Annotated in this window: 47 protein-coding genes, 6 tRNA genes and 3 rRNA genes (2 of these 56 running past the window's edge); 45 read left to right on the top strand and 11 right to left on the bottom strand. The window is 56.7% G+C overall.

Annotation, left to right across the window (positions count from 1 at the left end; all coding sequences use genetic code 11):
* Positions 1–932, bottom strand: partial view of an alpha/beta hydrolase family protein gene (locus AC07ZE_RS27005; protein WP_207267396.1) — the 5' portion only. The gene continues 70 nt to the left of window position 1, outside the view; only the first 932 of its 1,002 coding nucleotides appear in the window; the start codon lies at positions 930–932; its stop codon lies off the left edge, out of view.
* A 73-nt stretch (positions 933–1,005) separates the two neighbouring features.
* Between AC07ZE_RS27005 and AC07ZE_RS27000 the strand changes: the two genes are divergently transcribed.
* The 10 genes from AC07ZE_RS27000 (at position 1,006) to trpE (ending at position 13,349) form a co-directional block, all read left to right on the top strand.
* Positions 1,006–3,402 carry a PAS domain-containing sensor histidine kinase gene (locus AC07ZE_RS27000; protein WP_207267395.1) on the top strand — a complete coding sequence of 799 codons (2,397 nt, stop codon included), beginning with the start codon at positions 1,006–1,008 and terminating at the stop codon, positions 3,400–3,402.
* Between the two features lie 45 nt (positions 3,403–3,447).
* A complete protein-coding gene (locus tag AC07ZE_RS26995; protein WP_170948700.1) occupies positions 3,448–4,101 on the top strand; it encodes a response regulator in 654 nt (217 codons plus the stop codon).
* A 282-nt stretch (positions 4,102–4,383) separates the two neighbouring features.
* Positions 4,384–5,508: an ABC transporter ATP-binding protein gene (locus tag AC07ZE_RS26990; protein WP_095195839.1), complete on the top strand. Its 1,125-nt coding sequence runs from the start codon at positions 4,384–4,386 to the stop codon at positions 5,506–5,508.
* Between the two features lie 49 nt (positions 5,509–5,557).
* A complete protein-coding gene (locus AC07ZE_RS26985; RefSeq protein WP_095195838.1) occupies positions 5,558–6,601 on the top strand; it encodes an ABC transporter substrate-binding protein in 1,044 nt (347 codons plus the stop codon).
* Positions 6,602–6,742: 141 nt separating this feature from the next.
* A complete protein-coding gene (locus AC07ZE_RS26980; protein WP_207267394.1) occupies positions 6,743–7,990 on the top strand; it encodes an ABC transporter permease in 1,248 nt (415 codons plus the stop codon).
* 12 nt (positions 7,991–8,002) lie between these two features.
* The gene (locus AC07ZE_RS26975) at positions 8,003–8,827 is read left to right on the top strand and encodes an ABC transporter permease (RefSeq protein WP_095195836.1); all 825 of its coding nucleotides are present in this window, start codon (positions 8,003–8,005) and stop codon (positions 8,825–8,827) included.
* A 216-nt stretch (positions 8,828–9,043) separates the two neighbouring features.
* Positions 9,044–10,192, top strand: coding sequence for an iron-containing alcohol dehydrogenase (locus AC07ZE_RS26970; RefSeq protein WP_207267393.1), 1,149 nt, complete (start codon positions 9,044–9,046; stop codon positions 10,190–10,192).
* 114 nt (positions 10,193–10,306) lie between these two features.
* Positions 10,307–10,981 carry a ribulose-phosphate 3-epimerase gene (gene rpe / locus AC07ZE_RS26965; protein WP_207267392.1) on the top strand — a complete coding sequence of 225 codons (675 nt, stop codon included), beginning with the start codon at positions 10,307–10,309 and terminating at the stop codon, positions 10,979–10,981.
* On the top strand, positions 10,978–11,796 hold the full coding sequence (locus AC07ZE_RS26960) for a phosphoglycolate phosphatase (protein WP_095195834.1): 819 nt from the start codon (positions 10,978–10,980) through the stop codon (positions 11,794–11,796). The genes rpe and AC07ZE_RS26960 overlap by 4 nt, the downstream gene beginning before the upstream one ends.
* A gap of 71 nt (positions 11,797–11,867) precedes the next feature.
* Entirely contained in the window at positions 11,868–13,349 is a 1,482-nt protein-coding gene (trpE, locus tag AC07ZE_RS26955; RefSeq protein WP_207267391.1) for an anthranilate synthase component I, read from the top strand.
* 178 nt (positions 13,350–13,527) lie between these two features.
* On the opposite strand, the gene estP is transcribed toward trpE, so the two are convergent.
* Positions 13,528–15,435 (bottom strand): esterase EstP, encoded by a 1,908-nt coding sequence (estP, locus tag AC07ZE_RS26950; protein ID WP_207267390.1) that lies wholly within the window; start codon positions 15,433–15,435, stop codon positions 13,528–13,530.
* Positions 15,436–15,841: 406 nt separating this feature from the next.
* Between estP and AC07ZE_RS26945 the strand changes: the two genes are divergently transcribed.
* The 4 genes from AC07ZE_RS26945 to AC07ZE_RS26930 all read left to right on the top strand — a co-directional run bounded on the left by AC07ZE_RS26945 (position 15,842) and on the right by AC07ZE_RS26930 (position 19,174).
* Positions 15,842–16,435, top strand: a complete 594-nt coding sequence (locus tag AC07ZE_RS26945; protein ID WP_207267387.1) for an aminodeoxychorismate/anthranilate synthase component II — start codon at positions 15,842–15,844, stop codon at positions 16,433–16,435.
* Positions 16,436–16,444: 9 nt separating this feature from the next.
* Positions 16,445–17,494 (top strand): anthranilate phosphoribosyltransferase, encoded by a 1,050-nt coding sequence (gene trpD / locus AC07ZE_RS26940; protein ID WP_207267386.1) that lies wholly within the window; start codon positions 16,445–16,447, stop codon positions 17,492–17,494.
* Positions 17,491–18,327, top strand: a complete 837-nt coding sequence (trpC, locus tag AC07ZE_RS26935) for an indole-3-glycerol phosphate synthase TrpC (RefSeq protein WP_207267385.1) — start codon at positions 17,491–17,493, stop codon at positions 18,325–18,327. Before trpD ends, trpC begins: the two co-directional genes overlap by 4 nt.
* A gap of 145 nt (positions 18,328–18,472) precedes the next feature.
* A complete protein-coding gene (locus AC07ZE_RS26930) occupies positions 18,473–19,174 on the top strand; it encodes a lipoate--protein ligase family protein (RefSeq protein WP_207267383.1) in 702 nt (233 codons plus the stop codon).
* 10 nt (positions 19,175–19,184) lie between these two features.
* Here the strand turns inward: AC07ZE_RS26930 and crp are convergent, their stop codons facing one another.
* Complete coding sequence (gene crp / locus AC07ZE_RS26925; RefSeq protein ID WP_207267381.1) at positions 19,185–19,829, bottom strand: cAMP-activated global transcriptional regulator CRP; 645 nt, start codon at positions 19,827–19,829, stop codon at positions 19,185–19,187.
* Positions 19,830–20,058: 229 nt separating this feature from the next.
* Between crp and AC07ZE_RS26920 the strand changes: the two genes are divergently transcribed.
* Positions 20,059–20,481, top strand: a complete 423-nt coding sequence (locus tag AC07ZE_RS26920; protein WP_008061600.1) for an OsmC family protein — start codon at positions 20,059–20,061, stop codon at positions 20,479–20,481.
* A gap of 238 nt (positions 20,482–20,719) precedes the next feature.
* Positions 20,720–21,514, top strand: coding sequence for an adenosylmethionine decarboxylase (gene speD / locus AC07ZE_RS26915; RefSeq protein WP_207267379.1), 795 nt, complete (start codon positions 20,720–20,722; stop codon positions 21,512–21,514).
* A 115-nt stretch (positions 21,515–21,629) separates the two neighbouring features.
* Here speD and coq7 read toward each other — a convergent pair whose 3' ends face one another.
* The 6 genes from coq7 to hemJ form a co-directional block, all read right to left on the bottom strand.
* Complete coding sequence (coq7, locus tag AC07ZE_RS26910) at positions 21,630–22,277, bottom strand: 2-polyprenyl-3-methyl-6-methoxy-1,4-benzoquinone monooxygenase (protein WP_207267377.1); 648 nt, start codon at positions 22,275–22,277, stop codon at positions 21,630–21,632.
* 147 nt (positions 22,278–22,424) lie between these two features.
* Positions 22,425–22,763: a histidine triad nucleotide-binding protein gene (locus AC07ZE_RS26905; protein WP_175387604.1), complete on the bottom strand. Its 339-nt coding sequence runs from the start codon at positions 22,761–22,763 to the stop codon at positions 22,425–22,427.
* A gap of 79 nt (positions 22,764–22,842) precedes the next feature.
* Positions 22,843–23,631, bottom strand: a complete 789-nt coding sequence (locus tag AC07ZE_RS26900; protein WP_207267373.1) for an SDR family NAD(P)-dependent oxidoreductase — start codon at positions 23,629–23,631, stop codon at positions 22,843–22,845.
* 61 nt (positions 23,632–23,692) lie between these two features.
* Positions 23,693–24,643 (bottom strand): DUF805 domain-containing protein, encoded by a 951-nt coding sequence (locus tag AC07ZE_RS26895; protein WP_207267372.1) that lies wholly within the window; start codon positions 24,641–24,643, stop codon positions 23,693–23,695.
* Positions 24,644–24,718: 75 nt separating this feature from the next.
* The gene (locus AC07ZE_RS26890) at positions 24,719–25,687 is read right to left on the bottom strand and encodes an NAD(P)H-dependent flavin oxidoreductase (RefSeq protein WP_207267370.1); all 969 of its coding nucleotides are present in this window, start codon (positions 25,685–25,687) and stop codon (positions 24,719–24,721) included.
* Positions 25,688–25,720: 33 nt separating this feature from the next.
* Entirely contained in the window at positions 25,721–26,152 is a 432-nt protein-coding gene (gene hemJ, locus AC07ZE_RS26885; protein WP_207267368.1) for a protoporphyrinogen oxidase HemJ, read from the bottom strand.
* Positions 26,153–26,287: 135 nt separating this feature from the next.
* On the opposite strand from hemJ, the gene argC reads away from it, so the two are divergent.
* Complete coding sequence (gene argC, locus AC07ZE_RS26880; RefSeq protein ID WP_095195821.1) at positions 26,288–27,322, top strand: N-acetyl-gamma-glutamyl-phosphate reductase; 1,035 nt, start codon at positions 26,288–26,290, stop codon at positions 27,320–27,322.
* Between the two features lie 168 nt (positions 27,323–27,490).
* Positions 27,491–27,841, top strand: a complete 351-nt coding sequence (gene erpA / locus AC07ZE_RS26875) for an iron-sulfur cluster insertion protein ErpA (protein WP_007906865.1) — start codon at positions 27,491–27,493, stop codon at positions 27,839–27,841.
* Positions 27,842–27,908: 67 nt separating this feature from the next.
* Here erpA and AC07ZE_RS26870 read toward each other — a convergent pair whose 3' ends face one another.
* Positions 27,909–29,000: an anhydro-N-acetylmuramic acid kinase gene (locus AC07ZE_RS26870; protein WP_207267366.1), complete on the bottom strand. Its 1,092-nt coding sequence runs from the start codon at positions 28,998–29,000 to the stop codon at positions 27,909–27,911.
* Between the two features lie 3 nt (positions 29,001–29,003).
* On the bottom strand, positions 29,004–30,422 hold the full coding sequence (locus AC07ZE_RS26865; RefSeq protein WP_207267364.1) for a peptidoglycan DD-metalloendopeptidase family protein: 1,419 nt from the start codon (positions 30,420–30,422) through the stop codon (positions 29,004–29,006).
* A gap of 211 nt (positions 30,423–30,633) precedes the next feature.
* Between AC07ZE_RS26865 and tyrS the strand changes: the two genes are divergently transcribed.
* The 27 genes from tyrS to rplC all read left to right on the top strand — a co-directional run.
* On the top strand, positions 30,634–31,833 hold the full coding sequence (gene tyrS / locus AC07ZE_RS26860; protein ID WP_095195818.1) for a tyrosine--tRNA ligase: 1,200 nt from the start codon (positions 30,634–30,636) through the stop codon (positions 31,831–31,833).
* Positions 31,834–32,327: 494 nt separating this feature from the next.
* Positions 32,328–33,864 (top strand): 16S ribosomal RNA (locus AC07ZE_RS26855).
* A gap of 121 nt (positions 33,865–33,985) precedes the next feature.
* A tRNA-Ile gene (locus tag AC07ZE_RS26850) sits at positions 33,986–34,062 on the top strand.
* A gap of 9 nt (positions 34,063–34,071) precedes the next feature.
* A tRNA-Ala gene (locus AC07ZE_RS26845) sits at positions 34,072–34,147 on the top strand.
* Between the two features lie 229 nt (positions 34,148–34,376).
* A 23S ribosomal RNA gene (locus tag AC07ZE_RS26840) occupies positions 34,377–37,270 on the top strand.
* A gap of 154 nt (positions 37,271–37,424) precedes the next feature.
* Positions 37,425–37,540 (top strand): 5S ribosomal RNA (gene rrf, locus AC07ZE_RS26835).
* Together the 16S, 23S and 5S rRNA genes with 2 tRNA genes alongside form the textbook arrangement of a ribosomal RNA operon.
* 135 nt (positions 37,541–37,675) lie before the next feature.
* On the top strand, positions 37,676–38,635 hold the full coding sequence (birA, locus tag AC07ZE_RS26830; protein WP_207267362.1) for a bifunctional biotin--[acetyl-CoA-carboxylase] ligase/biotin operon repressor BirA: 960 nt from the start codon (positions 37,676–37,678) through the stop codon (positions 38,633–38,635).
* Entirely contained in the window at positions 38,625–39,374 is a 750-nt protein-coding gene (locus tag AC07ZE_RS26825; RefSeq protein ID WP_207267360.1) for a pantothenate kinase, read from the top strand. The genes birA and AC07ZE_RS26825 overlap by 11 nt, the downstream gene beginning before the upstream one ends.
* 7 nt (positions 39,375–39,381) lie before the next feature.
* On the top strand, positions 39,382–39,822 hold the full coding sequence (locus tag AC07ZE_RS26820; RefSeq protein ID WP_207267358.1) for a hypothetical protein: 441 nt from the start codon (positions 39,382–39,384) through the stop codon (positions 39,820–39,822).
* 142 nt (positions 39,823–39,964) lie between these two features.
* Positions 39,965–40,049: transfer RNA gene (locus AC07ZE_RS26815), tRNA-Tyr, on the top strand.
* Between the two features lie 24 nt (positions 40,050–40,073).
* A tRNA-Gly gene (locus AC07ZE_RS26810) sits at positions 40,074–40,147 on the top strand.
* A gap of 26 nt (positions 40,148–40,173) precedes the next feature.
* Positions 40,174–40,249, top strand: a tRNA-Thr gene (locus tag AC07ZE_RS26805).
* Between the two features lie 172 nt (positions 40,250–40,421).
* Positions 40,422–40,497 (top strand) — tRNA-Trp (locus AC07ZE_RS26800).
* Positions 40,498–40,542: 45 nt separating this feature from the next.
* Entirely contained in the window at positions 40,543–40,911 is a 369-nt protein-coding gene (gene secE / locus AC07ZE_RS26795) for a preprotein translocase subunit SecE (RefSeq protein ID WP_207267356.1), read from the top strand.
* A 9-nt stretch (positions 40,912–40,920) separates the two neighbouring features.
* On the top strand, positions 40,921–41,454 hold the full coding sequence (gene nusG / locus AC07ZE_RS26790) for a transcription termination/antitermination protein NusG (RefSeq protein ID WP_007957598.1): 534 nt from the start codon (positions 40,921–40,923) through the stop codon (positions 41,452–41,454).
* A 117-nt stretch (positions 41,455–41,571) separates the two neighbouring features.
* On the top strand, positions 41,572–42,003 hold the full coding sequence (rplK, locus tag AC07ZE_RS26785; RefSeq protein ID WP_007933726.1) for a 50S ribosomal protein L11: 432 nt from the start codon (positions 41,572–41,574) through the stop codon (positions 42,001–42,003).
* A complete protein-coding gene (rplA, locus tag AC07ZE_RS26780) occupies positions 42,003–42,698 on the top strand; it encodes a 50S ribosomal protein L1 (RefSeq protein WP_207267354.1) in 696 nt (231 codons plus the stop codon). Before rplK ends, rplA begins: the two co-directional genes overlap by 1 nt.
* 199 nt (positions 42,699–42,897) lie before the next feature.
* On the top strand, positions 42,898–43,398 hold the full coding sequence (gene rplJ, locus AC07ZE_RS26775; protein WP_095197167.1) for a 50S ribosomal protein L10: 501 nt from the start codon (positions 42,898–42,900) through the stop codon (positions 43,396–43,398).
* Between the two features lie 75 nt (positions 43,399–43,473).
* The gene (gene rplL, locus AC07ZE_RS26770; RefSeq protein ID WP_007970414.1) at positions 43,474–43,839 is read left to right on the top strand and encodes a 50S ribosomal protein L7/L12; all 366 of its coding nucleotides are present in this window, start codon (positions 43,474–43,476) and stop codon (positions 43,837–43,839) included.
* Between the two features lie 219 nt (positions 43,840–44,058).
* Positions 44,059–48,132, top strand: coding sequence for a DNA-directed RNA polymerase subunit beta (gene rpoB, locus AC07ZE_RS26765; protein ID WP_095197168.1), 4,074 nt, complete (start codon positions 44,059–44,061; stop codon positions 48,130–48,132).
* Positions 48,133–48,196: 64 nt separating this feature from the next.
* Entirely contained in the window at positions 48,197–52,396 is a 4,200-nt protein-coding gene (rpoC, locus tag AC07ZE_RS26760) for a DNA-directed RNA polymerase subunit beta' (protein WP_207267352.1), read from the top strand.
* A gap of 216 nt (positions 52,397–52,612) precedes the next feature.
* The gene (gene rpsL, locus AC07ZE_RS26755; protein ID WP_003186084.1) at positions 52,613–52,984 is read left to right on the top strand and encodes a 30S ribosomal protein S12; all 372 of its coding nucleotides are present in this window, start codon (positions 52,613–52,615) and stop codon (positions 52,982–52,984) included.
* 119 nt (positions 52,985–53,103) lie between these two features.
* Positions 53,104–53,574, top strand: coding sequence for a 30S ribosomal protein S7 (gene rpsG, locus AC07ZE_RS26750; RefSeq protein ID WP_002555493.1), 471 nt, complete (start codon positions 53,104–53,106; stop codon positions 53,572–53,574).
* A gap of 30 nt (positions 53,575–53,604) precedes the next feature.
* Positions 53,605–55,710, top strand: a complete 2,106-nt coding sequence (gene fusA, locus AC07ZE_RS26745) for an elongation factor G (protein WP_207267350.1) — start codon at positions 53,605–53,607, stop codon at positions 55,708–55,710.
* Between the two features lie 30 nt (positions 55,711–55,740).
* Positions 55,741–56,934 (top strand): elongation factor Tu, encoded by a 1,194-nt coding sequence (tuf, locus tag AC07ZE_RS26740; protein ID WP_008065716.1) that lies wholly within the window; start codon positions 55,741–55,743, stop codon positions 56,932–56,934.
* Positions 56,935–57,090: 156 nt separating this feature from the next.
* On the top strand, positions 57,091–57,402 hold the full coding sequence (gene rpsJ / locus AC07ZE_RS26735; protein ID WP_003186070.1) for a 30S ribosomal protein S10: 312 nt from the start codon (positions 57,091–57,093) through the stop codon (positions 57,400–57,402).
* Between the two features lie 80 nt (positions 57,403–57,482).
* Positions 57,483–57,671, top strand: partial view of a 50S ribosomal protein L3 gene (gene rplC, locus AC07ZE_RS26730; protein ID WP_003186059.1) — the 5' end (the start) only. 447 nt of this gene lie beyond the right edge of the window; 189 of the gene's 636 nt are visible here — the first part of the coding sequence; it begins with the start codon at positions 57,483–57,485; its stop codon lies off the right edge, out of view.

Below are 57,671 nucleotides of genomic sequence, written 5' to 3'. Positions count from 1 at the left end.
TCGTCACCCGGCAACGCCTTGAGCGATACCTGGCTGAATGCCGAGGTTTTCAAGCGTTTACTGGCTTGCAAGCGGGCCAGCGCCGCGTTGCGATCCAGCGGTTTGTCCATATAGAAAATGTCTGCGGTTGGCAGCTTGAGGCTTGGCGCGAGTTCGTCCAATTCCGGTTTTGCCTGAGTGGGTGTCTGTGCGGCAACCATGAGGAACCGCTCGACTTGCGGCGGCTGCCTTTCGCTCAGGTAGCGCGCGGCCCAATATGCGCCGGTGCCATGCCCCAGTACGACGATGCTGCGAGCGCTTTGCTGTTCGGCGAACGCGATGGCTGAGTCGAGACGGGCAAAGATCCGCTCAGCGTCTGCTTTCGACTGTTCTTCGCTGGTTTCGGCGACGGGCTTGTCGACCACGTCTGCTTCGCCGCCGGCGGCCTGTTCAATGGGGGCGGCGGTGGTTGAGTCCTTGCTGCCGACATCCGGCGTTTTGGGCACAGGCGGCAATTCGACAACGCGTGGTGCTATGGCATCGCTTTGCAAGTCCGGCAAGGTGATACTCAGGCTGCTCCATTCGGCGTTCGGCAAATTGCGCCGCAACGGACCGATTGCTTGCGGCCAGTCAGCGGTTTCGCCAGCGCCCGGGATGATAATGACCGCGCCTTTGGGCTCGGCGGTGTTGGCCGGCTTCCACAAGGCCAGGAAGCTGTCGCTGCCCGCCTGCAGTTGTTGCTGTTGCTGGGCCGGGATTTTTCGCTCAAGTGCTGCTGCTTCTTCCTGACTACGCTCAGGCAGCGGCTGACGTTCCACCGGTTTTTCTTCGGCGGCCTTTTCTGTGGCTTCAGCCGGGGCAGGTGCCGGGTCGGCAGCCTCAACGGAAAAAGCCCATGGCAGAATCAGCGACAGGCACAATGCTGGCAGTGCCAGGCGGTAGACAGGGGGCATCGGATATTCCAGGCCAGAAGTGATTCCGGCAGCCTAATGGGTTGGTCAGTATTTGTCAGTGTGTGAGAGTTCGATGATGCGTTTTCGCTGCCTGTGGGTTATCGGCTGTTTGTGGTTTCCCTTGATGGGCTGGGCGGCGGCCGCGCCCCCGGCGCATGTTGCCGTCTTGTCGCCCGAACAACAGCAGTGGCTGGCGCAGCAAAGCGAGCTGCGAGTGGGGCTGGTATTGCAAGCGCCCTACGCGCAATACGATCGCCGCCTGCAGCGGTTATCAGGGGCCAACGTCGAGCTGATGAAATGGCTGGCCAGGGCGCTTAAGGTCGAGCTGAGCTGGCGCAACTTTCCCGACGTTGAACAATTGGAAGCGGCGGCGCGCGCAGGTGAAATCGACATCGCGCCCGGGCTGACCCAGACCCCCGGCGGATTGCGTCTGTGGCAGTTCTCCGATCCGTATATGCGGGTGCCGCAACTGGTGGTCAGCGACCAGAAAAGCACCGGGACGGTGGAGTTGGAAAAACTCGACAGCCAGACCCGTGTCGCCGTGCGCATGCCCAGTGTCACCGCCGATTACCTGCGCGGCAACTATCCACACCTGAATCTCCAGGGCGTTCCGATGGAGCGTCAGGCGTTGCAACTCTTGTTGAGTCAGCAAGCCGGTTACGCGGTGGTCGATGAGGCGCAGCTGGGGCGACTCTCTATCGAGCCGGAGTTCGCCGGATTGGTGGTAGTGGGCGACATCGGCTTGCCGCAATTGCTGAGGGTGGCTACCCGGCGCGACAAACCGGAGCTGGCGGGTATCGTCGAAAGCGCGTTGCGAGCTATTCCGGCCAAGGATCTGGAAACCCTTCACAACCAGTGGCTGCAACCCAAGTACCCAAAACTCACTGAATCTCCAGGATTCTGGCAAAACCTCTGCCTGCTGCTGTTGGTACTGGCGCTTTGCAGCATGGCCATCGTGCTCTGGCAGCGCCGCCAACAGCACAGTCTGGAGCAGCGACTGGCGGCGGCGCAGGAAGACATTGCCTTGCGTGCCGCCAGCGAGGAGGCGTTACGACTCACGCAGTTTTCCATCGACCAGAGTACCGTCGGCATCCTTTGGGTCAACTGGGACAGTCACGTGCGCTATGCCAATCGTGCCGCCGAAACCATGCTGGGGTATCCACCGGGCGGGATCATCGACCGGCCTTTGATCGACTTCGAGCCTGGCCTGCACATGGATCGCTGGTTGAACCTGTGGAAACGCGCCCGGGCCAGCGACGAGTCGCCCCAAAGCTTCGAAACCAATTGCTTGCGAGCCGATGGCAGTATCCTGCCGACGGACGTCTCGCTGAGCTTCCTGCGTTTTCGCGATGGCGAGTATCTGGTGGTCTACCTCACCGACGTCACTGAACGCCGTCGCGCCCTGGCCGCTTTGCAGGAAAGCGAGGCTCGGCTGCAAGGAATCGCGGCGAATGTTCCCGGACTGGTCTTTCGCCTGGAGCGGGCGCCGGTGACAGGCCAGATCGACTTTGCCTACATCAGTGAGGGCAGTGAAAGTCTGGTGGGTTATTCGCCGGCCACCTTGGCCCACCGTGACAAAGGCCTGCGCAGCGTGGTGCATCCGGACGACAAGGCCAGTTATCACCAGACTCAGGATCATGCGCTGGACACTGACAGCGACTGGTCGTGGCAAGGGCGAATTCTCACGCGCCAAGGGGAGCAACGCTGGGCGGAAATCAAGGCGATTACCCGGCAGCTTGAGGACGGTGCCTACGTCTGGGACGGAATTGTCTGGGACATCAGCGAAAGCAAACGCATCGAACTGGAATTGGCCAGCTCCCGGGAGCAACTGCGGGAGTTGTCCGCACACCTGGAAAGCGTGCGCGAAGAGGAAAAGGCCCGCATTGCCCGGGAAGTTCACGACGAACTGGGGCAGATGCTGACCGTGCTCAAGCTGGAAACGTCCATGTGCGAACTGGCTTACGCGCAACTCGATCCCGGGTTGCACGAACGCTTGAACAGCATGAAGCGCTTGATCGCCCAGCTGTTCCAGTTGGTGCGTGATGTGGCGACGGCGTTACGTCCGCCGATTCTCGATGCCGGCATTGCATCGGCCATCGAGTGGCAGGCCCGCCGCTTCGAAGCGCGTACGCAGATTCCGTGCCTGGTGCAGGTGCCGGACAATTTGCCGGTACTCAGCGATGCCAAGGCGATTGGCCTGTTTCGAATCCTTCAGGAAGCGCTGACCAATGTCATGCGTCACGCCCAGGCGCATACTGTGGAACTGACGCTGGCCCTTGAAGACGACGAGCTGTGTCTGACGGTTAGCGATGATGGCGTAGGATTTGTCGCAACCGCTGGTAGGCAGACATCCTTCGGGGTCGTCGGCATGCGCGAGCGGGTGTTGATCATGGGCGGTGAGCTGTCACTTGAGAGTGAGCCCGGTGAGGGCACGACACTGATCGTGCGAGTGCCGTTGGATGAGGCCTGAAACAATGTGTTGTCTGGTCTGACGCCTTCGCGAGCCTGCTCGCGAATGATCTTGAATCTGGAGAAGAACGTGATCCGTGTACTGGTAGCCGAAGACCACACCATCGTGCGTGAAGGCATCAAGCAATTGATCGGCCTGGCCAAGGATTTGCTTGTGGTGGGGGAGGCGAGCAATGGTGAGCAGTTGCTTGAGACCTTGCGGCATGTGCCCTGCGAAGTGGTGTTGCTCGATATTTCCATGCCCGGGGTGAACGGCCTGGAGGCAATTCCGCGGATCCGCGCGTTGAACAACCCGCCGGTGATCCTGGTGTTGTCGATGCACGACGAGGCGCAGATGGCGGCCCGGGCCTTGAAGGTCGGCGCTGCCGGCTACGCGACCAAGGACAGCGATCCGGCCCTGCTGTTGACTGCCATCCGCAGAGTTGCGGCGGGCGGGCGTTATATCGACCCGGACCTGGCGGACCGCATGGTTTTCGAAGTCGGCCTGACCGATTCACGGCCATTGCATTCTTTGCTCTCGGAACGTGAGTTTTCCGTGTTTGAACGCCTGGCCCAGGGCGCCAATGTCAACGACATCGCCCAGCAATTGGCCTTGAGCAGCAAGACCATCAGCACCCACAAGGCGCGGTTGATGCAGAAGCTCAACATCACCTCATTGGCTGAACTGGTGAAGTACGCGATGGAGCACAAGCTTCTCTGAAAGATCATCGATCATTGTGGGAGCGAGCAGGGCTCCCCGCATCGTTGGCGATAACAGACTTATCCAATAACGACAGTTCTTTCCGACCGCTTTTGCTCATTCCTGCAGCTTTCGGCTATCCGTTTGCCGCTGCATTTACCAAATCCCGCCATCCTTGTAGGGCAATCCCTACCCCCAACCTTCCATCCGGCTGAGGCGATTCTCTCCTGCGTCCCGATTTGCGCGGTCCCCGGCGTCCACTAGGCTTAGTCCACAGCAGTTATCAACAACAAAGGTGTGGGTATGAGCCAGGTCGATTCAAGCGCAGGGGCCAATGATGTTCTGGTCAGCTTTCGTGGAGTGCAGAAGAGCTACGACGGCGAGAACCTGATCGTCAAAGACCTCAACCTGGACATTCGCAAAGGCGAATTCCTTACCTTGCTCGGGCCGTCCGGCTCCGGCAAGACCACCAGCCTGATGATGCTCGCCGGTTTCGAAACCCCGACTGCGGGCGAAATCCTGCTGGCCGGGCGCTCTATCAACAACGTGCCGCCGCACAAGCGTGACATCGGCATGGTGTTCCAGAACTACGCATTGTTCCCGCACATGACCGTGGCCGAGAACCTGGCGTTCCCGCTGACCGTGCGCGGCTTGAACAAGAGTGACGTCAGCGACAAGGTCAAGCGGGTATTGAGCATGGTGCAGCTTGACGCCTTTGCTCAGCGTTATCCGGCGCAGCTGTCCGGCGGTCAGCAACAGCGTGTCGCCCTGGCTCGCGCATTGGTGTTCGAACCGCAACTGGTGCTGATGGACGAACCCCTCGGCGCACTCGACAAGCAATTGCGTGAACACATGCAGATGGAAATCAAACACCTGCACCAGCGTCTGGGCGTGACCGTGGTCTACGTGACCCACGACCAGGGCGAAGCCCTGACCATGTCCGATCGGGTAGCGGTCTTCCATCAAGGCGAAATTCAGCAAATCGCGCCGCCGCGCACCCTGTATGAAGAGCCGAAAAACACCTTTGTCGCCAACTTCATCGGTGAAAACAACCGTCTCAATGGCCGTCTGCACAGTCAGACCGGCGATCGCTGCGTGGTGGAGCTGGGGCGTGGTGAAAAAGTTGAAGCGCTGGCCGTGAATGTCGGCAAGACCGGTGAACCGGTGACCTTGTCCATTCGCCCGGAGCGCGTGAGCCTCAATGGTTCCAGCGAGTCTTGCATCAACCGCTTCTCGGGACGGGTGGCGGAATTCATCTATCTGGGCGACCACGTCCGGGTTCGCCTGGAAGTCTGTGGCAAGACCGACTTCTTCGTGAAGCAACCGATTGCCGAGCTCGATCCCGGGCTGGCGGTGGGTGATGTGGTACCGCTTGGCTGGCAGGTCGAGCACGTTCGTGCGCTCGACCCACTTCTAGAGGCGCATTGATCGCCCCCTGCTTCAACAACACCAACCCTGCACGTGGAGAGAACAATAAATGTTGAGATCCCTGAAATTCACCGCTCTGGCACTGGGCATGATGGGGGCAGCGAGCGCTATGGCCGCTGGCCCGGACCTGACCGTGGTGTCCTTTGGCGGGGCGAACAAGGCCGCGCAGGTCAAGGCCTTCTATGCACCGTGGGAAGCGGCAGGTAACGGCAAAATCGTGGCAGGCGAGTACAACGGTGAGATGGCCAAGGTCAAAGCCATGGTCGACACCAAGAGCGTGTCCTGGGATCTGGTGGAGGTTGAATCGCCAGAACTGTCCCGCGGTTGCGACGAAGACATGTTCGAGCAACTCGATCCTGCGCTGTTCGGCAAAACCGAAGACTACGTCAAAGGCGCTATTCAGCCATGCGGCGTGGGCTTCTTCGTGTGGTCGACCGTGCTGGCCTACAACGCCGACAAGCTGAAAACCGCACCGACCAGCTGGGCGGATTTCTGGGATACCAAGCAATTCCCGGGTAAGCGCGGCCTGCGTAAAGGCGCCAAGTACACCCTGGAATTCGCACTGATGGCTGACGGCGTTGCGCCTAAAGACGTCTACAAAGTGCTGGCCGGCAAGGACGGTCAGGACCGCGCGTTCAAGAAACTGGATGAACTCAAGCCAAGCATTCAATGGTGGGAAGCCGGCGCACAACCGCCGCAATACCTCGCTTCCGGTGACGTGGTCATGAGTTCGGCCTACAACGGTCGAATCGCTGCCGTACAGAAAGAAAGCAACCTGAAAGTGGTATGGAACGGCGGTATCTACGACTTCGACGCATGGGCCATCCCGAAAGGTCTGGATAAAGCGCGCGCTGAAGCAGCGAAGAAGTTCATCGCGTTCTCGGTGCAGCCTCAGCAGCAGAAGACCTATTCGGAAAACATCGCCTACGGTCCGGCCAACACCCAAGCCGTACCGTTGCTGGCCAAGGATGTCCTCAAAGACATGCCGACCACCCCGGAAAACATCGCCAACCAGGTGCAGATCGACGTCAGCTTCTGGGCTGATAACGGTGAGCAACTGGAACAGCGCTTCAATTCCTGGGCTGCCAAGTAACCAGAGGGCTCGCCCTCCTGTGGGAGCGAGCCAGCTCGCGAAAGCGGTGTATCAGTCAGCATCAATGTTGAATTTGAAGACGCATTCGCGAGCAAGCTCGCTCCCACATTATCGATTGATCAAAGATTTCCGGAGTACGCCATGGCCATCGCCATTCCCGTGAACGCGGGCACTGACCCCACCTTGAAGCAGCGGCTCAAGCACGCCGAGCGGGTCAACCGCTGGAAGGCCCAGGCCTTGATCGCGCCGCTGGTGCTGTTTCTGTTGCTGGTGTTCCTGGTGCCGATCGTGGCGCTGCTCTACAAAAGCGTCGGAAACCCGGAAGTAGTCGGCGGCATGCCACGCACCGTGGCGGCCATCGCCAGCTGGGATGGTCGCGGCCTGCCCGCTGAACCGGTTTACAAGGCTGCCAGCGAAGATTTGGCTGAAGCCCGCAAGAATCAGACCTTGGGCGATTTGTCCAAACGCTTGAACATGGAGTTGGCCGGCTACCGCAGCCTGCTGACCAAAACTGCCCGTGCCTTGCCATTCGCCACCGAACCGACTTCTTATAAAGAAGCGCTGGAAGGTCTCGACGAGCGCTGGGGCGACCCGGCCTACTGGCAAGCGGTGCGCCGTAACACCAGCAGCATCACACCGTATTACCTCCTGGCCGCCGTCGATCACCGCATCGACGACCTCGGCGAGCTCGCGCCGGCCACACCCGACCAGGCGATCTACCTCGACATCTTTGCCCGCACCTTCTGGATGGGCCTGATCATTACCGTGATCTGCCTGGTGCTGGCCTATCCATTGGCTTACCTGCTGGCGAACCTGCCGTCGCGGCAAAGCAACTTGCTGATGATTCTGGTGCTGTTGCCGTTCTGGACGTCGATCCTGGTGCGAGTCGCGGCATGGATCGTTCTGCTGCAATCGGGTGGCTTGATCAACAGCGGCCTGATGGCCCTGGGCATCATCGATAAACCGGTGGAGCTGGTGTTCAACCGCATCGGGGTCTACATCTCCATGGTGCACATCCTGCTGCCGTTCATGATCCTGCCGATCTACAGCGTGATGAAAGGCATCTCGCCGACCTACATGCGTGCAGCGATATCCCTGGGCTGCCACCCATTCGCCAGTTTCTGGCGGGTGTACTTCCCGCAAACCTATGCCGGTGTCGGCGCCGGTTGTCTGTTGGTGTTCATCCTCGCCATCGGCTACTACATCACCCCGGCATTGCTGGGTAGCCCGAACGATCAGATGGTCAGCTATTTCGTCGCCTTCTACACCAACACCAGCATCAACTGGGGCATGGCGACCGCGCTGGGCGGGCTGCTGCTCCTGGCGACCGTGGTGCTTTATCTGATTTACAGCTGGCTGGTGGGCGCGAGCCGCCTGCGCCTGAGCTAAGGGGAGAATGAAATGCTGAGTCCTTATATGTCGCCCATCGAGCGGGTGTGGTTCTACAGCTTGCGGATTCTCTGCGGCCTGATTCTGTTGTTCCTGATCCTGCCGGTACTGGTGATCATTCCGCTGTCGTTCAACTCCGGCAGTTTCCTGGTGTACCCGCTGCAAGGCTTCTCGTTGCAGTGGTACCACGACTTCTTCGCGTCGGCGGAGTGGATGCGGGCACTGAAGAACAGCATCATCGTTGCCCCGGCGGCCACGGTGCTGGCCATGGTGTTTGGAACATTGGCAGCGATTGGCCTGACCCGCGGCGATTTCCCGGGCAAGGCGCTGGTCATGGCGTTGGTGATTTCACCGATGGTGGTGCCGGTGGTGATCATCGGTGTGGCCAGCTATCTGTTCTTTGCCCCCTTGGGCCTGGGCAACAGCTTCTTCTCGCTGATTGTGGTGCATGCGGTGCTGGGTGTGCCGTTCGTGATCATCACGGTGTCGGCGACCTTGCAGGGCTTTAACTACAATCTGGTGCGTGCTGCTGCAAGTCTCGGTGCCTCGCCGCTGACCACATTCCGTCGAGTCACCTTGCCGCTGATTGCTCCCGGTGTGATCTCCGGAGCGTTGTTCGCCTTCGCCACTTCGTTCGATGAGGTGGTGGTGACGCTGTTCCTCGCCGGCCCAGAGCAAGCAACCCTGCCACGGCAGATGTTCAGCGGTATCCGCGAAAACCTCAGCCCAACCATTGCTGCCGCGGCGACGCTTCTGATCGCCTTCTCGGTGATTCTGTTGCTGACGCTGGAATGGCTGCGTGGCCGTAGCGAGAAACTGCGTACCGCGCAGGTCTAACGCTACACACCGATCAACTGTCGGAGCGAGCCTGCTCGATAAAGCGGAGTGTCAGTCGACTCGAATGTCGAATGTTCAACCGTCTTAGCGAACCGGCTCGCTCCCACAGGGGGGGCTCCAGCGGACCTTCAGTTCATTCATGACCTGAATACCGGCGAACCACAAATCCCCAGCTACTATTGTGCCCAGCTCCCCTACCTATAAGAGGCTGCGCACATGAGTCTTTCTTCTTTCAAAATTGCCCACAAACTGATCACCGGCGCAGGGGCTATCGAGCAACTGGCGACGGAGCTGACCCGTCTGGACATCGACAATCCGCTGATCGTCACCGACGCCGCCCTGGTCAAGTCCGGCACGGTCGAGCTGGCACTGGCGCAGCTCGGGGAGCGCAGCTACGAGATCTTTGACCGGGTACTGCCGGATCCGGAAATCGCCATCGTCGAAGATTGCATGCGGGTTTACCGTGAGGGCGGGCACGACGGGTTGATCGGTCTGGGCGGCGGCAGTGCCATCGATATCGCCAAGAGCGTTGCCGCCTATGCCGGATACCACGGGGCGCTGGAGGATTTGTTCGGCATCGACCAGGTTCCGCGCAAGGGCCCGCCGCTGATCGCGATTCCAACCACTGCCGGCACCGGTTCTGAAGTGACCAACGTGGCGATCCTCTCCGACAAGGTCGCGCAGTTGAAGAGGGGGATCGTCAGTGACTACCTGTTACCGGATGTGGCACTGGTCAGCCCGCAAATGACCCTGACCTGCCCGCGCAGTGTCACCGCCGCCAGTGGCGTCGACGCGTTGGTGCATGCCATCGAATCTTACCTGTCGGTCAACGCCTCGCCGATAACCGACGCCCTGGCCATTGGCGCGATCAAGCTGATCGCCAAGGCTTTACCCAAGGCCTACGCCAACCCGTCCAACCTGCAGGCCCGTGAGGACATGGCCACGGCCAGCCTGATGGCCGGCATGGCGTTCGGCAATGCCGGGGTCGGCGCGGTGCATGCGCTGGCATATCCGCTGGGGGGGCGTTTCAACATTTCCCATGGGGTGAGCAACGCTTTATTACTGCCCTATGTCATGACCTGGAACAAGATGGCTTGCATCGAACGCATGCAGGATATTGCCGAAGCCATGGGGGTGAAGACCACTCATCTGAGTGTTAGCGAGGCGGCCGATAAAGCCGTGGAGGCCATGAGCACGTTGTGCGCCGCCGTGGAAATCCCCCCAGGGTTGCGCAGTTTCGGGGTGCCGGAGGACGCCATCCCGGCCATGGCCGTTGAAGCCGCGGGGATCGAGCGTCTGATGCGCAACAATCCGCGCAAACTCAGTGCCGTCGATATCGAGAAGATCTACCGCGCGGCTTATTAGAACCTCTGCCGTTGAGACTGATGGCAAAGCCCAATCATCGCGCTCACGGTGCGCGGGTCAAAGCATGAGGTATACAATGCGCGCCATCGTGATTTAGCTCAGAAAAGGTGCGTCATGCAGCCCTTCGTAATTGCTCCGTCGATTCTCTCCGCCGACTTTGCCCGCCTGGGCGAAGAAGTGGACAACGTCCTGGCCGCCGGCGCCGACTTCGTGCACTTCGATGTCATGGACAACCACTACGTTCCAAACCTGACCATCGGCCCGATGGTGTGTGCGGCGCTGCGCAAGTACGGCGTAACCGCGCCGATCGACGCGCACCTGATGGTCAGCCCGGTGGACCGCATCGTCGGTGATTTCATCGAGGCCGGCGCGACCTACATCACCTTCCACCCGGAAGCCACGCAGCACGTTGACCGTTCCCTGCAACTTATTCGCGAAGGCGGCTGCAAGTCGGGCCTGGTGTTCAACCCGGCAACGCCGCTGGACGTGCTCAAGTACGTGATGGACAAGGTCGACATGATCCTGCTGATGAGCGTCAACCCGGGCTTCGGCGGGCAGAAGTTCATTCCCGGCACGCTCGACAAGCTGCGCGAAGCGCGGGCCTTGATCGATGCGTCCGGTCGCGACATCCGCCTGGAAATCGATGGCGGCGTGAACGTGAACAACATTCGTGAAATCGCTACGGCGGGTGCCGACACCTTTGTCGCCGGCTCGGCGATCTTCAATGCCCCGAACTACCAGGAAGTGATCGAGAAGATGCGCTCCGAACTGGCGCTGGCTCGCCCATGAGTGGTTTCGAGCAGCTGTTCCCGGGAAGTCTGCCAAGGCTGGTGATGTTCGATCTGGATGGCACCTTGATCGACTCGGTCCCGGACCTCGCAGCGGCTGTGGATAACATGCTGCTCAAGCTCGGCCGTGCACCCGCCGGTATCGAATCGGTTCGCGAGTGGGTAGGCAATGGTGCGCCGGTGCTGGTTCGCCGTGCGCTGGCCGGTGGTCTCGACCATTCGGCGGTCGATGACACCGAGGCCGAAAGAGCATTGGAGATTTTCATGCAGGCGTATGGCGAAAGCCATGAGCTGACCGTGGTCTATCCCGGCGTGCGCGACACCCTGAAGTGGCTGCACAAGCAGGGTGTCGAGATGGCGCTGATCACCAACAAGCCCGAGCGCTTCGTCGCACCGCTGCTGGATCAGATGAAGATCGGTCGCTATTTCCGCCTGATCATCGGCGGCGATACCCTGCCACAGAAAAAACCGGACCCGGCCGCGCTGTTTTTCGTGATGAAGATGACCAACATCCCGGCCTCGCAATCCTTGTTCGTCGGCGATTCGCGCAGCGATGTGCTGGCGGCGAAAGCGGCGGGGGTCAAGTGCGTGGCGTTGAGTTACGGCTACAACCATGGGCGGCCGATTGCCGAAGAGTCGCCAACGCTGGTTATCGATGATCTGCGCAAACTAATTCCCGGTTGCCTGGATCCGGCCGCTGAGATAACGTTGCCCGACGCTGTCCAACCCCCTTCTGGAAACGCCATCGTGGTGGTCACTCGCAAACTCTGGATGAAAGTCATCAAGGCCCTGGCCCGCTGGCGTTGGCGCGCCTGACTTGTTCCTGGCCGGTTACCCCGGCGCGTTTGCATACCTGACTGTCAGACCCTCAAGCCACGAGGCACATCATGATCCGCGAAGAATTCCTGCGTTTGGCCGCTGCCGGCTACAACCGCATCCCGCTTGCCTGCGAAACCCTGGCCGATTTCGACACGCCGCTGTCGATCTACCTGAAACTGGCCGACGAGCCCAACTCTTACCTGCTGGAATCGGTACAGGGCGGCGAAAAATGGGGCCGGTACTCGATCATCGGCCTGCCGTGCCGTACTGTGCTGCGGGTTCATGATCATCACGTCAGCGTGACCGTCGACGGCGTCGAAACCGAAAGCCATGACGTCGAAGATCCGCTGGCCTTCGTCGAAGCTTTCAAGGCCCGCTACAACGTGCCGACCATCGCCGGCCTGCCGCGTTTCAACGGTGGCCTGGTGGGTTACTTCGGTTACGACTGCGTGCGCTATGTGGAAAAGCGTCTGGGTAAATGCCCGAATCCGGACCCATTGGGCGTGCCGGACATTCTGCTGATGGTTTCCGACGCGGTGGTGGTGTTCGACAACCTCGCTGGCAAGATGCATGCGATCGTCCTGGCCGACCCGGCGCAGGAAGATGCTTTCGAACAAGGTCGTGCGCGCCTGGAAGAACTGCTGGAAAAACTCCGCCAGCCGATCACCCCGCGCCGTGGCCTGGATTTCAGCAAGCAGCAAGCGGCTGATCCGGTGTTCCGCTCCAGCTTTACCCAGGACGATTACGAAAAAGCCGTCGACACCATCAAGGAATACATCCTGGCCGGTGACTGCATGCAAGTGGTGCCGTCCCAGCGCATGTCGATCGACTTCAAGGCTGCCCCGATCGACCTGTACCGCGCGCTGCGCTGCTTCAACCCGACGCCTTACATGTACTTCTTCAACTTTGGCGACTTCCACGTCGTTGGCAGTTCGCCGGAAGTGCTGGTGCGGGTCGAGGACAACTTGATCACTGTGCGTCCGATTGCCGGCACCCGCCCACGTGGAGCCAACGAAGAGGCTGATCTGGAGCTGGAAAAAGACCTGCTGTCGGACGCCAAGGAAATCGCCGAGCACCTGATGCTGATCGATCTGGGCCGCAACGATACCGGTCGAGTGTCCGAGGTCGGTTCGGTGAAACTCACCGAGAAGATGGTCATCGAGCGCTATTCCAATGTGATGCACATCGTGTCCAACGTCACTGGCCAGTTGAAGGCCGGCCTGACGGCAATGGACGCATTGCGGGCGATTCTGCCGGCGGGTACGTTATCCGGCGCACCGAAAATTCGCGCAATGGAAATCATCGATGAGTTGGAACCGGTCAAACGCGGTGTCTACGGTGGTGCCGTCGGCTACTTCGCCTGGAACGGAAACATGGACACTGCCATTGCGATCCGCACGGCGGTGATCAAGAACGGCGAACTGCATGTGCAGGCCGGTGGTGGCATCGTCGCCGACTCGGTGCCGGCGCTGGAATGGGAAGAAACCCTGAACAAGCGTCGCGCAATGTTCCGTGCGGTTGCCCTGGCTGAACAAACCCCGGCCGCCTGAATTCGCCATTAACCCTGTGGGAGCGAGCCAGCTCCCGAAGGGGCTGGCACAGCCAACATTGATTTAGCCTGATCCACCGCTTTCGCGAGCAGGCTCGCTCCCACAATGGCTTTACCTGCATAAAAAAAACGCGGCGCCCGTAAAGGCGCCGCGTTTTTCATATTTGCTGTTTGCTTGATCAAAAGTCCAGCGCGACTCCAACGGAAATCCCTTGCTGGGTAAAGTCATCATCCTTGCGAAAGGTGTACCCGCCACGTAGCGCAAGATCGGTCGTCAGCTTGTGGCTGACCCCCAGGCTCACGCGATTCAAATGACTCTGTGGGGTATAGCCATCAAGCGTGAAGTCGAGGGACGGCAAACTATTTAGGGCGATGTTCACCTTCTGCACGTCATCTTCATACTCGCGCTCGTAGGCATATTCGCCAAACACTTGGGTCTGCGGGGTGATCTGATACTTACCCTGCAACCCGGCGCCGAGACGTTTCGAATCGCGCTTCTGGTCATCAAAGGTCAATGCCGTGGAGCGGTTGTCATTTTCCGAGTAGCCGTCGACTTCCACTTTTGCGTAATCGGCACTGATGAATGGTGACAGGTGCCACTCACTGCCGGGCTGCGCAATGTCGTAACCAACGCGTGTGCTGAACGCCCAAAGGTAGCCATCGGTGTCGCCTTTTTCCGCTCCCTCGCTCGCACCCAGGTCGAATTTGCGCTTGAGGTTGTCGTAGTCCAGTTTGCCGCCGGTCAATGCGGCATCGGCCCACCACCGGTTTTGCTGGAACTGGGCGAATAGGGTGGCCAGGTAGCTGTTGAGTTTGTAGTCGGAATCGTTACTGCCCGCCTCCAGACTCTGACGATAGAAGCCTGCCGCCACACCTACGCGCCAGGCTTCATTGAGGCGATAGCTGCCGCCAATGTTCAAGCTGTAGCCGTTGCCATCGGCATCGGCACCGCTGCTTTGATGGTCCACATCGAGATGCTGGCCACCCCCGGCCACGATGGCACGCCACTGGCCGACCGCCTGCCAGTTCTCCCAGTCGGATTGCCATTGGCTGCGCAGTTCATCCTGATGCGCGCGTAGCGTGGCGTGGGCCATTTCCGGCAGCAGCGTCAGCTCCCAGGGCGCAGCGAGTAATGAATAGGCGTAATCGGACACCAGCTTTTGCCCGGCTTCGGTCGGATGCACCCCATCGTTATAAATCAACTTGCTCGGATCCGGAGTAGCGCTGTTGATGCCATAAGTAGCGTTTTCGGTGCAACTATCACCACTGAAACAAGTGGCAGTCAGATTCTGGCCGGTAGCAAAACCGAATCGCGCTGGATCGGCGAAGGTTTCCTGCAACAGCAGTGGAATATTCAGCGGGATGATTTCGGCATCGATCCCTGCCAGTCGCGTGACCAATTGCCGGTTGAAGGCTGCGCTCAGCTGTGACGAGGGCGTCTGCAGAGGCGTGCCGTTGATCGCTGGCGTCAAACCCAGGTCAGGCAGCAGCCAGACCATGATGTATCGGGCGCCGGCGGTTTGCAGAACCTGAGCACTGTTTGCCAGTCGGTCCGCGGCGGCGTTTGCCTGAGCGCCACTTTGAACGCGCCCCTGAAGAAAGTCATTACCACCCCCGGAGAGGTAATACAGCGCGTTCGGATCGGCGCGAAAGTTATTGGTCGGCAGATAGCCCGCACGGGTGCGCTCACCGGTGGCGGATGCGGTGGTGATCGAGTCGAGGATCTGGTCGGTGCGATAACCACCAACGGCCCAGTTATTGCCATCAGGCAAGCCCTGGGAAGCACGCGCGGCCGAGGTTGAAGCGGCGGTCTGGTCTGGTGAAAAACCGAGTCGTGCACCCAGCAGTTGGGTGGAGTTTGCGGAGTAAACTTCGCCACTGCCGTCCTGATAAGTCGGTCCGGTACGGTTGGTGAAGCGCAGGGTAGCGCCGGGAGGGCCACCGGCGTCGGTAAACTGCCCTGCATCGTTGAGGCTGTCGCCGAAGACGATAAACTTCGAATAGGGGTTGGGCGCCGCGATTGCTTGAGTGCAGGCCATGGCAAGCAAGCAGCCGGCAAGTGGTGCATACAGCGTCTGTCTGATCATGAGCAAGTCCGTTTGTTTATTGTTTTAATGAGCGAAACGACAGTGGCAAAAACTATAGAACCAGATGCCATTCGGCGCGAACCCGCCGAATGTTACATAAGGTTCGATCGCGCCATATTGCACGCTCCGCCCAGCTAAGTTACTGTGCCAAGACGTATAAATGAGACCTTCCCCGTGTTGATCGTCAGCAAACTACTGGATCAAGTCATCAAGGCACACGCCCGCTGGCGTTGGCGCGCCTGAATCCTTCTGCCGGCCCTGCCGGATCTTTACCGCTTTGCCTTCTTTGCCCGTAAGACGCACCGCTTTGCTGCGCGATTTCAGCGACCGACAAAGTGCAGGACGCTGCGGGTCAATCATTCGAAGGCTGTATTAAAGTCAGTGAATTCAAGAGGTTCTTAACGCCATGTTGCTGATGATCGATAACTACGACTCCTTTACCTACAACGTTGTGCAGTACCTTGGTGAGCTCGGCTCCCAGGTCAAAGTCGTGCGCAACGATGAACTCACCATTGCCGAAATCGAAGCCCTCAACCCTGAGCGCATCGTTGTGTCTCCTGGCCCTTGCACCCCGACCGAAGCCGGCGTCTCGATTGAGGTGATCAAACACTTTGGCGGCAAACTGCCGATTCTGGGTGTCTGCCTCGGTCACCAGTCCATCGGCCAGGCCTTTGGCGGTGATGTGGTCCGTGCCCGTCAGGTCATGCACGGCAAGACCAGCCCGGTGTTCCACGAGGACAAGGGCGTGTTCGAAGGCCTGAACAATCCGCTGACGGTTACCCGCTATCATTCATTGATCGTTAAGCGCGAAACCCTGCCCGACTGCCTTGAACTGACCGCGTGGACTCGGCACGAAGACGGTTCGGTCGACGAGATCATGGGCCTGCGCCATAAAAGCCTGAACATTGAGGGGGTGCAATTTCACCCCGAGTCGATCCTCACCGAACAAGGCCACGAACTGTTCGCGAACTTCCTCAAACAAACCGGCGGCACGCGCTAAGGACTTTTCATGAATATCAAAACAGCCCTGAGCCGTATCGTTGACCAGCTCGATCTCACCACTGAAGAAATGCGCGATGTGATGCGCGAAATCATGACCGGGCAATGCACGGACGCGCAGATCGGTGCGTTCATGATGGCCATGCGCATGAAGAGCGAAAGCATCGATGAGATCGTCGGTGCCGTGTCGGTGATGCGCGAGCTGGCGGACAAGGTCGAACTCAAGACCCTGGACGGCGTGGTGGATGTGGTCGGCACTGGCGGTGATGGTGCCAACATTTTCAACGTTTCGACCGCGTCTTCTTTTGTCGTGGCAGCGGCAGGATGCACCGTGGCCAAGCACGGTAACCGTGCGGTGTCGGGCAAGAGCGGCAGTGCCGATTTACTCGAAGCTGCCGGGATCTACCTCAACCTGACGCCTGTTCAGGTGGCGCGTTGCATCGACAACGTCGGCATCGGGTTCATGTTTGCCCAGACCCATCACAAGGCCATGAAATACGCTGCCGGCCCGCGCCGCGACCTCGGCCTGCGAACCCTGTTCAACATGCTCGGCCCGCTTACGAATCCGGCTGGCGTGAAACATCAGGTGGTGGGCGTGTTCAACCAGGCGTTGTGCCGGCCATTGGCCGAAGTCCTGCAACGTCTTGGCAGCAAGCATGTGCTGGTGGTGCATTCGAAAGACGGTCTGGATGAATTCAGCCTGGCGGCGCCGACCTTTGTCGCCGAACTCAAGGATGATCAGATCACCGAGTACTGGGTCGAACCAGAAGATCTGGGCATGAAGAGCCAGAGCCTGCACGGTCTGTCGGTGGATGGCCCGGAGGCCTCGCTGGCGCTGATCCGTGATGCGCTGGGCAAGCGCAAAACCGAGAACGGCCAGAAAGCCGCCGAAATGATTGTGCTCAATGCCGGGGCGGCGCTGTACGCCGCTGACCTGGCCAATAGTTTGAAACAAGGCGTGGAGCTTGCGCACGACGCCCTGCACACCGGTCTGGCTCGGGAAAAACTCGAAGAACTGGGTGCCTTTACCGCGGTATTCAAAGTGGAGAATGAGGGATGAGTGTACCGACGGTTCTGGAGAACATTCTGGCACGCAAGGTCGAGGAAGTTGCCGAGCGTAGCGCTCGTGTAAGCCTCGCCGAGCTGGAAAGTCTGGCCAAGGCGGCCGATGCACCCCGTGGTTTTGCCCAGGCGTTGCTGGCTCAGGCCAAGCTGAAACAGCCGGCAGTCATTGCCGAGATCAAGAAAGCTTCGCCGAGCAAAGGCGTGATTCGCGAGAACTTCGTTCCCGCCGACATCGCCAAAAGCTACGAGAAGGGCGGTGCGACCTGTTTGTCCGTACTGACCGATATCGATTACTTCCAGGGCGCCGACGCGTACCTGCAGCAGGCCCGCGCGGCATGCAATCTGCCGGTAATCCGCAAGGACTTCATGATCGATCCATACCAGATCGTCGAGGCCCGTGCCTTGGGCGCCGACTGCGTGCTGTTGATCGTCTCCGCTCTGGATGACGTGAAAATGGCCGAGCTGGCGTCGGTAGCAAAAAGCGTCGGCCTCGATGTGCTGGTGGAAGTCCACGATGGCGACGAACTGGAGCGGGCCTTGAAAACCCTCGACACGCCATTGGTTGGCGTGAACAATCGCAACCTGCACACCTTCGAGGTCAGCCTGGAAACCACTCTGGATCTGTTGCCGCGTATCCCGCGCGACCGCCTGGTGATCACCGAAAGCGGCATCCTCAATCGCGCCGATGTCGAATTGATGGAAATCAGCGACGTTTACGCGTTTCTGGTGGGCGAAGCTTTCATGCGTGCCGAGAGCCCGGGTACTGAATTGCAGCGATTGTTCTTCCCTGAGCGTGGCATTCCTGTCAGCGGTTCGACCCTCGACTGATTGCTCATCGACCGAGTCGACCCTTTCGCGAGCAAGCCCGCTCCCACAGTAGATCTCTGGTATCAGCAGATCCCTTGTGGGAGCGAGCCTACTCGTGAAGGCGGCATAAGATGCACCACAGGCTTCAAGTCCTACGGAAAACCTTATGACCTCAGCTCTCTCCCTGACCATCGAAACCGGACTTCAAGCCGAACAGGATCTGTTGGCAACAGTCTGTGCCGGCGACTCGGAATTCGGCCTGCTGTTCTGGCAACCGAGTGATCGGGCGCTGGTCATGCCGCGCCGTTTGAATCGGTTACCGGGTTTCGAGGCAGCATGCGAGGTTTCGGCAGCGGCGGGCTGGCCTGTGCTGTTACGCGAAACCGGCGGCGAGCCGGTGCCACAATCGGCCTCGACCCTCAATATCGCGCTGGTTTACGCGCCACCGCGCAGCGAAGGCGATCTTAACCGCATCGAATCTGGCTACCGACGCCTGTGCGATCCGATCTGTCAGTTGCTGGATGAACTGGGTGGCACTTCATCTCTTGGCGAAATCGACGGCGCGTTTTGCGATGGACGTTTCAACGTTAATCTGGATGGGCGCAAGATGGTGGGCACCGCCCAGCGCTGGCGGCAGAGTCAGGGCGGTCAGCGTCCGGTCGGGCTGGTACATGGTGCAATGCTGCTGGATAACGAGCGCGAATCGATGGTTGCGGCGGTCAATCGCTTTAACGAGGCTTGCGGTCTGGAGCAACGGGTGCGTGCCGAGAGTCATATCGCCCTGCATGAGAAGTTCACGGCGCCAAGTGCGCTGGTACGTCTCGACGAACTCTTCCGGCAAATGCTGGCACAGATGTTCGACGCCTAGGCTCGAGAACTTAACGGGTACCGAAGACCACCATGGTCTTGCCTTTGACATCCACCAGGTTGCGTTCCTCCAGATCCTTGAGCACGCGACCGACCATCTCCCGCGAACAACCGACAATCCTCCCGATTTCCTGACGAGTCACCTTGATCTGCATGCCGTCGGGGTGAGTCATCGCATCCGGCTGCTTGCACAGTTCCAGTAGGCAGCGAGCAACACGACCGGTTACGTCGAAAAACGCCAGGTCACCGACCTTGCGAGTGGTGTTACGCAGGCGTTGTGCGATTTGTCCGCTTAACACGTAAAGAATGTCTGGATCCTGCTGCGACAACTCGCGGAATTTCGCATAGCTGATTTCCGCGACTTCGCATTCGGCCTTGGCGCGAACCCAGGCGCTGCGTTCCTGTTCCTGGCCTGCTTGTTCAAACAGGCCCAGTTCGCCAAAAAAGTCCCCGGCGTTCAGGTAGGCGATGATCATTTCCCGACCATCGTCATCCTCGATCAGAATCGTGACCGAACCTTTAATGATGAAGAACAGCGTTTCCGAGCGGTCGCCGGCACAGATGATGTTGCTCTTGGCCAGATAGCGACGGCGCTGGCAATGCATCAACAGCTTGTCGAGGTTCTTGATCTTGGGTGTGGGGGCAATAGCAACCATGGTTGTATCCCGAAATGACTGCACGGATATGTGGTTCTTTTAGGAATTGCGGAAACACCGGCGAAGATGGCTATACGCCAGCGATTTGGCGTCAGCTTAACAGACACTTCCTGCGATATTCGAGAATTTACCTACAAGGCAGATCGTTATGTCCTAGGAAGGCGAGCGCGGTCAATCACGGGGCCTGTGCTAAGCTGGCGACCCTTTTTTAGACAGTGGAGTCTTGGCGATGAAGGCACGCATCCAATGGGCTGGCGAAGCCATGTTCCTCGGCGAATCCGGCAGCGGTCATGTCGTGGTCATGGACGGTCCGCCCGATGCAGGCGGTCGTAACCTGGGTGTCCGGCCGATGGAAATGCTCCTGCTGGGTGTTGGCGGTTGCAGCAATTTCGACGTGGTCAGCATCCTCAAGAAATCCCGCCAGGCGGTGGAGAGCTGCGAAGCCTTTCTCGAAGCCGAGCGCGCAACCGAAGATCCGAAAGTATTTACCAAGATCCACATGCACTTCGTGGTCAAGGGCCGCGGGCTGAAAGAAGCCCAGGTCAAGCGCGCCATTGAGCTGTCCGCCGAGAAGTATTGCTCGGCGTCGATCATGCTGGGCGCTGCGGGTGTCGAGATCACCCACGACTACGAAATCATCGAGCTTGGCTGAATCGACATTCAACTATCATAAAGTCTGTGCAGACTCTGGCGATCCCCTGCTGACGTCTGCATAATGCGCCACTTTTTTCAGGGTGGCGGCCTGTCAGCCGACAGGCCGCATACCCGAACAGACAACCAAAATCGCCATCGCGAAGAGGTGTTAACCGTCCTACGCAGGTGCGTCGTTCGCATCTGACGGGCATGCTTGATCACGCGGCAGGGCCGCAATACATAGAGAGTTTTTAACGGTGAAAAGCAAACTCAAGCTCCACGGGTTCAATAACCTGACAAAGACCTTGAGCTTCAACATCTATGACATCTGCTACGCGGAAACCCCGCAAGACCAACAGGCTTACGTCGAGTACATCAATAAAGAGTACAACGCCAAGCGCCTGACGCAGATCCTCACAGAAGTTGTCGATATCATTGGTGCCAACATCCTGAACATCGCCAGTCAGGACTACGAACCGCAGGGCGCCAGCGTCACGATTCTGATCTCTGAAGAGCCGGTCACCCCGACCGACAGTCAGATCGAAGAATCCCCGGGTCCGTTGCCCGAGATCATCCTGGCCCACCTCGACAAGAGCCACATCACGGTGCACACCTACCCGGAAATCCATCCGGATGACGGTATTGCCACCTTCCGTGTGGATATCGACGTATCGACGTGCGGGGTCATTTCACCGCTCAAAGCGCTCAACTTCCTGATTCACCAGTTCGATTCGGACATCGTGACCGTGGATTATCGTGTGCGCGGCTTTACCCGTGACGTTGAAGGCAAGAAGCACTTCATCGACCACGAGATCAATTCGATTCAGAACTACCTTTCCGAAGACACCCGCGACGCGTACCAGATGACCGACGTGAACGTGTACCAGGAAAACCTGTTCCACACCAAAATGCTGCTGAAGAACTTTGAGCTTGATAACTACCTGTTCGGTGATGCCACCAGCAACCTGTCACCTGAACAACGCGCTCAGGTTACCGAGCGTGTGAAACACGAAATGCTCGAAATCTTTTACGCGCGCAACATGCCGAACTAAGATCTTCGAACACAAAAAAAGGCGGCTACCTCACGGTAGTCGCCTTTTTCATGTCTTTAATAAAAACTGTGGGAGCGGACTGGCCCCGACGAGGAGCGCACTGGCGCTGCAATGCTCAGATCCGATACGTACTCTTGGTCATCACCTTCGCCATCAAGCTCATCCCGAACTTCACCGGCGCAGGAAAGCGGAAACCGCCAGCCTCCAGCGCGCTTTCGGCATGCTGCTCTTCATCAATGCGCATCTGTTCAAGAATCGCCCGGGACTTTTCATCCTCCGCCGGTAGCTGCTCAAGGTGTTCGTTCAGGTGTTTGCACACCTGATCTTCCGTCGCCGCGACGAAACCCAGGCTGACTTTGTCGCTGATCAGTCCCGCGACCGCGCCAATCCCGAACGACATTCCGTAGAACAGTGGATTGAGAATGCTGGTGTGGCTGCCCAACTGCTTGATGCGTTGCTCGCACCAGACCAAATGGTCGATTTCTTCTTCGGCGGCGTGTTCCATGGCTTCACGCACTTGCGGCAACTTCGCGGTCAGGGCCTGCCCCTGGTACAGCGCCTGGGCGCAGACTTCGCCGGTATGGTTGATGCGCATCAGGCCGGCAACGTGGCGGGTGTCTTCGTCGCTCATTTTTGCGTCCGGCTGCACGATGGCGGGCGATGGACGGTACGGCTGGCCACTGAAGGGCAACAAGGTACGCATCGCGGCATCGGCTTGCAGCAGAAGGCGGTCAATCGGCGAGTAGTGACGTTGGGTAGTCATGCTGACCTCCGGAGTAATCTCGGCGGCCAGTTTAACCCAATCGGCCGGGGAAGGTTTGCGCGGGGTCATTGTGCTGCAGTTGCCATGACAATGCTGTGATGCATTTGTGGAAGCAGCGGTGCGCCGCTCCCACAAGGTTTGTTGCAATCAGCCCGGCGGCCAGTGCATTTGGCGCTGACCCAGAACATGCATATGAATGTGATACACGGTCTGTCCCCCCAGGTCATTGCAGTTCATGACTACACGGAAGCCTTCTTCGCAACCCAGTTCCAGGGCCAGGCGCTGGGCGGTGAACAGAATATGTCCAGCCAATGCCTTGTCGTCCTCAGTGAGGTCATTCAAGGTGCGCACCGGCTTTTTCGGTACCACCAGAAAGTGCACCGGGGCCTGTGGGGCGATGTCGTGGAAGGCCAGTACCTGGTCGTCCTCGTAAATGATCTTCGCCGGGATTTCCCGGTTGATGATCTTGGTGAACAGAGTATCCACAGCTGTTTCTCCGTTGTTTGAGCTGGCCTGAGTGTACCCATGGGGAATGCACCAGCCCAGTGTTTTACCGTAGGACCGTTCAGCGCGGGCAGTAAGCCTTGTTGACCATGCCGGTGATTGTCCGGATCAGCCATCGCGAACCGAACCGGGGCAGGGCGGCAAACCAGCGGTTGCACCGACCGGGAATAATGATTGCGCGATTTTTCTCCAGGGCTCGAACGGTATAGAGCGCGACTTCCTCCGGGCTCATCATCATCTTGCTGTCGGCCAGCTTGTCCGCGTTCAACTGCGCGGTGCGGAAAAACGCCGTGCGAGTCGGGCCGGGGCAGAGCACCGAGACCTTGACCGCACATTTTTTCAGCTCGACGCGCAATCCTTCGGAAAAGTGCAGCACATACGCCTTGCTCGCGTAATAAGTGCTCATCCACGGGCCGGGATGAAAGGCTGCGACCGAGGCGACGTTCAGGATCTGCCCGCCGCCCTGCAGCGCCATGCTGTTGCCGATGGCATGGCACAGGCGAGTGAGCGCGAGAATGTTTACTTCAATCAGATCCTGCTCGGTCATCCAGTCCTGGGCCAGAAACGGTCCGCAGGTACCAATACCGGCGCAGTTGACCAGCAGGTCGATCTGCCGGTCACCTTCCTCGAGCTCCAGCAAAAAACCGGACAGCCGCAGCGGCTCACCCAGGTCGCAGGCACGGAACAACACTTCCACGCCAAACCGCTGAGTCAGTTCGAGCGCAATACTTTCCAGCTGATCACGTTGTCGGGCCACCAAAATCAGACTACGGCCGCGCCGGGCCAGCGCTTCGGCCATGGCCAGGCCGATGCCGCTGGAAGCGCCGGTGATCAGAGCGTAACGGGTCATTCAGTTCTCCATCGCAACAGCTTCGCGCCGCGACGCAGGTGTCACGAGCCGGAAGCGCTGTTCATTCTTGCGCAGAGTCTACAGGGGGGCGGGCTGCTTCGGCTGCATCGTCCGTTGAAATTGCGGGTGTTTCGGTCTCAATGTCGATTTCATCGGTGATCACCGAGCCACTTTCGTAGCTGCTTTCCAGGCTGCTTTCGTATTCTTGCTGGATCGCGGAGATTCCGCCGAGCATAGCGCCGACGAAAAACAGACCGATGAATACAATCCACAATGAACACAGCACTTTCACCGCTGTGCTGTTGGGTGGGGGAGGCGGGCCATAACGGTTGGCTCCAGTGTTGCCTGGCACGACCATGATCACCAGTGGGAAGAAACTGCCCACGAAGGGTACGAGGTTCAGCAACCAGAGCCAGCCTGACCAGCCGATATCGTGCAGGCGCTGAACGCTGAACAGAATGCTGACAATCACGAACGCGAGGAACAGGAAAAACGCAAAGATACCGCCGATGATCAGGCCTGTGGTGGAGTCGCCACTGACCAATCCGAGGCCGATGAGTGCGAACACGCCCACGATGGGCAAGGTCACCAGGCTAAGGACCAGGGTCCAGGCCAGAAAACGCAGGCGGCCTATCCGCCCTTCGACGCTGAACGGCTTGAGTGTGGCGAATTCGGGAAGGTTGTCGCCGACGTTGGCCCGGGGCGGCGCATAGGGGGAATCGGGTTCCTGTGTGGTATCGACGTGTTCATGAACGTCCGACAGTTTCAACTCGATCGGCGTCTCGGTTTCGATCCGGGCGTCAATGCCGGTTTTGCTCAGCGCCTGTAGATAAGTTTGTGCATCACTGTGAGACAAATCGCGTTTGAGTGCGACGGCGCGACCACTGAACAGGCGCTCGATAGCGGTGACATCGCTCTTGAACAGACCGGCCAGGTTGAGCTTGGCCGTGGTGATTTCGACACCGGGCTGTAGAGCACCGTCGAAAACGATCTTGTAACGGGGTTCACTCATGGCCGAGGCATCCTTGTCGCGCGTGTTGAAGCGGTGAGTGTAAGGCCAGCCTGGCGTCGCTGGCCCGGGTTTCTTTCAGCGCGGCCAGCGCTTGGGCAGTTGCGCCGCGTGTTCCAATGCCTTGCGGTACTCGGCGTCGAGACGCGCCACCAGTTGATCGACGCTAGGCAGATCATCGATTTCACCGACACCCTGGCCCGCCGACCAAACGGTTTTCCAGGCCTTGGCTTCGTCGCTCAACGGCTTGAGCTTCGAGCCGAAATTGACTTCGCCCTTGTTTTGCAGCGCGGCCATGTCGAAACCGGCAGCCTCCAGGCTCTGGCGCATGAAACTCGCTGGTACGCCCGACACGGCGGGAGTATGGATGATGTCGGCGGCTCTGGAAGTCAGCAACATTTCTTTGTAGGCCTCAGGCGCATGACTCTCGGTGGTACCGATAAATCGCGTGCCGAAGTAGGCGAGGTCCGCACCGAGCAGTTGCGCGGCGAGAATTTCGTGACCGTGGTTTAGGCAGCCAGCCAACAGCAAAGTCTTGTCGAAGAACTGGCGGATCTCGGCGATCAGCGAAAACGGACTCCAGGTCCCGGCATGCCCGCCGGCACCCGCAGCGACAGCGATCAAGCCATCCACGCCGGCCTCGGCCGCTTTCTCCGCATGGCGTCGCGTCGTCACATCATGGAATACCAGGCCGCCATAGCTGTGGACTGCATCGACCACCTCTTTCACGGCTCCGAGGCTGGTGATCACGATCGGCACTTTGTGCTCGATGCAGATTTCCAGGTCCGCCTGCAGTCGTGGGTTGCTGTTGTGGACGATCAGGTTCACCGCGTACGGCGCGGGGTTCTCCAGTGTTGCCAAGCCTGCTTCGATTTCCTCCAGCCAAGCCTTGAAACCGCTACTCTCGCGCTGGTTCAGTGCTGGAAAGCTGCCAACCACGCCATTGCGGCAGCAAGCGAGTACCAGTTGCGGATTGGAAATCAGGAACATTGGCGCCGCAACCACGGGCAGATGCAAACGTTGTTCGAGCAGAGCGGGCAGTGCCATTGGAAGTACCCCGGTGAGTTATACCTATTGGATTTAGAACGGCCGAACGACGACCAGAATTACGACTGCCAGCAATATCAGAACAGGCACTTCATTGAACCAGCGATAAAAGACATGGCTGCGGGTGTTTTCGCCACGGGCAAAACGCTTTACCTGGGCGCCGCACATGTGGTGATAGCCGATCAGCAACACCACGAGGGTCAGCTTGGCGTGCATCCAGCCCCCCTGACTGAAATAAGCGCCCGGATTAAGACTGATCAGCCAGCCACCGAAAATCAGTGTAGCGATCATCGCCGGACCCATGATGCCGCGATACAGCTTGCGCTCCATGATGCTGAAGCGCTCCTTGCTGACGGTATCTTCGCTTTGAGCGTGGTAAACGAACAGGCGCGGCAGATAAAACAGGCCTGCAAACCAGCACACGATGCTGATGATGTGAAAAGCTTTGAGCCATAGATAAAGCATTTTTAGTTGTTCCCAGGTTCACGGTAGCCCGGATAGTAGAGGCTTGACGCTCCGCACGTCACCTTGCAGGTTGTCGCAGGCGCGCGCGGCCCCTATTATCGACGGCTTTCCAGTGGGTTCGTTGAGGGCAGGTTTATGGTCAAGGTCGGTATCGTCGGCGGCACGGGTTACACCGGTGTCGAACTGCTGCGTCTGTTGGCACAGCATCCGCAAGCAGAAGTGGTGGTCATCACTTCCCGATCCGAGGCCGGCCTGGCCGTGGCCGATATGTACCCGAACCTGCGAGGCCATTACGACGGCCTGGCGTTCAGCGTTCCGGACATCAAGACTTTGGGTGCCTGCGACGTGGTGTTCTTCGCAACGCCTCACGGTGTTGCACACGCCTTGGCAGGTGAGTTGCTGGCGGCCGGGACCAAGGTCATCGACCTGTCTGCGGACTTCCGTCTGCAAGATGCCGATGAGTGGGCCAAATGGTACGGCCAGCCGCATGGCGCACCGGAACTGTTGGAGGAGGCGGTCTATGGCCTGCCGGAAGTCAATCGCGAGCAGATCAAACAGGCACGCCTGATCGCTGTGCCAGGTTGCTACCCGACCGCTACGCAGTTGGGTTTCCTGCCACTGCTTGAAGCGGGGCTGGCCGATGCCTCGCGCCTGATCGCCGACTGCAAATCCGGCGTCAGCGGTGCAGGTCGCGGCGCAGCTGTAGGTTCGTTGTACTCTGAGACGTCGGAAAGCATGAAGGCATACGCCGTCAAAGGGCACCGTCATTTGCCGGAAATCCGTCAGGGTCTGCGTCGTGCAGCGGGCAAGGACGTTGGCCTGACCTTCGTTCCACACCTGACGCCGATGATCCGTGGCATTCACTCGACGCTTTACGCTACCGTGGTGGATCGTTCGGTAGATCTGCAGGCGTTGTTCGAAAAGCGTTATGCCAACGAACCGTTCGTCGATGTCATGCCGGCCGGCAGCCATCCGGAAACCCGCAGCGTGCGTGGTGCCAACGTTTGCCGTATCGCGGTGCATCGTCCACAGGACGGTGATCTGGTGGTGGTGTTGTCGGTGATCGACAACCTGGTCAAAGGTGCATCGGGCCAGGCGGTACAGAACATGAACATCCTGTTCGGGCTGGATGAGCGTCTGGGTCTTTCCCATGCAGGCATGTTGCCATAAGGCTTTACCACTCAAAGTAAAAAGGCCCGTTGAACGGGCCTTTTTGCATTCAGGGCTGACGATTGAGATGGTTGATATACCATAACAATAGTTGACCGATTTTCTAGGACAAGCGGATAATGCGCGTCATCACGCATTATGGCGGCGTAACGCCGGGAGATAGTCAGCATGAGCGTCGAATCCTTCACCCCCACGGCTTTGCAATTCACACACGGTGCCGCGCACAAGGTGAAGAGCCTGGTCGATGAAGAGGGGAATGATCGCTTGAAGCTGCGCGTATTCGTTACGGGCGGCGGTTGTTCAGGTTTTCAGTATGGCTTCACCTTCGATGAAGAAGTGGCCGATGACGACACTATCGTCGAGCGCGAAGGCGTGAGTCTGGTTGTCGATCCGATGAGCTTCCAGTATCTGGCAGGTGCCGAGGTGGATTACCAGGAAGGTCTGGAAGGTTCGCGTTTCGTCATCAAGAACCCGAACGCGACCACTACCTGTGGCTGTGGCTCATCGTTCTCGATCTGATCAGCGCGACCGTATCATTAAAACGCCGCATGGCCTCACGGCCCTGCGGCGTTTTGCTGTCTGACGTTTATGCGGGATAGATTGCGCCCAATACGCGCAAGCCTCGGGCGCCGGTGACGCTCGGGCGATTGGCTGCGATACCCTCGAGGCAGCAGTGGGCCAGCCAGGCAAAGGCCATGGCTTCGACCCAGTCCGGATCTACACCGTATGCGGATGTGCTGCTGACTTTTGCCTTCGGCAACAGGCCGGCGAGGCGATTCATCAGTGTGGCGTTATGCGCGCCGCCGCCGCAGACCAGCAGCTCCTGGGTATCCGATTGGGCGCTTTGCAGTGACTCGACGATGGTCAGTGCGGTGAGCTCAAGCAGCGTTGCCTGCACATTTTCTGCGGCGAAAGTTGGCAGCGTTGCCAGGTGTTGCATCAACCACGGCAGGTTGAACACTTCACGACCGGTACTTTTCGGGCCTTTGGTCACGAAAAACGAATCGCTGAGCAACGCCTTTAGCAGTACCGGTTCAACCTTGCCACTGGCGGCCCACTGGCCATCGCGGTCAAAGTTATCGCCGCGTTGCTGGTGTATCCACGCATCCAGCAGCACATTCCCTGGGCCGCAGTCGAAGCCGGCCACGGGTTTGCCAGGCTCTATGAGGCTGAGGTTGCTGAAGCCGCCGACGTTCAGTACGGCTCGGTTGCCGGCACGCTCTTCGAACAAGGCTTCATGAAAGGCAGGAACCAGCGGCGCGCCTTGTCCGCCTGCAGCTACGTCGCGACTGCGGAAGTCGCCGACGACGGTGATACCTGTCAGTTCGGTCAGCAGTGCCGGGTTGCCGATCTGCACCGTGAAGCCGCGTGCCGGTTCGTGGCGAATGGTCTGCCCGTGACTGCCAATCGCGCGAATGTCGTCAGGTTTGAGGTGCTGTTGAGCAAGTAGCGTGTGAATGCCCTGTGCGGCCAGTTTTACCCAGCTCTGTTGGGCAATGGCGGAGCGGGCAATCTCGTCCGGGCCGCTGGCGCACAAGCCAAGCAGCTCAGTGCGCAGGGATTCAGGCATGGGGATGTAATGCGTGGCGATCAGTTTGATCGCCGGGGCGAGCTCGATCAGCGCAATGTCCAGGCCATCAAGGCTGGTTCCGGACATCACACCTATATAGAGCGCCATGGCTTAGCGTTTACTCGAAGCCAGTTGAGTGGCTTTCTCTTGGTCCATGCGAGCCATCAACGGTTGGCTCTGCGCGAGGAAACGTGCACGTTCTGCTTTTGAGATCGGATCAGCCATTGCCACTTTCTGACCCAGCGGGTCGACGTGCACGCCATTGACCTGGAACTCGTAGTGCAGGTGCGGGCCGGTAGACAACCCGGTGGTGCCGATGTAGCCAATCACCTGCCCCTGTTTGACATTGCTGCCCGTCTGGACGCCTTTGGCAAAACCCTGCATGTGGCCGTACAGGGTTCGGTAAGTATTGCCATGCTGGATGATCACGGTGTTGCCGTAACCGCCGCGGCGGCCGGCCAGCAATACTTTGCCATCGCCGGCGGCCTTGATTGGCGTGCCGCGCGGGGCTGCATAGTCGACGCCTTTATGGGCGCGGATCTTGTTCAGGATCGGGTGCTTGCGACCCATGGAGAACTTCGAGCTGATACGGGCGAAGTCTACCGGGGTACGGATGAACGCCTTGCGCATACTGTTGCCGTCAGCGGTGTAATAGCTGCTGTTGCCTTGTTTATTGGTGTAACGCACGGCGGTGTAAGTCTTGCCGCGGTTGGTGAAGCGCGCGGACAGGATCGGGCCATTGCCAACGGCTTTGCCGTTGACGACTTTCTGTTCGTAGATAACGTCGAACTCGTCACCCTGACGAATGTCCTGGGCGAAGTCGACGTCATAGCCAAACACACTGGCCATGTCCATGGTCAGGCTATGGGACAGACCGGCGCGAGCGGCAGACTGCGACAGCGAGCTGTTGATCACGCCATGAACATAGGCGGAGCGCACGGTTGGCTTGGCAGTGATGCGGTTGAACGTATAGCCCTTGTCGTTCTTGGTCAGGGTGATGGTTTCGAGATCGCTGACCTTGCTGTGAAGGTTGGTCAGCTGGCCATCCGGGTTCAGTTCGAATTCGAGTTTCTGTCCGTGCTTGAGTTGGCTGAATTGCTTGGCCTGCTTGTCGCTGGCCAGCACTTCACGCACCGACGTGGCCGGAAGACCAACCTTCTCGAACAGAGTTGAGAGGGTATCGCCCTTGGCGACGATCACTTCCCTGTGGTTTGGCGCCTTCTTTTCTTCGACGACCGGTGCGGGTGCAGCTTGGGCGGTTTCCTGAGTGTCTTGCGCGCTGTTTTCAATCTGGGCGAATGGAGAAGTTGCTGGCTCATTTGTGGCTTGGACGGCCTCGGCAGCGTCTTGATCTTGTGTCAGTTGTTCAGCGGGGCTTTCCAGTTCAAGACTCAGGGTCGTCTTTTTTGCTTCGACATCACTGGAAGGAAACACCAGAAGCGCCAGGCTCAGAAGAGCGGCGATGCCACTTGCTGCGAGCAGGTGGGTCTTCGGGTAAAGCGGTGGCGCTTTAGACGATTCTTTGGTCATAGGTAATTTTGACTTTGAAAAAGATGAATTGGAAAAGATGAATGACATGATGAAGATGAAATAACTGTATAAAATATAACCAAATCATCTCTTAAGCAAGCTCGCGGACTCTCTGTTCACGGATTGGCGTCCGTGCGCCGGGCAAACCTTGTATTTGACGCGCGTTCTTGTATGGTTGGTTCCCTTTGAATCTGAGCCTTGCGGGTCTGTTATGAAGTCGGTTGAAGAGCAGCTAGCGCTGATCAAACGTGGTGCGGAAGAATTGTTGGTCGAGTCCGAGCTGATTGAAAAGCTCAAGCGCGGCCAGCCGCTGCGTATTAAGGCAGGCTTCGATCCGACTGCGCCGGATTTGCATCTGGGTCACACGGTGCTTATTAATAAGCTGCGCCAGTTCCAGGAGTTGGGTCACCAGGTGATCTTCCTGATTGGCGACTTCACCGGAATGATCGGCGATCCGAGCGGCAAGAGTGCGACACGGCCTCCGCTGACTCGTGAACAGGTTCTCGAGAACGCGGAGACCTACAAGACCCAGGTCTTCAAGATTCTCGATCCAGCCAAGACCGAAGTGGCATTCAACTCCACCTGGATGGATCAGATGGGGCCGGCCGATTTCATTCGCCTGACTTCGCAGTACACCGTCGCGCGTATGCTTGAGCGCGATGACTTCGATAAGCGCTACACGACCAATCAGCCCATTGCCATTCACGAGTTCCTCTATCCGCTGGTTCAGGGGTATGACTCGGTCGCCTTGCGTGCTGATGTCGAGTTGGGCGGTACCGATCAGAAGTTCAACCTGCTGATGGGGCGTGAGCTGCAGCGCGGTTATGGTCAGGAGGCTCAATGCATTCTGACCATGCCATTGCTCGAAGGTCTGGATGGTGTGAAGAAGATGTCCAAATCCCTGGGCAACTATGTAGGTATCCAGGAAGCGCCAGGCGTGATGTATGGCAAGCTGGTTTCTATTCCTGATGCTCTGATGTGGCGTTACTTCGAGTTGCTCAGCTTCCGCTCCATGGATGAGATCAATGCTTTCCGTGCTGACGTAGAGGCGGGTGCCAATCCGCGTGACATCAAGATTAAACTTGCTGAAGAGATTGTTGCGCGCTTTCACGGTGAAGAGGCTGCGGCCAATGCGCACCGTGCGGCGGGTAATCGTATGAAGGATGGCGAGTTGCCGGATGATTTGCCCGAGATCGAATTGACTGCCGCCGAAGATATGCCGATCGCTGCCGTTCTTAACAAGGCGGGTCTGGTGAAGAATTCTGCTGTTGCGCGGGACCTCCTTGGTTCTGGTGGTGTGCGTATAGATGGCGAGGTTGTTGATCGCTCCTTTATATATGTGCTTGGCGCGACCCATGTTTGCCAGGCGGGGAAGAAAGCATTTGCGCGTATTACGCTCAAATCCGAATAAACCTGAAATAAAGGGTTGACGGCGAATTTTAGAAGCCTATAATTCGCCCCACTTCCGGCGCAGTCGAAACGAAAAACTCCTTGGTAAACAATGAGTTACGCAGTTTTCGGCAGCAGGTTGCTTCAGGTCATCGAAGCTGAAAGGAAGTTGAAAAAGAGGTGTTGACAGCAGCGAGTAACGCTGTAGAATTCGCCTCCCGCTGACGAGAGATCGAAAGCGCAAGTGGTTGAAGTTGTTAAGGAAAACCTTGAAAACTTCTGAAATAACCGCTTGACAGCAAATGAGGCTGCTGTAGAATGCGCGCCTCGGTTGAGACGAAAGCTCTTAACCAACCGCTCTTTAACAACTGAATCAAGCAATTCGTGTGGGTGCTTGTGGTATCAGACTGCTAGTCAACAGATTATCAGCATCACAAGTTACTCCGCGAGAAATCAAAGATGTAACCAACGATTGCTGAGCCAAGTTTAGGGTTTTCTCAAAACCCAAAGATGTTTGAACTGAAGAGTTTGATCATGGCTCAGATTGAACGCTGGCGGCAGGCCTAACACATGCAAGTCGAGCGGATGAAGGGAGCTTGCTCTCTGATTCAGCGGCGGACGGGTGAGTAATGCCTAGGAATCTGCCTGGTAGTGGGGGACAACGTTTCGAAAGGAACGCTAATACCGCATACGTCCTACGGGAGAAAGCAGGGGACCTTCGGGCCTTGCGCTATCAGATGAGCCTAGGTCGGATTAGCTAGTTGGTGAGGTAATGGCTCACCAAGGCGACGATCCGTAACTGGTCTGAGAGGATGATCAGTCACACTGGAACTGAGACACGGTCCAGACTCCTACGGGAGGCAGCAGTGGGGAATATTGGACAATGGGCGAAAGCCTGATCCAGCCATGCCGCGTGTGTGAAGAAGGTCTTCGGATTGTAAAGCACTTTAAGTTGGGAGGAAGGGTTGTAGATTAATACTCTGCAATTTTGACGTTACCGACAGAATAAGCACCGGCTAACTCTGTGCCAGCAGCCGCGGTAATACAGAGGGTGCAAGCGTTAATCGGAATTACTGGGCGTAAAGCGCGCGTAGGTGGTTTGTTAAGTTGGATGTGAAAGCCCCGGGCTCAACCTGGGAACTGCATTCAAAACTGACAAGCTAGAGTATGGTAGAGGGTGGTGGAATTTCCTGTGTAGCGGTGAAATGCGTAGATATAGGAAGGAACACCAGTGGCGAAGGCGACCACCTGGACTGATACTGACACTGAGGTGCGAAAGCGTGGGGAGCAAACAGGATTAGATACCCTGGTAGTCCACGCCGTAAACGATGTCAACTAGCCGTTGGGAGCCTTGAGCTCTTAGTGGCGCAGCTAACGCATTAAGTTGACCGCCTGGGGAGTACGGCCGCAAGGTTAAAACTCAAATGAATTGACGGGGGCCCGCACAAGCGGTGGAGCATGTGGTTTAATTCGAAGCAACGCGAAGAACCTTACCAGGCCTTGACATCCAATGAACTTTCCAGAGATGGATTGGTGCCTTCGGGAACATTGAGACAGGTGCTGCATGGCTGTCGTCAGCTCGTGTCGTGAGATGTTGGGTTAAGTCCCGTAACGAGCGCAACCCTTGTCCTTAGTTACCAGCACGTAATGGTGGGCACTCTAAGGAGACTGCCGGTGACAAACCGGAGGAAGGTGGGGATGACGTCAAGTCATCATGGCCCTTACGGCCTGGGCTACACACGTGCTACAATGGTCGGTACAGAGGGTTGCCAAGCCGCGAGGTGGAGCTAATCCCATAAAACCGATCGTAGTCCGGATCGCAGTCTGCAACTCGACTGCGTGAAGTCGGAATCGCTAGTAATCGCGAATCAGAATGTCGCGGTGAATACGTTCCCGGGCCTTGTACACACCGCCCGTCACACCATGGGAGTGGGTTGCACCAGAAGTAGCTAGTCTAACCTTCGGGGGGACGGTTACCACGGTGTGATTCATGACTGGGGTGAAGTCGTAACAAGGTAGCCGTAGGGGAACCTGCGGCTGGATCACCTCCTTAATCGACGACTCAGCTGCACCATGAGCTCCCACACGAATTGCTTGATTCATTGAAGAAGACGATAGAAGCAGCTTTAAGCTCCAAGCTGATAGCTCACGCTAACAGTTACAAGCTCGAAATTGGGTCTGTAGCTCAGTTGGTTAGAGCGCACCCCTGATAAGGGTGAGGTCGGCAGTTCGAATCTGCCCAGACCCACCAATTTTGTATGGGGCCATAGCTCAGCTGGGAGAGCGCCTGCCTTGCACGCAGGAGGTCAGCGGTTCGATCCCGCTTGGCTCCACCATAAACTGCTTCGAAAGTTTGAGAGTTTAGAAATGAGTATTCCGGTGTGAATATTGATTTCTAGTCTTTTGATTAGATCGTTCTTTAAAAATTTGGGTATGTGATAGAAAGATAGACTGAACGTTACTTTCACTGGTAACGGATCAGGCTAAGGTAAAATTTGTGAGTTTAATCGCGAATTTTCGGCGAATGTCGTCTTCACAGTATAACCAGATTGCTTGGGGTTATATGGTCAAGTGAAGAAGCGCATACGGTGGATGCCTTGGCAGTCAGAGGCGATGAAAGACGTGGTAGCCTGCGAAAAGCTTCGGGGAGTCGGCAAACAGACTTTGATCCGGAGATGTCTGAATGGGGGAACCCAGCCATCATAAGATGGTTATCTTGTACTGAATACATAGGTGCAAGAGGCGAACCAGGGGAACTGAAACATCTAAGTACCCTGAGGAAAAGAAATCAACCGAGATTCCCTTAGTAGTGGCGAGCGAACGGGGACTAGCCCTTAAGTTGATTTGAGATTAGCGGAACGCTCTGGAAAGTGCGGCCATAGTGGGTGATAGCCCTGTACGCGAAAATCTCTTATCAATGAAATCGAGTAGGACGGAGCACGAGAAACTTTGTCTGAATATGGGGGGACCATCCTCCAAGGCTAAATACTACTGACTGACCGATAGTGAACTAGTACCGTGAGGGAAAGGCGAAAAGAACCCCGGAGAGGGGAGTGAAATAGATCCTGAAACCGTATGCGTACAAGCAGTGGGAGCCTACTTTGTTAGGTGACTGCGTACCTTTTGTATAATGGGTCAGCGACTTATTTTCAGTGGCGAGCTTAACCGAATAGGGGAGGCGTAGCGAAAGCGAGTCTTAATAGGGCGTCTAGTCGCTGGGAATAGACCCGAAACCGGGCGATCTATCCATGGGCAGGTTGAAGGTTAGGTAACACTGACTGGAGGACCGAACCGACTACCGTTGAAAAGTTAGCGGATGACCTGTGGATCGGAGTGAAAGGCTAATCAAGCTCGGAGATAGCTGGTTCTCCTCGAAAGCTATTTAGGTAGCGCCTCATGTATCACTGTAGGGGGTAGAGCACTGTTTCGGCTAGGGGGTCATCCCGACTTACCAAACCGATGCAAACTCCGAATACCTACAAGTGCCGAGCATGGGAGACACACGGCGGGTGCTAACGTCCGTCGTGAAAAGGGAAACAACCCAGACCGTCAGCTAAGGTCCCAAAGTTATGGTTAAGTGGGAAACGATGTGGGAAGGCTTAGACAGCTAGGAGGTTGGCTTAGAAGCAGCCACCCTTTAAAGAAAGCGTAATAGCTCACTAGTCGAGTCGGCCTGCGCGGAAGATGTAACGGGGCTCAAACCATACACCGAAGCTACGGGTATCATCTTCGGATGATGCGGTAGAGGAGCGTTCTGTAAGCCTGTGAAGGTGAGTTGAGAAGCTTGCTGGAGGTATCAGAAGTGCGAATGCTGACATGAGTAACGACAATGGGTGTGAAAAACACCCACGCCGAAAGACCAAGGTTTCCTGCGCAACGTTAATCGACGCAGGGTTAGTCGGTCCCTAAGGCGAGGCTGAAAAGCGTAGTCGATGGAAAACAGGTTAATATTCCTGTACTTCTGGTTATTGCGATGGAGGGACGGAGAAGGCTAGGCCAGCTTGGCGTTGGTTGTCCAAGTTTAAGGTGGTAGGCTGAAATCTTAGGTAAATCCGGGGTTTCAAGGCCGAGAGCTGATGACGAGTTACCTTTCAGGTGACGAAGTGGTTGATGCCATGCTTCCAAGAAAAGCTTCTAAGCTTCAGATAACCAGGAACCGTACCCCAAACCGACACAGGTGGTTGGGTAGAGAATACCAAGGCGCTTGAGAGAACTCGGGTGAAGGAACTAGGCAAAATGGCACCGTAACTTCGGGAGAAGGTGCGCCGGTGAGGGTGAAGCACTTGCTGCGTAAGCCCACGCCGGTCGAAGATACCAGGCCGCTGCGACTGTTTATTAAAAACACAGCACTCTGCAAACACGAAAGTGGACGTATAGGGTGTGACGCCTGCCCGGTGCCGGAAGGTTAATTGATGGGGTTAGCTAACGCGAAGCTCTTGATCGAAGCCCCGGTAAACGGCGGCCGTAACTATAACGGTCCTAAGGTAGCGAAATTCCTTGTCGGGTAAGTTCCGACCTGCACGAATGGCGTAACGATGGCGGCGCTGTCTCCACCCGAGACTCAGTGAAATTGAAATCGCTGTGAAGATGCAGTGTATCCGCGGCTAGACGGAAAGACCCCGTGAACCTTTACTATAGCTTTGCACTGGACTTTGAATTTGCTTGTGTAGGATAGGTGGGAGGCTTTGAAGCGTGGACGCCAGTTCGCGTGGAGCCATCCTTGAAATACCACCCTGGCAACTTTGAGGTTCTAACTCAGGTCCGTTATCCGGATCGAGGACAGTGTATGGTGGGTAGTTTGACTGGGGCGGTCTCCTCCTAAAGAGTAACGGAGGAGTACGAAGGTGCGCTCAGACCGGTCGGAAATCGGTCGTAGAGTATAAAGGCAAAAGCGCGCTTGACTGCGAGACAGACACGTCGAGCAGGTACGAAAGTAGGTCTTAGTGATCCGGTGGTTCTGTATGGAAGGGCCATCGCTCAACGGATAAAAGGTACTCCGGGGATAACAGGCTGATACCGCCCAAGAGTTCATATCGACGGCGGTGTTTGGCACCTCGATGTCGGCTCATCACATCCTGGGGCTGAAGCCGGTCCCAAGGGTATGGCTGTTCGCCATTTAAAGTGGTACGCGAGCTGGGTTTAGAACGTCGTGAGACAGTTCGGTCCCTATCTGCCGTGGACGTTTGAGATTTGAGAGGGGCTGCTCCTAGTACGAGAGGACCGGAGTGGACGAACCTCTGGTGTTCCGGTTGTCACGCCAGTGGCATTGCCGGGTAGCTATGTTCGGAATAGATAACCGCTGAAAGCATCTAAGCGGGAAACTAGCCTCAAGATGAGATCTCACTGGAGCCTTGAGCTCCCTGAAGGGCCGTCGAAGACTACGACGTTGATAGGTCGGGTGTGTAAGCGCTGTGAGGCGTTGAGCTAACCGATACTAATTGCCCGTGAGGCTTGACCATATAACACCCAAGCAATTTGATGCTCCGAGTTGAAAAGACGAAAGAGACCAGATTGCGGTGTGTGAAGACGCAATGAACCGAAAGTTCGCCAACACACAAACTATCGCATACCCAATTCGCTGGAACGTCGCAAGACGCGTCAGCTCAAGAATTTCTTGACGACCATAGAGCATTGGAACCACCTGATCCCATCCCGAACTCAGAAGTGAAACGATGCATCGCCGATGGTAGTGTGGGGTTTCCCCATGTGAGAGTAGGTCATCGTCAAGATTAAATTCCGAAACCCCTATCTGCGTATGCAGGTAGGGGTTTTGTTTTGTCCGCAGGAAAACAGCCTCGCCAGGTTTCTATGCAACGGCTCGGGGCGTGGATATCATGCGGGCCTCATTGTGAGGCGAGACTTGCATGCTGACGTTGTTAAAGCTTCTTAAAGATGGCCGATTCCATTCGGGTCAAGCGCTGGGCGCTGCCTTGGGTGTTAGTCGAAGTGCCGTATGGAAACAGCTTCAGCAGTTGGAGGCTGAGTTGGGGCTATCTATTCATAAGGTGCGAGGGCGCGGTTATCAGTTGGCTGCACCGCTGACGCTACTCGACCCTTTGGAGATCGGGCGGTTGGCACCCTCTTGTAGCTGGCCTGTCCTGGTCTTTGACTCAATCGATTCCACGAATGCTGAGGCTCTGCGCTCCATCGAGCGGCTTCAAGCTGCGCCCTTCCTGGTCCTTGCCGAGCGGCAGACTGCTGGCCGAGGGCGGCGAGGGCGGAAGTGGGTGAGTCCATTTGCAGAAAACATCTATTACAGCTTGGTGTTGCGTATCGAGGGTGGGATGCGGCAGCTGGAGGGGTTGAGTCTTGTTGTAGGACTTGCCGTCATGCAGGCCTTGCGCGAGTTTGGTGTTCCGGGGGTGGGCTTGAAATGGCCAAACGACGTCCTGGTTGGCCAGAAGAAAATTGCCGGAATTTTGCTGGAGTTGGTTGGGGATCCGGCTGATGTGTGTCATGTGGTGTTGGGTGTCGGTATAAATGTAAATATGCAGATGACCGATGAGGTTGATCAGCAATGGACGTCCATGCGTCTCGAGTCGGGCCGGATGTTTGATCGCAATCGCCTGGTTGCGAAGATTGGGTTGGTGTTGCAGAAGTATCTGGAGCGGCACCAGGTTGGCGGATTTTCAGCTGTCCGGGCTGAGTGGGAGCAAAATCATCTGTGGCAGGGGCGTGCCGTGACGTTGATTGCTGGTGTTAACCAAATAAATGGCGAAGTATTGGGTATCGATAGCCAGGGCGCCTTGCGATTGAAGGTGGATGGTGTGGAAAAAGTCTTCAGTGGCGGTGAGCTGAGTCTGAGGTTGCGTAATGATTCTTGAGCTCGACTGCGGAAACAGTTTTATCAAGTGGCGAGTGCTTGATGCGGGTGCCAGGCAAGTGGTGGGGGAGGGGGTTGTCGATTCAGACCTCGTGTTGCTCGAAGACTTGAAAGAGCTCGAGGGTTCCCCCCTCAGGTCTTGCCGATTGGTCAGTGTCAGGACTGCCGAGGAAACCAGTGCATTGATCTCTCTGTTGAAGGAGGTGTTCGATATTTCTGTGGTATGTGCGTCTCCGGCGCGTGAAATGTCTGGTGTTCGTAATGGCTATGAGGAGTTTGAGCGACTAGGGCTTGATCGCTGGCTTGCTTTGCTCGGAGGGTTTCATCTGGCCGCCGGCGCGTGCCTTGTGCTGGATTTTGGTACGGCTGTTACCGCTGACTTCGTAGCTGCTGATGGTGAGCATCTCGGTGGGTTCATATGTCCTGGGATGCCGTTGATGCGCAATCAGCTTCGTACTCATACCCGTAAGATTCGTTACGGTGATCTTGCTGCCGAGCGTGCTTTGGAAAACCTCCTTCCGGGTCGCACGACTGTTGAGGCGGTCGAGCGCGGCTGCCTGCTGATGCTCAGAGGGTTTGTGCTGACTCAGCTTGAATTGGCGCGTAGCTATTGGGGCAAGGAGTTCACGGTGTTCCTTACGGGAGGGGATGCGGCTCAGGTTTCGGAGATCGTGCCTTATGCCAGGGTGGTTCCGGATCTGGTGTTTGTCGGCTTGGCTATGGCGTGCCCTTTGCCCTGAGGTCTTTATGCGTTGGTTGTTTCTGCTGCTGCTTGTTCTCAATGTGTTTTATTACATCTGGCATCAACAGGAGGCTCCTCTGCGTGCAAAGGATGTAACGCCCTTGAGTTTGTATCGGGGATCCCAGCAGGATATTCGTCTGCTGAGTGAGGCAACAGTCTCTACAAAAGATAAGGCAAAGGCGCCTCAATCGGATGCGGGATGTCTATATGTGGGTGGCTTTGCACGTCAGGATATTACTCAAGGGCTTGAGCGCAGGTTGAGCGGGATGGATGTCAAGTTCCAGACGCTGCCCAAGGGTAGCGCCGAGTCCGCAGTTTACTGGGTGCGGATAGCCCCGGAAAGCAGGCGTTGGCTTGATGACCTGCAGCTGCTAAACCTTTCTAGGGAATTCAATGAGTTAAAACATAAAATAATGCCTTGCGAGGGGGTTGCACCCGCCGAATAGTTTGCATAGAATGGCGCCCGCTCCACAGTGAAGACCTAAAAGGGTAAGCAGTGTGTAGCGAGGTCAACGCAGCTAACCTCAGGTTTTTAATGAGAAAATGCTTGACAGAAGGCTGGCATGATATAGAATGCCGGCTCGCTTAGGAGGGGTTCCCGAGCGGCCAAAGGGATCAGACTGTAAATCTGACGTCTACGACTTCGAAGGTTCGAATCCTTCCCCCTCCACCATTTTTAGCGAGAGCTGCAAGCCTCGCGGGTATAGTTTAGTGGTAGAACCTCAGCCTTCCAAGCTGATGATGCGGGTTCGATTCCCGCTACCCGCTCCAAGTTTGCAGGTTTTGCACAGTGTTTCGCTCTTGTAGCTCAGTTGGTAGAGCACACCCTTGGTAAGGGTGAGGTCAGCGGTTCAAATCCGCTCAAGAGCTCCATATAACAAGGCAGATATGAAAATATCTGCCTTTGTTTTAATGGCTTGTGGTTGCGCTATGTTGTTCGTGAGGGCGGTTGCGCGCTTCGGTGGTAATGCCGTGCCAAGGTCATTGAGTAAATTGTTGTAAAGTCTTCTTCAGGCCGGCATAATGGTCGGCCTGATTTTGTTTTAGGTCAGTAGCTCAATTGGCAGAGCGACGGTCTCCAAAACCGTAGGTTGGGGGTTCGATTCCCTCCTGACCTGCCAGATTCACCAAGTGTGTCTGGCTTTCTTTTCACAGGATCTTCATAGATGACTCCTAAAGCTGAAGCTCAAGGTTCTCGCTTCGATCTGCTCAAGTGGCTATTAGTAGTTGCTTTGGTGGTTGTTGGCGTTGTTGGCAATCAGTATTACTCTGCTTCGCCGATCCTGTACCGCGTGCTCGCTTTGCTTGTGATTGCTGCTGTAGCTGCCTTTGTAGGCCTGCAGACGGTTAAGGGCAAGTCTTTCTTTGTACTGGTTAAGGAAGCGCGCACCGAGATTCGTAAAGTCGTATGGCCGACTCGCCAAGAAACCACGCAGACCACGTTGATTGTTGTGGCTGTTGTCCTGGTTATGGCGTTGCTGTTGTGGGGGCTTGATTCCCTGCTAGGCTGGCTTGTTTCCTTGATCGTCGGCTAAGGGTGTCCCGTGGCTAAGCGTTGGTATGTTGTGCATGCTTACTCCGGTTACGAGAAGCATGTCATGCGCTCGCTGATTGAGCGCGTAAAGCTGGCTGGCATGGAAGATGGCTTTGGCGAGATTCTGGTTCCCACTGAAGAAGTGGTTGAAATGCGTAATGGCCAGAAACGCAAAAGCGAGCGCAAATTCTTCCCGGGTTATGTGCTGGTCCAGATGGATATGAATGAGGGTACTTGGCACTTGGTCAAGGATACTCCTCGGGTGATGGGTTTCATCGGCGGTACTGCTGATAAACCTGCACCGATCACCGATAAAGAAGCAGAAGCTATTCTGCGTCGCGTCGCTGATGGTAGCGATAAGCCGAAGCCGAAGACGTTGTTCGAGCCGGGTGAAACCGTACGCGTCAACGACGGACCATTCGCCGATTTTAACGGCGTTGTCGAAGAAGTTAACTACGAGAAGAGCCGGATCCAAGTGGCGGTGCTCATTTTCGGTCGCTCTACTCCGGTAGAGTTGGAGTTCAGCCAGGTCGAAAAAGTCTAGCTGAGCAAGCATCCCAACCCCGCAGCCTTAGGCTGTGGGGTTTTGTCGTCACTGGGATAAACGCGCAAGTAACCGGGGAGCCTTTCGAGGCGTTTGAACCCGTAATTGGAGTGCCTCATGGCCAAGAAGATTACCGCTTACATCAAGCTGCAAGTGAAGGCCGCTCAGGCTAACCCAAGCCCACCTGTTGGCCCTGCTCTGGGTCAGCACGGCGTGAACATCATGGAGTTCTGCAAGGCTTTCAACGCCCGTACTCAGGGTCTTGAGCCAGGTCTGCCGACTCCAGTGATCATCACTGTTTACAGCGACCGTAGCTTCACGTTTGAAACCAAATCCACCCCTGCTTCGGTTCTGCTGAAGAAGGCGGCCGGTCTGACCAGCGGTTCCGCTCGTCCGAACACCGTTAAGGTTGGCACCGTAACCCGTGCTCAGCTGGAAGAAATCGCGAAAACCAAAAACGCGGATCTGACTGCAGCTGATATGGAAGCAGCCGTGCGTACCATCGCCGGTTCTGCTCGTAGCATGGGCCTTAACGTGGAGGGTGTGTAATGGCTAAGCTGACCAAGCGTCAAAAGGCTATCGCCGGCAGAATCGAAGCAGGCAAGGCCTACAACATTGTAGACGCCGCTGCACTGTTGGCCGAGCTGTCGACTGTCAAGTTCAGCGAGTCGTTCGACGTTGCTGTGAACCTGGGTGTTGACCCACGTAAATCCGACCAGGTTGTTCGTAGCGCTACTGTGCTGCCACACGGCACTGGCAAGACCGTTCGTGTTGCTGTGTTCACCCAGGGTCCAGCTGCTGAAGCCGCTCTAGCTGCCGGCGCTGACCGCGTAGGTATGGACGACCTGGCTGCCGAAATGAAAGGCGGCGACCTGAACTATGACGTAGTGATCGCATCCCCGGATGCCATGCGCGTTGTAGGTCAACTGGGTCAGATCCTCGGTCCACGTGGTCTGATGCCTAACCCTAAAGTCGGCACCGTAACTCCAGACGTAGCTACCGCGGTTAAAAACGCCAAGGCTGGTCAGGTTCGTTATCGTACCGACAAAAACGGCATCATCCACACTTCCGTTGGCAAGATCGGCTTCGATGCCGTCAAGCTGAAGGAAAACGTCGAAGCTCTGATCGCCGACCTGAAGCGTATCAAGCCAGCTTCTTCGAAAGGCATCTACGTCAAGCGCGTTACCCTGAGCACCACCATGGGCCCAGGTCTGGTTATCGACCAGAGCTCGCTGGACGCGTAAGACAAGAGTTGGTGCAAGCAATTGCGCCAATTTGAAAGATTGGGGTCCCTGCCTGGCGGGGGCTATCCAAGACCGTAGGCGACGTAAGTCTTAAACCTCAAGCCTACGCAGATGGTGCTCCCGGTTCCTTACCGAATCAGACACCAAAACGACATCCGGTTTCGACTGGATGAAACGGTATCAAGCAGGAGTTAAACCCGTGGCAATTAAACTCGAAGACAAGAAGGCCATCGTCGCTGAAGTCAACGAGGCTGCCAAAGTCGCTCTGTCCGCTGTCGTGGCTGATGCCCGTGGCGTAACAGTAGGCGCGATGACCGGACTCCGTAAAGAGGCTCGTGAAGCTGGCGTTTACGTACGTGTTGTACGTAACACCCTGCTCAAGCGCGCTGTTGCTGACACTGAATTCAGTGTCCTCAACGACGTGTTCACTGGCCCTACCCTGATTGCGTTCTCCAAAGAACATCCAGGCGCTGCTGCCCGGATCTTCAAGGAGTTCTCAAAGGGTCAGGATAAGTTCGAGATCAAGGCAGCTGCGTTCGAGGGCAAGTTCCTCGCAGCTAACCAAATCGACGTACTGGCAACTCTGCCGACCCGTGACGAAGCAATTTCTCAGCTGATGAGCGTGATTCAAGGCGCTACCAGCAAGTTGGCTCGTACTCTGGCGGCAATTCGCGACCAGAAAGAAGCTGCTGCAGCCTAAGGCTCGTCAACTTCTCGCGTTTTTTGTTTTTTTCGATGGTCGCGTAGGCCGTCCCCAATATCAGGAATTAGATTCATGTCTATCTCTCAGAACGATATCCTTGAAGCAGTTGGCAACATGTCCGTAATGGAAGTTGTTGAGCTGATCAAAGCTTTCGAAGAAAAATTCGGCGTTACCGCTGCTGCTGCATCGGCTGGTCCAGCTGTTGCTGCTGCAGTTGCTGAAGAGCAAACCGAATTCAACGTCATGCTGACCGAAGCTGGCGAGAAGAAAGTTAACGTGATCAAGGCTGTACGTGAACTGACCGGTCTGGGCCTGAAAGAAGCCAAGGCTGTAGTTGACGGCGCACCTGCCATGGTTCTGGAAGCTGTTGCCAAAGACGCAGCTGACAAAGCCAAAGCAGCTCTGGAAGAAGCAGGCGCTAAAGTCGAGCTGAAGTAAGCATCGACTTTGCGTTTCCAGCCCGAGCGTTAAGCGAAAGGCTGATGGCTGGTGGCTCTTGCCACCGGCCTTTTTCCGTTATTGGCAGCCGACTGGGTCGGGCCGATAGCGAGCTGTAACCACCCGATGCGGTGGCGCAAACCATGGGGTTTGCACGATTTTCTGGTCGCTCCCGTCGGGAGGGGCCAAACAAGCAGGTGACCAAGCTGGGGAACGCTGATGGCTTACTCATATACTGAGAAAAAACGTATCCGCAAGGACTTTAGCAAGTTGCCGGACGTCATGGATGTGCCTTACCTCCTGGCCATCCAGCTGGATTCGTATCGTGAATTCTTGCAAGCGGGAGCGACTAAAGATCAGTTCCGCGACGTGGGCCTGCATGCGGCCTTCAAATCCGTTTTCCCGATCATCAGCTACTCCGGCAATGCTGCGCTGGAGTACGTCGGTTATCGCCTGGGCGAACCGGCATTTGATGTCAAAGAATGCGTATTGCGCGGTGTAACTTACGCCGTACCTTTGCGGGTAAAAGTGCGACTGATCATTTTCGACAAAGAATCGTCGAACAAAGCGATCAAGGACATCAAAGAGCAAGAAGTCTACATGGGTGAAATTCCCCTGATGACCGAGAACGGTACCTTTGTAATCAACGGTACCGAGCGTGTAATCGTTTCCCAGCTGCACCGTTCCCCGGGCGTGTTCTTCGACCACGACCGTGGCAAGACGCACAGCTCCGGTAAACTGCTGTACTCCGCGCGCATCATTCCTTACCGCGGTTCGTGGCTGGACTTCGAGTTCGACCCGAAAGACTGCGTGTTCGTGCGTATCGACCGTCGTCGCAAGCTGCCTGCATCGGTACTGCTGCGTGCGCTCGGCTATACCACTGAAGAAGTGCTGGACGCGTTCTACACCACCAACGTATTCCACGTGAAAGGCGAGAGCCTGAGCCTGGAGCTGGTGCCTCAGCGCCTGCGCGGTGAAATCGCGGTCCTGGATATCCAGGATGACAAAGGCAAGGTTATTGTCGAGCAAGGTCGTCGTATCACTGCTCGCCACATCAACCAGCTGGAAAAAGCCGGGATCAAAGAGCTGGAAGTGCCTCTGGACTACGTCCTGGGTCGCACTACCGCCAAGGTCATCGTGCATCCGGCAACCGGCGAAATCCTGGCAGAGTGCAATACCGAGCTGAGCACCGAGATCCTGGCGAAAATCGCCAAGGCCGGCGTTGTTCGCATCGAAACTCTGTACACCAACGATATCGACTGCGGCCCGTTCGTCTCCGATACGCTGAAGATCGACTCCACCAGCAACCAACTGGAAGCGCTGGTCGAGATCTATCGCATGATGCGTCCTGGCGAGCCGCCAACCAAGGACGCGGCCGAAACCCTGTTCAACAACCTGTTCTTCAGCCCTGAGCGCTACGACCTGTCTGCGGTTGGCCGGATGAAGTTCAACCGTCGTATCGGTCGTACCGAGATCGAAGGTTCGGGCGTGCTGTGCAAGGAAGATATCGTCGCGGTACTGAAGACTCTGGTCGACATCCGTAACGGTAAAGGCATCGTCGATGACATCGACCACCTGGGTAACCGTCGTGTTCGCTGTGTGGGCGAAATGGCCGAGAACCAGTTCCGCGTGGGCCTGGTGCGTGTTGAGCGTGCGGTCAAAGAGCGTCTGTCGATGGCTGAAAGCGAAGGCCTGATGCCGCAAGACCTGATTAACGCCAAGCCAGTGGCTGCGGCGGTTAAGGAGTTCTTCGGTTCCAGCCAGCTGTCCCAGTTCATGGACCAGAACAACCCGCTGTCCGAGATCACCCACAAGCGTCGTGTTTCTGCACTCGGCCCTGGCGGTCTGACTCGTGAGCGTGCCGGCTTCGAAGTACGTGACGTACACCCGACTCACTACGGTCGTGTATGCCCGATTGAAACGCCGGAAGGTCCGAACATCGGTCTGATCAACTCCCTGGCCGCTTATGCGCGCACAAACCAGTACGGTTTCCTCGAGAGCCCGTACCGTGTGGTGAAAGACGCCTTGGTCACCGACGAGATCGTGTTCCTGTCCGCCATCGAAGAAGCCGATCACGTGATCGCTCAGGCCTCGGCCACGATGAACGACAAGAAAGTCCTGATCGATGAGCTGGTAGCTGTTCGTCACTTGAACGAATTCACCGTCAAGGCGCCGGAAGACGTCACCTTGATGGACGTATCACCGAAGCAAGTAGTTTCGGTTGCTGCGTCGCTGATTCCGTTCCTCGAGCACGACGACGCCAACCGTGCGTTGATGGGTTCGAACATGCAGCGTCAAGCTGTACCAACCCTGCGCGCTGACAAGCCGCTGGTAGGTACCGGCATGGAGCGTAACGTAGCCCGTGACTCCGGCGTTTGCGTCGTGGCTCGTCGTGGCGGCGTGATCGACTCTGTCGACGCCAGCCGTATCGTGGTTCGTGTTGCTGATGACGAAGTTGAAACCGGCGAAGCTGGCGTCGACATCTACAACCTGACCAAATACACCCGCTCGAACCAGAACACTTGCATCAACCAGCGTCCGCTGGTGCGTAAAGGTGATCGGGTTCAGCGCAGCGACATCATGGCTGACGGTCCGTCCACCGACATGGGTGAACTGGCTCTGGGTCAGAACATGCGCATCGCGTTCATGGCATGGAACGGCTTCAACTTCGAAGACTCCATCTGCCTGTCCGAGCGTGTTGTTCAGGAAGACCGTTTCACTACGATCCACATTCAGGAACTGACCTGTGTGGCGCGTGACACCAAGCTTGGGCCAGAGGAAATCACTGCAGACATCCCGAACGTGGGTGAAGCTGCACTGAACAAACTGGACGAAGCCGGTATCGTTTACGTAGGTGCTGAAGTTGGCGCGGGCGACATCCTGGTTGGTAAGGTCACTCCGAAAGGCGAGACCCAACTGACCCCGGAAGAGAAACTGCTGCGTGCGATCTTCGGTGAAAAAGCCAGCGACGTTAAAGATACCTCCCTGCGTGTACCTACCGGTACCAAGGGTACTGTCATCGACGTACAGGTCTTCACCCGCGACGGTGTTGAGCGTGATGCTCGTGCCCTGTCGATCGAGAAGTCCCAGCTCGACGAGATCCGCAAGGACCTGAACGAAGAGTTCCGTATCGTCGAAGGCGCAACTTTCGAACGTCTGCGTTCCGCTCTGGTCGGCCACAAAGCCGAAGGCGGCGCCGGTCTGAAGAAAGGTCAGGAGATCACCGACGAAGTGCTCGACGGTCTTGAGCATGGCCAGTGGTTCAAACTGCGCATGGCTGAAGATGCTCTGAATGAGCAGCTCGAGAAGGCTCAGGCCTACATCGTTGATCGCCGCCGTCTGCTGGACGACAAGTTCGAAGACAAGAAGCGCAAACTGCAGCAGGGCGATGACCTGGCTCCAGGTGTGCTGAAAATCGTCAAGGTTTACCTGGCAATCCGTCGTCGCATCCAGCCGGGCGACAAGATGGCCGGTCGTCACGGTAACAAGGGTGTGGTCTCCGTGATCATGCCGGTTGAAGACATGCCGCACGATGCCAATGGCACCCCGGTCGACGTCGTCCTCAACCCGTTGGGCGTACCTTCGCGTATGAACGTCGGTCAGATCCTTGAAACCCACCTGGGCCTCGCGGCCAAAGGTCTGGGCGAGAAGATCAATCGCATGGTTGAAGAGCAGCGTAAGGTTGCCGAGCTGCGTAAGTTCCTGCACGAGATCTATAACGAGATCGGCGGTCGTCAGGAAAGCCTCGATGACTTCTCCGACCAGGAAATCCTGGATCTGGCTCAAAACCTGCGCGGCGGCGTACCGATGGCCACTCCGGTGTTCGACGGTGCCAAGGAAAGCGAAATCAAGGCCATGCTGAAACTGGCAGACCTGCCAGAAAGCGGCCAGATGCAGCTGACCGACGGCCGTACCGGCAACAAGTTCGAGCGCCCGGTTACCGTTGGCTACATGTACATGCTGAAGCTGAACCACTTGGTAGACGACAAGATGCACGCTCGTTCTACCGGTTCGTACAGCCTGGTTACCCAGCAGCCGCTGGGTGGTAAGGCGCAGTTCGGTGGTCAGCGTTTCGGGGAGATGGAGGTCTGGGCACTGGAAGCATACGGTGCTGCATACACTCTGCAAGAAATGCTCACAGTGAAGTCGGACGATGTGAACGGCCGGACCAAGATGTACAAAAACATCGTGGACGGCGATCACCGTATGGAGCCGGGCATGCCCGAGTCCTTCAACGTGTTGATCAAGGAAATTCGTTCCCTCGGCATCGATATCGATCTGGAAACCGAATAACACGTGACGCGAATCGAGAGCGGGGCAGGATAGCCCGCTCTCTGCTCCGCCAGGAGGAAAGGCCTTGAAAGACCTACTGAATTTGCTGAAAAACCAGGGTCAAGTCGAAGAGTTCGACGCCATCCGTATTGGATTGGCATCGCCTGAGATGATCCGTTCGTGGTCGTTCGGCGAAGTTAAAAAGCCGGAAACCATCAACTACCGTACGTTCAAACCTGAGCGTGACGGTCTGTTCTGCGCCAAGATCTTTGGCCCGGTAAAGGATTACGAGTGCCTGTGCGGTAAGTACAAGCGCTTGAAGCACCGTGGTGTGATCTGCGAGAAGTGCGGCGTTGAAGTTGCGCTGGCAAAAGTTCGTCGTGAGCGCATGGCGCACATCGAACTGGCTTCGCCGGTTGCCCACATCTGGTTCCTGAAATCGCTGCCGTCCCGTATCGGCTTGCTGATGGACATGACCCTGCGTGATATCGAGCGCGTTCTCTACTTCGAGAGCTATGTCGTTATCGATCCAGGCATGACCACCCTTGAGAAAGGTCAGTTGCTCAACGACGAGCAGTACTTCGAAGCGCTGGAAGAGTTCGGCGACGATTTCGATGCCCGTATGGGTGCCGAAGCCGTCCGCGAACTGCTGCACGCTATCGACCTGGAGCACGAGATTGGTCGTCTGCGTGAAGAAATTCCGCAAACCAACTCCGAAACCAAAATCAAGAAGCTGTCCAAGCGTCTGAAGTTGATGGAAGCCTTCCAGGGTTCCGGCAACCTGCCAGAGTGGATGGTGCTGACCGTTCTGCCGGTTCTGCCGCCAGACCTGCGTCCACTGGTCCCGCTGGATGGCGGTCGCTTCGCGACTTCCGACCTCAACGATCTGTATCGTCGAGTGATCAACCGTAACAACCGTTTGAAGCGCCTTCTGGATCTGTCCGCTCCGGACATCATCGTGCGCAACGAAAAGCGTATGTTGCAGGAAGCCGTCGATGCACTGCTCGACAACGGTCGTCGTGGCCGCGCTATCACCGGTTCGAACAAGCGTCCTCTGAAATCCCTGGCTGACATGATCAAGGGTAAGCAAGGTCGTTTCCGTCAGAACTTGCTCGGTAAGCGTGTTGACTACTCCGGTCGTTCGGTAATTACCGTAGGTCCGACCCTGCGTCTGCACCAGTGCGGTCTGCCGAAGAAAATGGCTCTCGAGCTGTTCAAGCCGTTCATTTTCGGCAAGCTGGAAATGCGTGGTCTCGCTACCACCATCAAAGCTGCCAAGAAGATGGTCGAGCGCGAGCTGCCGGAGGTCTGGGACGTTCTCGCTGAAGTGATTCGCGAACACCCGGTTCTTCTCAACCGTGCGCCGACCCTTCACCGTCTGGGTATCCAGGCGTTTGAACCGGTACTGATCGAAGGTAAGGCTATCCAGCTGCATCCTCTGGTCTGCGCCGCGTACAACGCCGACTTCGACGGCGACCAAATGGCCGTGCACGTACCGCTGACACTGGAAGCCCAGTTGGAAGCGCGTGCGTTGATGATGTCGACCAACAACATTCTGTCGCCAGCCAACGGTGAGCCGATCATCGTTCCGTCGCAGGACGTTGTATTGGGCCTTTACTACATGACTCGTGAAGCGATCAACGCCAAGGGCGAAGGTCGTGTGTTCGCGGATCTGCAGGAAGTTGACCGTGTGTTCCGTGCCGGCGAAGCCGCACTGCACGCGAAAGTCAAAGTGCGGATCAACGAAACCGTCAACGATCGTGACGGCGGCAGCGTGACCAACACCCGTATCGTCGACACCACTGTCGGCCGTGCGCTGTTGTTCCAGGTTGTGCCAAAGGGGCTGTCCTTCGACGTCGTCAACTTGCCGATGAAGAAAAAAGCGATCTCCAAGCTGATTAACCAGTGCTACCGCGTGGTTGGTCTGAAAGAGACCGTGATCTTTGCTGACCAATTGATGTACACCGGTTTTGCTTATTCGACCATTTCCGGCGTTTCCATCGGTGTTAACGACTTCGTTATCCCGGATGAAAAAGCGCGCATCATCGGTACTGCTACCGACGAAGTGAAAGAGATCGAAAGTCAGTACGCCTCCGGCCTGGTAACCCAGGGCGAGAAGTACAACAAAGTGATCGACCTTTGGTCCAAGGCGAACGACGAAGTTTCCAAGGCGATGATGGCCAACCTCTCGAAAGAGAAGGTCATCGACCGTCATGGTGTCGAAGTCGACCAGGAATCTTTCAACTCGATGTACATGATGGCCGACTCGGGCGCGCGGGGTTCTGCTGCGCAGATCCGTCAGCTCGCCGGTATGCGTGGCCTGATGGCCAAGCCGGACGGTTCCATCATCGAAACGCCGATTACTGCGAACTTCCGTGAAGGTTTGAGCGTACTTCAGTACTTCATCTCCACTCACGGTGCTCGTAAAGGTCTGGCGGATACTGCGTTGAAAACTGCGAACTCCGGTTACCTGACTCGTCGTCTCGTAGACGTAGCGCAGGATCTGGTTGTAACCGAGATCGATTGCGGCACTGAGCACGGCTTGCTGATGACTCCGCACATTGAAGGCGGTGACGTTGTAGAGCCGTTGGGTGAGCGCGTATTGGGTCGTGTTATTGCCCGTGACGTATTCAAGCCAGGTACCGAGGACGTCATCGTTCCTGCCGGCACCCTGGTAGACGAGAAGTGGGTTGAGTTCATCGAGCTGAACAGCATCGACGAAGTGATCGTGCGTTCGCCGATCAGCTGCGAAACCCGCTACGGCATTTGCGCCAAGTGCTACGGCCGTGACTTGGCTCGTGGTCACCAGGTGAACATCGGTGAAGCGGTCGGCGTTATCGCGGCCCAATCCATCGGTGAGCCGGGTACCCAGCTGACGATGCGTACGTTCCACATCGGTGGTGCGGCAAGCCGGACCTCCGCAGCTGACAGCGTTCAGGTGAAGAATGGGGGTACCGTCCGTCTGCACAACCTGAAGCACGTTGAGCGAGTGGATGGTCACCTGGTTGCTGTTTCCCGTTCCGGTGAACTGGCGATTGCTGATGACTTCGGTCGTGAGCGCGAGCGCTACAAGCTGCCGTACGGTGCCGTGATTTCGGTTAAAGAAGGTGACAAGGTCGACGCTGGCGCAATCGTGGCCAAGTGGGATCCGCACACTCACCCGATCGTTACCGAAATGAAAGGTACCGTGACCTACGTGGGCATGGAAGAAGGCATCACGATCAAGCGTCAGACTGACGAATTGACCGGTATGACCAACATTGAAGTGCTCGACGCCAAAGATCGTCCAGCTGCCGGTAAAGACATTCGTCCTGCTGTGAAGATGGTCGACGACAACGGCAAGGATCTGTTGCTGCCAGGTACTGACGTTATCGCTCAGTACTTCCTGCCTGCCAACGCCCTGGTCGGTGTGGCGGACGGTGCGAAAATCGCGATCGGCGACGTTATCGCTCGTATTCCGCAAGAGACTTCGAAGACCCGTGACATCACTGGTGGTCTGCCGCGTGTTGCCGACTTGTTCGAAGCTCGTCGTCCGAAAGAAGCGTCGATTCTGGCTGAAGTCAGCGGCACCATCGCGTTCGGTAAAGAGACCAAGGGCAAGCGCCGCCTGGTTATCACTCCGAACGACGGTAGTGATCCGTACGAAGAGCTGATTCCGAAGTGGCGTCACCTGAACGTCTTCGAAGGCGAACAAGTGAACCGCGGCGAAGTTATCTCCGACGGTCCAAGCGATCCGCATGACATCTTGCGTTTGCTGGGTGTGAGTGCGCTGGCCAAGTACATCGTCAACGAGATCCAGGACGTTTACCGTCTGCAAGGTGTGAAGATCAACGATAAGCACATCGAGACCATCCTGCGTCAGATGCTGCGTAAGGTTGAAATCGCTGAATCCGGCGATTCCAGTTTCATCAAGGGCGACCAGATGGAATTGACTCACGTTCTGGTAGAGAACGAGCGTTTGAGCAGCGAAGACAAGTTTGTCTCCAAGTTCACTCGCGTTCTGCTGGGTATCACCAAGGCGTCGTTGTCCACCGAATCGTTCATCTCGGCGGCTTCCTTCCAGGAAACCACTCGCGTACTGACCGAGGCGGCGGTAACCGGCAAGCGCGACTATCTGCGCGGCCTGAAAGAAAACGTGGTCGTGGGTCGCTTGATCCCGGCCGGTACCGGTCTGGCTTATCACAGCGAGCGTAAGCGTCGCCGTGATGCAGACAAACCGTTGCGCGTGAGCGCCAGTGAAGTGGAAGCTGCACTGACCGAAGCGCTGAACTCGAGCGGTAACTGAGTTCTGCGGTAAATGAGCGTAAGGCCCTGGTCGCTCCGTTCATCGTATCGAGACAAATTGTCGAGGTTCGATGAGCGGGGAGGGCGGGGCCTTGCCTTGACTGGGGACAAGATCCTCTTTAGACTCTTGTACCCCTAAATTTGGCGGGGATTCGTTCCTGCCATTTTGCTTTTCTTGCAAGACAATAGCGTCGCAAGACAACAGTGGAGCTAGTAGATGGCAACTATCAACCAGCTGGTACGTCAGCCGCGTAAGCGTATCGTCGAGAAATCCGACGTGCCTGCGCTGCAGAACTGCCCGCAACGTCGTGGCGTGTGCACCCGTGTGTACACCACCACGCCGAAAAAACCTAACTCGGCACTGCGTAAAGTATGCCGTGTGCGCCTGACCAACGGTTTCGAGGTTTCCTCGTACATCGGCGGTGAAGGTCACAACCTGCAAGAGCACAGCGTGGTACTGATCCGTGGCGGTCGTGTAAAAGACTTGCCAGGTGTGCGTTACCACACCGTTCGCGGTTCTTTGGATACTTCCGGCGTCAAGGGTCGTAACCAGGGTCGTTCGAAGTACGGTACCAAGCGTCCGAAGTAATGGTCGCTTGCTGCAAAAAACTGATTTCTATTTTTCTGAGTCGATAAGAGTAAGGTCGGAGGCGTCCCGTAGTGGGCACAGATTCCGAGCGAACCTGAAGACCGTTTGAGGGCTTATCCATGCCAAGAAGACGCGTAGCAGCCAAGCGCGAAGTGCTTGACGATCCAAAATACGGAAGCCAAATCCTGGCCAAGTTCATGAACCACGTGATGGAAAGCGGCAAGAAAGCCGTTGCCGAGCGTATCGTTTATGGCGCGCTGGAAAAGGTTAAAGAGCGCAAGAACAGCGACCCCCTGGAAATCTTCGAGAAAGCTCTCGACGCCATCGCTCCGCTGGTCGAAGTAAAGTCGCGCCGTGTAGGCGGTGCTACTTACCAGGTTCCGGTTGAAGTTCGTCCGTCCCGTCGTAACGCTCTGGCAATGCGCTGGTTGGTAGACTTCGCCCGTAAGCGCGGCGAGAAGTCTATGGCTCTGCGTTTGGCTGGCGAACTGTTGGACGCTGCCGAAGGTAAAGGTGCTGCAGTTAAGAAGCGTGAAGACGTGCACCGTATGGCTGAAGCTAACAAAGCTTTCTCGCACTACCGCTTCTAATTTTAGCGTCACTAATTTTGCGAGGGCTTTATGGCTCGTACAACACCGATTAATCGCTACCGTAACATTGGTATCGTTGCTCACGTGGATGCTGGCAAAACCACCACCACCGAGCGCGTCCTTTTTTACACTGGCAAAAGTCACAAAATGGGCGAGGTGCATGACGGCGCCGCGACCACAGACTGGATGGTTCAGGAGCAGGAGCGTGGTATTACCATTACTTCTGCTGCTATTACCGCCTTCTGGCAGGGTTCTGCTAAGCAGCACAAAGACCAATACCGCTTCAACGTCATTGACACCCCGGGCCACGTAGACTTCACCATTGAAGTTGAACGTTCCCTGCGTGTACTCGACGGCGCGGTCGTTGTGTTCTGCGGCACTTCCGGCGTTGAGCCTCAGTCCGAAACCGTATGGCGTCAAGCCAACAAGTACGGTGTTCCACGTATCGTTTACGTGAACAAGATGGACCGTGCCGGTGCTAACTTCCTGCGCGTGATCGCTCAGATCAAACAGCGTCTGGGTCACACCCCGGTGCCAATCCAGTTGGCTATCGGTTCCGAAGACAACTTCCAGGGTCAGATCGATCTGATGACCATGGAAGCGGTTTACTGGAGCGATGCTGACAAGGGCATGACTCCGCGTCGCGAAGCTATCCCTGCTGAATTGCAGGAGCTGGCTGAAGAGTGGCGCAGCAACATGGTTGAGGCTGCGGCCGAAGCCAGCGAAGAGCTGATGAACAAGTACCTCGAGGGCGAAGAGCTCACCATCGAGGAAATCAAGGCCGCTCTGCGTCAGCGTACTATCGCTGGCGAAATCGTCCTGGCTGTTTGCGGTTCTTCCTTCAAGAACAAGGGCGTTCCCCTGGTTCTCGACGCCGTTATCGACTACCTGCCGGCTCCAACCGACATTCCTGCCATCAAGGGTACTGACCCGGATGACGAGGAAAAGCAGATGGAGCGTCATGCAGACGACAACGAGCCGTTCTCGGCTCTGGCGTTCAAGATCGCTACCGACCCATTCGTGGGTACCTTGACCTTCGTCCGCGTTTACTCGGGCGTGTTGGCCTCCGGCGACGGCGTGATCAACTCGGTTAAAGGCAAGAAAGAGCGCGTGGGTCGTATGGTGCAAATGCACGCAAACGCCCGTGAAGAGATCAAGGAAGTACGCGCTGGTGACATCGCGGCCCTGATCGGCATGAAGGACGTCACCACTGGTGAAACCTTGTGCAACGCTGACAAGCCAATCATCCTGGTTCGCATGGACTTCCCGGAGCCGGTTATTTCGGTTGCCGTTGAGCCTAAGACCAAGGATGACCAGGAAAAAATGGGTATCGCTCTGGGCAAGCTTGCTCAGGAAGACCCGTCTTTCCGCGTCAAAACTGATGAAGAGACTGGTCAAACGATCATCTCCGGCATGGGCGAGCTGCACCTGGACATCCTGGTTGACCGGATGCGCCGTGAGTTCAACGTCGAAGCCAACATCGGTAAGCCTCAAGTTTCGTACCGTGAGCGCATCACGAAGAGCTGCGAAATCGAAGGCAAGTTCGTTCGTCAGTCCGGCGGTCGTGGCCAGTTCGGTCATTGCTGGATTCGTTTTGCTCCTGCTGACGAAGGTCAGGAAGGTCTGCAATTCCTGAACGAAGTAGTGGGTGGTGTGGTTCCTAAGGAATACATCCCGGCTATCCAGAAGGGTATCGAAGAGCAGATGAAGAACGGTGTTGTTGCCGGCTATCCGCTGATCGGCCTGAAGGCTACCGTGTTTGATGGTTCTTACCACGACGTCGACTCGAACGAGATGGCGTTTAAGGTGGCTGCTTCCATGGCGACCAAGCAACTGGCCCAGAAGGGCGGTGGTGAGTTGCTTGAGCCGATCATGGCGGTAGAGGTTGTTACGCCTGAAGACTATATGGGTGACGTGATGGGCGACCTTAACCGTCGTCGCGGCATGATTCTGGGTATGGAAGATACGGTTTCCGGTAAGGTTATCCGTGCTGAAGTTCCGTTGGGCGAGATGTTCGGTTATGCGACCGACGTTCGTTCGATGTCCCAGGGTCGCGCAAGCTACTCTATGGAATTCAAAAAATACAATACGGCTCCGTCGCACATCGTCGAAACCGTTACCAAAAAACAAGGCTGATTCAGTCCTTTAGGCAAGGAGTTAATTGTCGTGGCTAAAGAAAAATTTGATCGTTCCCTACCGCACGTCAACGTTGGCACTATCGGTCACGTTGACCACGGTAAAACCACTCTGACCGCTGCTCTGACTCGCGTCTGCTCCGAAGTTTTCGGTTCGGCCGTAGTTGAATTCGACAAGATCGACAGCGCACCAGAAGAAAAAGCTCGCGGTATCACCATTAACACCGCGCACGTCGAGTACAACTCGAACATTCGTCACTACGCTCACGTTGACTGCCCAGGTCACGCTGACTACGTGAAGAACATGATCACCGGTGCTGCCCAGATGGACGGCGCGATCCTGGTTTGCTCGGCCGCTGATGGTCCGATGCCGCAAACTCGTGAACACATCCTGCTGTCCCGTCAGGTAGGCGTTCCGTACATCGTGGTTTTCCTGAACAAGGCTGACCTGGTAGACGACGCTGAGCTGCTGGAACTGGTTGAGATGGAAGTTCGCGACCTGCTGTCCACCTATGACTTCCCAGGCGACGACACTCCGATCATCATCGGTTCTGCTCGTATGGCGCTGGAAGGCAAAGACGACAACGAAATGGGTACCACTGCCGTTCGTAAGCTGGTCGAAACTCTGGATACCTACATCCCAGAGCCAGAGCGTGCTATCGACAAGCCATTCCTGATGCCAATCGAAGACGTATTCTCGATCTCGGGTCGTGGTACTGTTGTGACTGGTCGTATCGAGCGCGGTATCGTTCGCGTTCAAGATGCGCTGGAAATCGTTGGTCTGCGTGACACCACCACCACCACCTGCACCGGTGTTGAAATGTTCCGTAAACTGCTCGACGAAGGTCGTGCTGGCGAGAACTGCGGCGTTCTGCTGCGTGGTACCAAGCGTGACGACGTTGAGCGTGGCCAGGTTCTGGTTAAGCCAGGTTCGGTTAAGCCGCACACCAAGTTCACCGCAGAAGTTTACGTTCTGAGCAAGGAAGAAGGCGGTCGTCACACTCCGTTCTTCAAAGGCTACCGTCCACAGTTCTACTTCCGTACTACTGACGTGACTGGTAACTGCGAACTGCCAGAAGGCGTTGAAATGGTAATGCCAGGCGATAACATTCAAATGACTGTTACCCTGATCAAAACCATCGCAATGGAAGACGGTCTGCGCTTCGCTATCCGTGAAGGCGGCCGTACCGTTGGTGCTGGTGTTGTAGCTAAAATCATCGAGTAAGCTCTTTTCGAGTCAGCTTTGATGTTTTGAAAAAGCCCCCGCTCAGCGGGGGCTTTTTTATTGGGTTGACACCTATCTGGGGCGTCTATAGAATTGCGCCTCCTTTTAACGGGCGTATTGCGCCCGGTGGGAATAGCAGCCGGAGTCTGAAATCCAATGCAAAATCAGCAAATCCGTATCAGGTTGAAGGCTTTCGACCATCGCCTGATCGACCAATCCACCCAGGAAATCGTGGAAACCGCGAAACGTACTGGTGCTCAAGTGCGTGGTCCAATTCCACTGCCTACCCGTAAAGAGCGGTTCACCGTTCTGGTCTCCCCGCACGTCAACAAAGACGCGCGTGACCAGTACGAGATCCGTACTCATAAGCGCGTTCTGGATATCGTCCAGCCAACGGATAAAACCGTTGATGCACTTATGAAGCTTGATCTTGCGGCCGGTGTGGAAGTGCAGATCAGCCTCGGCTAAGACTTGGTCTTAGTCGTGTAACGCTCTGAAATGGGCGGCCATAGCGGGTGAAAGCCCCGTACACTCATGAGGTTTACAACATGACTATTGGTGTAGTCGGTCGTAAATGCGGTATGACCCGTATTTTCACCGAAGAAGGTGTCTCCATTCCGGTCACGGTCATTGAGATCGAGCCGAATCGCGTCACCCAGTTCAAAACTGAAGAGACCGATGGCTATCGTGCAGTGCAAGTCACTGTCGGCGAGCGTCGTGCTTCGCGTGTAACAGCA

It is taken from the genome of Pseudomonas sp. GW101-3H06, assembly GCF_059424605.1.
Note: the sequence above shows the minus strand (reverse complement) of the source record. Positions and strands in the feature narration are given on the sequence as shown.

Excerpts from the sequence above, each read along its gene's own strand:
- AC07ZE_RS27000 (WP_207267395.1), top strand. The coding sequence starts at position 1,006 with ATGATGCGTTTTCGCTGCCTGTGGGTTATCGGCTGTTTGTGGTTTCCC.
- AC07ZE_RS26995 (WP_170948700.1), top strand. The coding sequence starts at position 3,448 with ATGATCTTGAATCTGGAGAAGAACGTGATCCGTGTACTGGTAGCCGAA.
- AC07ZE_RS26990 (WP_095195839.1), top strand. The coding sequence starts at position 4,384 with ATGAGCCAGGTCGATTCAAGCGCAGGGGCCAATGATGTTCTGGTCAGC.
- AC07ZE_RS26985 (WP_095195838.1), top strand. The coding sequence starts at position 5,558 with ATGTTGAGATCCCTGAAATTCACCGCTCTGGCACTGGGCATGATGGGG.
- AC07ZE_RS26980 (WP_207267394.1), top strand. The coding sequence starts at position 6,743 with ATGGCCATCGCCATTCCCGTGAACGCGGGCACTGACCCCACCTTGAAG.
- AC07ZE_RS26975 (WP_095195836.1), top strand. The coding sequence starts at position 8,003 with ATGCTGAGTCCTTATATGTCGCCCATCGAGCGGGTGTGGTTCTACAGC.
- AC07ZE_RS26970 (WP_207267393.1), top strand. The coding sequence starts at position 9,044 with ATGAGTCTTTCTTCTTTCAAAATTGCCCACAAACTGATCACCGGCGCA.
- rpe (WP_207267392.1), top strand. The coding sequence starts at position 10,307 with ATGCAGCCCTTCGTAATTGCTCCGTCGATTCTCTCCGCCGACTTTGCC.
- AC07ZE_RS26960 (WP_095195834.1), top strand. The coding sequence starts at position 10,978 with ATGAGTGGTTTCGAGCAGCTGTTCCCGGGAAGTCTGCCAAGGCTGGTG.
- trpE (WP_207267391.1), top strand. The coding sequence starts at position 11,868 with ATGATCCGCGAAGAATTCCTGCGTTTGGCCGCTGCCGGCTACAACCGC.
- estP (WP_207267390.1), bottom strand. The coding sequence starts at position 15,435 with ATGATCAGACAGACGCTGTATGCACCACTTGCCGGCTGCTTGCTTGCC.
- AC07ZE_RS26945 (WP_207267387.1), top strand. The coding sequence starts at position 15,842 with ATGTTGCTGATGATCGATAACTACGACTCCTTTACCTACAACGTTGTG.
- trpD (WP_207267386.1), top strand. The coding sequence starts at position 16,445 with ATGAATATCAAAACAGCCCTGAGCCGTATCGTTGACCAGCTCGATCTC.
- trpC (WP_207267385.1), top strand. The coding sequence starts at position 17,491 with ATGAGTGTACCGACGGTTCTGGAGAACATTCTGGCACGCAAGGTCGAG.
- AC07ZE_RS26930 (WP_207267383.1), top strand. The coding sequence starts at position 18,473 with ATGACCTCAGCTCTCTCCCTGACCATCGAAACCGGACTTCAAGCCGAA.
- crp (WP_207267381.1), bottom strand. The coding sequence starts at position 19,829 with ATGGTTGCTATTGCCCCCACACCCAAGATCAAGAACCTCGACAAGCTG.
- AC07ZE_RS26920 (WP_008061600.1), top strand. The coding sequence starts at position 20,059 with ATGAAGGCACGCATCCAATGGGCTGGCGAAGCCATGTTCCTCGGCGAA.
- coq7 (WP_207267377.1), bottom strand. The coding sequence starts at position 22,277 with ATGACTACCCAACGTCACTACTCGCCGATTGACCGCCTTCTGCTGCAA.
- AC07ZE_RS26900 (WP_207267373.1), bottom strand. The coding sequence starts at position 23,631 with ATGACCCGTTACGCTCTGATCACCGGCGCTTCCAGCGGCATCGGCCTG.
- AC07ZE_RS26895 (WP_207267372.1), bottom strand. The coding sequence starts at position 24,643 with ATGAGTGAACCCCGTTACAAGATCGTTTTCGACGGTGCTCTACAGCCC.
- AC07ZE_RS26890 (WP_207267370.1), bottom strand. The coding sequence starts at position 25,687 with ATGGCACTGCCCGCTCTGCTCGAACAACGTTTGCATCTGCCCGTGGTT.
- hemJ (WP_207267368.1), bottom strand. The coding sequence starts at position 26,152 with ATGCTTTATCTATGGCTCAAAGCTTTTCACATCATCAGCATCGTGTGC.
- argC (WP_095195821.1), top strand. The coding sequence starts at position 26,288 with ATGGTCAAGGTCGGTATCGTCGGCGGCACGGGTTACACCGGTGTCGAA.
- erpA (WP_007906865.1), top strand. The coding sequence starts at position 27,491 with ATGAGCGTCGAATCCTTCACCCCCACGGCTTTGCAATTCACACACGGT.
- AC07ZE_RS26870 (WP_207267366.1), bottom strand. The coding sequence starts at position 29,000 with ATGGCGCTCTATATAGGTGTGATGTCCGGAACCAGCCTTGATGGCCTG.
- AC07ZE_RS26865 (WP_207267364.1), bottom strand. The coding sequence starts at position 30,422 with ATGACCAAAGAATCGTCTAAAGCGCCACCGCTTTACCCGAAGACCCAC.
- tyrS (WP_095195818.1), top strand. The coding sequence starts at position 30,634 with ATGAAGTCGGTTGAAGAGCAGCTAGCGCTGATCAAACGTGGTGCGGAA.
- birA (WP_207267362.1), top strand. The coding sequence starts at position 37,676 with ATGCTGACGTTGTTAAAGCTTCTTAAAGATGGCCGATTCCATTCGGGT.
- AC07ZE_RS26825 (WP_207267360.1), top strand. The coding sequence starts at position 38,625 with ATGATTCTTGAGCTCGACTGCGGAAACAGTTTTATCAAGTGGCGAGTG.
- AC07ZE_RS26820 (WP_207267358.1), top strand. The coding sequence starts at position 39,382 with ATGCGTTGGTTGTTTCTGCTGCTGCTTGTTCTCAATGTGTTTTATTAC.
- secE (WP_207267356.1), top strand. The coding sequence starts at position 40,543 with ATGACTCCTAAAGCTGAAGCTCAAGGTTCTCGCTTCGATCTGCTCAAG.
- rplK (WP_007933726.1), top strand. The coding sequence starts at position 41,572 with ATGGCCAAGAAGATTACCGCTTACATCAAGCTGCAAGTGAAGGCCGCT.
- rplA (WP_207267354.1), top strand. The coding sequence starts at position 42,003 with ATGGCTAAGCTGACCAAGCGTCAAAAGGCTATCGCCGGCAGAATCGAA.
- rplL (WP_007970414.1), top strand. The coding sequence starts at position 43,474 with ATGTCTATCTCTCAGAACGATATCCTTGAAGCAGTTGGCAACATGTCC.
- rpoB (WP_095197168.1), top strand. The coding sequence starts at position 44,059 with ATGGCTTACTCATATACTGAGAAAAAACGTATCCGCAAGGACTTTAGC.
- rpsL (WP_003186084.1), top strand. The coding sequence starts at position 52,613 with ATGGCAACTATCAACCAGCTGGTACGTCAGCCGCGTAAGCGTATCGTC.
- rpsG (WP_002555493.1), top strand. The coding sequence starts at position 53,104 with ATGCCAAGAAGACGCGTAGCAGCCAAGCGCGAAGTGCTTGACGATCCA.
- fusA (WP_207267350.1), top strand. The coding sequence starts at position 53,605 with ATGGCTCGTACAACACCGATTAATCGCTACCGTAACATTGGTATCGTT.
- rpsJ (WP_003186070.1), top strand. The coding sequence starts at position 57,091 with ATGCAAAATCAGCAAATCCGTATCAGGTTGAAGGCTTTCGACCATCGC.